At 38.5% G+C, this 41,187-nt stretch carries 36 protein-coding genes and 1 pseudogene; 6 read left to right on the forward strand and 31 right to left on the reverse strand.

The window, feature by feature from the left end:
• Nucleotides 1-86: 86 nt before the first annotated feature.
• From ACTFWY_RS15500 to ACTFWY_RS15560, 13 genes and pseudogenes are all read right to left on the reverse strand, one after another.
• Nucleotides 87-1,502: a PTS transporter subunit EIIC gene (locus ACTFWY_RS15500; RefSeq protein WP_060804982.1), complete on the reverse strand. Its 1,416-nt coding sequence runs from the start codon at nt 1,500-1,502 to the stop codon at nt 87-89.
• The gene (locus ACTFWY_RS15505) at nt 1,495-1,797 is read right to left on the reverse strand and encodes a fibronectin type III-like domain-contianing protein (RefSeq protein ID WP_169038116.1); all 303 of its coding nucleotides are present in this window, start codon (nt 1,795-1,797) and stop codon (nt 1,495-1,497) included. The genes ACTFWY_RS15500 and ACTFWY_RS15505 overlap by 8 nt, the downstream gene beginning before the upstream one ends.
• Nucleotides 1,798-1,866: 69 nt before the next feature.
• Nucleotides 1,867-2,106 (reverse strand): annotated as a pseudogene (locus ACTFWY_RS15510) (glycoside hydrolase family 3 C-terminal domain-containing protein); the annotation flags it as partial.
• A gap of 843 nt (nt 2,107-2,949) precedes the next feature.
• On the reverse strand, nt 2,950-6,099 hold the full coding sequence (locus ACTFWY_RS15515; RefSeq protein ID WP_439927214.1) for a type I restriction endonuclease subunit R: 3,150 nt from the start codon (nt 6,097-6,099) through the stop codon (nt 2,950-2,952).
• Between the two features lie 12 nt (nt 6,100-6,111).
• Nucleotides 6,112-7,329: a restriction endonuclease subunit S gene (locus ACTFWY_RS15520; RefSeq protein ID WP_002330870.1), complete on the reverse strand. Its 1,218-nt coding sequence runs from the start codon at nt 7,327-7,329 to the stop codon at nt 6,112-6,114.
• Nucleotides 7,319-8,914, reverse strand: coding sequence for a type I restriction-modification system subunit M (locus ACTFWY_RS15525; protein WP_002330869.1), 1,596 nt, complete (start codon nt 8,912-8,914; stop codon nt 7,319-7,321). The genes ACTFWY_RS15520 and ACTFWY_RS15525 overlap by 11 nt, the downstream gene beginning before the upstream one ends.
• A 509-nt stretch (nt 8,915-9,423) precedes the next feature.
• On the reverse strand, nt 9,424-10,206 hold the full coding sequence (locus ACTFWY_RS15530) for a hypothetical protein (RefSeq protein ID WP_002317770.1): 783 nt from the start codon (nt 10,204-10,206) through the stop codon (nt 9,424-9,426).
• Nucleotides 10,207-10,270: 64 nt separating this feature from the next.
• Nucleotides 10,271-11,107 carry a PRD domain-containing protein gene (locus ACTFWY_RS15535; RefSeq protein ID WP_002298387.1) on the reverse strand — a complete coding sequence of 279 codons (837 nt, stop codon included), beginning with the start codon at nt 11,105-11,107 and terminating at the stop codon, nt 10,271-10,273.
• 17 nt (nt 11,108-11,124) lie between these two features.
• Complete coding sequence (locus tag ACTFWY_RS15540) at nt 11,125-12,534, reverse strand: glycoside hydrolase family 1 protein (RefSeq protein ID WP_002298389.1); 1,410 nt, start codon at nt 12,532-12,534, stop codon at nt 11,125-11,127.
• 13 nt (nt 12,535-12,547) lie between these two features.
• Nucleotides 12,548-14,371: a beta-glucoside-specific PTS transporter subunit IIABC gene (locus tag ACTFWY_RS15545; RefSeq protein ID WP_002298390.1), complete on the reverse strand. Its 1,824-nt coding sequence runs from the start codon at nt 14,369-14,371 to the stop codon at nt 12,548-12,550.
• Between the two features lie 842 nt (nt 14,372-15,213).
• On the reverse strand, nt 15,214-15,540 hold the full coding sequence (locus ACTFWY_RS15550) for a hypothetical protein (RefSeq protein ID WP_002298394.1): 327 nt from the start codon (nt 15,538-15,540) through the stop codon (nt 15,214-15,216).
• Between the two features lie 45 nt (nt 15,541-15,585).
• Nucleotides 15,586-15,948, reverse strand: a complete 363-nt coding sequence (locus ACTFWY_RS15555) for a zinc ribbon domain-containing protein (RefSeq protein WP_002298396.1) — start codon at nt 15,946-15,948, stop codon at nt 15,586-15,588.
• A gap of 36 nt (nt 15,949-15,984) precedes the next feature.
• Nucleotides 15,985-16,200 carry a helix-turn-helix transcriptional regulator gene (locus ACTFWY_RS15560; RefSeq protein ID WP_002298398.1) on the reverse strand — a complete coding sequence of 72 codons (216 nt, stop codon included), beginning with the start codon at nt 16,198-16,200 and terminating at the stop codon, nt 15,985-15,987.
• Between the two features lie 126 nt (nt 16,201-16,326).
• Here ACTFWY_RS15560 and ACTFWY_RS15565 point away from each other — a divergent pair, with 126 nt between their 5' ends.
• Nucleotides 16,327-16,662 carry a helix-turn-helix domain-containing protein gene (locus tag ACTFWY_RS15565; protein ID WP_002301912.1) on the forward strand — a complete coding sequence of 112 codons (336 nt, stop codon included), beginning with the start codon at nt 16,327-16,329 and terminating at the stop codon, nt 16,660-16,662.
• 75 nt (nt 16,663-16,737) lie between these two features.
• Here the strand turns inward: ACTFWY_RS15565 and ACTFWY_RS15570 are convergent, their stop codons facing one another.
• Entirely contained in the window at nt 16,738-18,735 is a 1,998-nt protein-coding gene (locus tag ACTFWY_RS15570; RefSeq protein ID WP_002323107.1) for a hypothetical protein, read from the reverse strand.
• 97 nt (nt 18,736-18,832) lie between these two features.
• On the reverse strand, nt 18,833-19,108 hold the full coding sequence (locus ACTFWY_RS15575) for a helix-turn-helix domain-containing protein (protein WP_002287723.1): 276 nt from the start codon (nt 19,106-19,108) through the stop codon (nt 18,833-18,835).
• 231 nt (nt 19,109-19,339) lie between these two features.
• Here ACTFWY_RS15575 and ACTFWY_RS15580 point away from each other — a divergent pair, with 231 nt between their 5' ends.
• A complete protein-coding gene (locus ACTFWY_RS15580) occupies nt 19,340-20,074 on the forward strand; it encodes a helix-turn-helix transcriptional regulator (RefSeq protein WP_002287709.1) in 735 nt (244 codons plus the stop codon).
• Between the two features lie 38 nt (nt 20,075-20,112).
• Nucleotides 20,113-21,255, forward strand: coding sequence for a tyrosine-type recombinase/integrase (locus ACTFWY_RS15585; RefSeq protein ID WP_002287705.1), 1,143 nt, complete (start codon nt 20,113-20,115; stop codon nt 21,253-21,255).
• Between the two features lie 94 nt (nt 21,256-21,349).
• On the opposite strand, the gene sufB is transcribed toward ACTFWY_RS15585, so the two are convergent.
• The 13 genes from sufB to ACTFWY_RS15650 form a co-directional block, all read right to left on the reverse strand.
• Complete coding sequence (gene sufB / locus ACTFWY_RS15590; protein WP_311828086.1) at nt 21,350-22,741, reverse strand: Fe-S cluster assembly protein SufB; 1,392 nt, start codon at nt 22,739-22,741, stop codon at nt 21,350-21,352.
• A 28-nt stretch (nt 22,742-22,769) separates the two neighbouring features.
• Entirely contained in the window at nt 22,770-23,258 is a 489-nt protein-coding gene (sufU, locus tag ACTFWY_RS15595) for a Fe-S cluster assembly sulfur transfer protein SufU (RefSeq protein ID WP_003128306.1), read from the reverse strand.
• Nucleotides 23,236-24,480 carry a cysteine desulfurase gene (locus ACTFWY_RS15600; protein WP_311828085.1) on the reverse strand — a complete coding sequence of 415 codons (1,245 nt, stop codon included), beginning with the start codon at nt 24,478-24,480 and terminating at the stop codon, nt 23,236-23,238. The genes sufU and ACTFWY_RS15600 overlap by 23 nt, the downstream gene beginning before the upstream one ends.
• A complete protein-coding gene (sufD, locus tag ACTFWY_RS15605; RefSeq protein WP_311828084.1) occupies nt 24,477-25,796 on the reverse strand; it encodes a Fe-S cluster assembly protein SufD in 1,320 nt (439 codons plus the stop codon). The genes ACTFWY_RS15600 and sufD overlap by 4 nt, the downstream gene beginning before the upstream one ends.
• 13 nt (nt 25,797-25,809) lie before the next feature.
• On the reverse strand, nt 25,810-26,583 hold the full coding sequence (sufC, locus tag ACTFWY_RS15610) for a Fe-S cluster assembly ATPase SufC (protein ID WP_003128303.1): 774 nt from the start codon (nt 26,581-26,583) through the stop codon (nt 25,810-25,812).
• Nucleotides 26,584-26,846: 263 nt separating this feature from the next.
• Nucleotides 26,847-28,097 carry a serine hydrolase domain-containing protein gene (locus ACTFWY_RS15615; protein WP_081131895.1) on the reverse strand — a complete coding sequence of 417 codons (1,251 nt, stop codon included), beginning with the start codon at nt 28,095-28,097 and terminating at the stop codon, nt 26,847-26,849.
• A gap of 45 nt (nt 28,098-28,142) precedes the next feature.
• Nucleotides 28,143-29,417: a D-alanyl-lipoteichoic acid biosynthesis protein DltD gene (gene dltD / locus ACTFWY_RS15620; protein ID WP_439927209.1), complete on the reverse strand. Its 1,275-nt coding sequence runs from the start codon at nt 29,415-29,417 to the stop codon at nt 28,143-28,145.
• Nucleotides 29,414-29,656: a D-alanine--poly(phosphoribitol) ligase subunit DltC gene (gene dltC, locus ACTFWY_RS15625; protein WP_081131893.1), complete on the reverse strand. Its 243-nt coding sequence runs from the start codon at nt 29,654-29,656 to the stop codon at nt 29,414-29,416. Before dltC ends, dltD begins: the two co-directional genes overlap by 4 nt.
• Before the next feature lie 14 nt (nt 29,657-29,670).
• Nucleotides 29,671-30,870 carry a D-alanyl-lipoteichoic acid biosynthesis protein DltB gene (gene dltB / locus ACTFWY_RS15630; RefSeq protein WP_113849207.1) on the reverse strand — a complete coding sequence of 400 codons (1,200 nt, stop codon included), beginning with the start codon at nt 30,868-30,870 and terminating at the stop codon, nt 29,671-29,673.
• Complete coding sequence (gene dltA / locus ACTFWY_RS15635; RefSeq protein WP_439927207.1) at nt 30,867-32,384, reverse strand: D-alanine--poly(phosphoribitol) ligase subunit DltA; 1,518 nt, start codon at nt 32,382-32,384, stop codon at nt 30,867-30,869. The genes dltB and dltA overlap by 4 nt, the downstream gene beginning before the upstream one ends.
• Before the next feature lie 11 nt (nt 32,385-32,395).
• Nucleotides 32,396-32,533, reverse strand: coding sequence for a teichoic acid D-Ala incorporation-associated protein DltX (locus ACTFWY_RS15640; protein ID WP_029486349.1), 138 nt, complete (start codon nt 32,531-32,533; stop codon nt 32,396-32,398).
• Between the two features lie 288 nt (nt 32,534-32,821).
• Nucleotides 32,822-33,520: a response regulator transcription factor gene (locus ACTFWY_RS15645; RefSeq protein WP_003128294.1), complete on the reverse strand. Its 699-nt coding sequence runs from the start codon at nt 33,518-33,520 to the stop codon at nt 32,822-32,824.
• Between the two features lie 6 nt (nt 33,521-33,526).
• Entirely contained in the window at nt 33,527-34,987 is a 1,461-nt protein-coding gene (locus tag ACTFWY_RS15650; protein ID WP_003128293.1) for a HAMP domain-containing sensor histidine kinase, read from the reverse strand.
• 480 nt (nt 34,988-35,467) lie between these two features.
• Here ACTFWY_RS15650 and ACTFWY_RS15655 point away from each other — a divergent pair, with 480 nt between their 5' ends.
• Complete coding sequence (locus tag ACTFWY_RS15655) at nt 35,468-35,941, forward strand: GNAT family N-acetyltransferase (RefSeq protein WP_081131889.1); 474 nt, start codon at nt 35,468-35,470, stop codon at nt 35,939-35,941.
• Nucleotides 35,942-36,026: 85 nt separating this feature from the next.
• Here the strand turns inward: ACTFWY_RS15655 and ACTFWY_RS15660 are convergent, their stop codons facing one another.
• Entirely contained in the window at nt 36,027-36,584 is a 558-nt protein-coding gene (locus ACTFWY_RS15660; protein ID WP_287037198.1) for a hypothetical protein, read from the reverse strand.
• Between the two features lie 315 nt (nt 36,585-36,899).
• Between ACTFWY_RS15660 and ACTFWY_RS15665 the strand changes: the two genes are divergently transcribed.
• Together ACTFWY_RS15665 and ACTFWY_RS15670 are read left to right on the forward strand one after the other, a co-directional pair.
• On the forward strand, nt 36,900-37,613 hold the full coding sequence (locus tag ACTFWY_RS15665; protein ID WP_156247818.1) for a GTP pyrophosphokinase: 714 nt from the start codon (nt 36,900-36,902) through the stop codon (nt 37,611-37,613).
• An 83-nt stretch (nt 37,614-37,696) separates the two neighbouring features.
• Nucleotides 37,697-38,917, forward strand: a complete 1,221-nt coding sequence (locus ACTFWY_RS15670; protein ID WP_439927204.1) for a chloride channel protein — start codon at nt 37,697-37,699, stop codon at nt 38,915-38,917.
• 251 nt (nt 38,918-39,168) lie between these two features.
• Here ACTFWY_RS15670 and ACTFWY_RS15675 read toward each other — a convergent pair whose 3' ends face one another.
• Both ACTFWY_RS15675 and ACTFWY_RS15680 read right to left on the reverse strand, forming a co-directional pair.
• The gene (locus tag ACTFWY_RS15675) at nt 39,169-40,035 is read right to left on the reverse strand and encodes an AraC family transcriptional regulator (protein ID WP_439927203.1); all 867 of its coding nucleotides are present in this window, start codon (nt 40,033-40,035) and stop codon (nt 39,169-39,171) included.
• 365 nt (nt 40,036-40,400) lie between these two features.
• On the reverse strand, nt 40,401-41,187 hold a 787-nt coding region (locus ACTFWY_RS15680), incomplete at its 5' end, for a MucBP domain-containing protein (protein WP_439939961.1).

Here is a 41,187-nt window from a genome sequence, read left to right on the forward strand (position 1 = left end):
CTCTTCGGGTTTTCGGTCTGTACTGAAATCAAGGTATTATTGGGAATCCCAGCTTAAATCATAGATACCGTAAGGGATTTTATTCTTTATTTAAAACTTTGCAACAGAACCTTATTTTTCCCGTAAAGGTAAGTTGCTCCAAATGAGACGACACAACTTGCTAGCATACAAATAAAGAATATTGGCCAGAATTCAAACGGAATAGACAAGAAACCAGGAATTCCACTGATACCAACAGAAGTTGCAATGACGTGTTGTGACGCCATAAATCCTCCAATTATTCCAGAGGTCAGAATGGAAACCACGAATGGGAATTTATACTTTAGATTAACCCCGAACATTGCTGGCTCAGTGATACCCATATAAGCAGACAAACCGGCAGCCAGTCCAACACCTTTCAACTTTTTATTTTGGATTAAGAAATTCATTGCAATAGCAGCAGAACCTTGTGCCAAACTTGACATGACTCCAATAGGCCAAATATAATCTCCACCGTTCGCCATCAATTGAATATGAACTGGTAAAAACGCATGATGCATCCCTGTCACGACTAATGGCGCAAGACCAATACCATAAGCAAATCCGCCAATAAATGGAACTTTTTGGAATAACCATACAATACCTGCGACAATCGTATTACCAATAGCAATTGTAATCGGCGCTATAATAATAAATGTTATAACACTAGTAAAAAGAATTGCAACTGGTGCAACAACCAACAGTTGGATTGTTTCAGGCACACGCTTTTTCAAGAATAGCTCTGTTTTAGCTAACACATAGCCGGAAACTAGAGCTGGCAATACTTGTGCTTGTAGTCCTATCTTAGAGATGGACAATCCAAAGATTGTCCAATGTGGAATATCTCCCGTGGTTACTGCTTGCCCGTAATTCCAGGCATTCATCAAATCTGGGTGTACAAAGACTAGACCTAACACAATCCCAAGAAGAGGATTTCCTTTAAAGTATTTTACAGTTGACCATGTTATTAACGCAGGCAGAAATTGAAAGGAAGTGTTTGCGATAAGATTTATCATATCAGCGACATCAGCAATATTAGGATATACTTCAATGAGTGACTGCTCAAAAAAGATTCCTGGGTTTGTTAATAAATTATTCAGTCCCATCAGTAAACCAGCTGTAACGATCGCTGGTAAAATCGGCACAAATACATCACCCAATATTTTAACTGCACGTTGAAACCAATTCAAATTCAACTCAGCCGCTACTTTTTTAACGTCTTCTTTGTTTGCCCCACTCAGCCCAGATTGGCTTATAACCTCTTCATAGATATCTGCTACTTTAGGACCGATAACAACTTGAAACTGTCCATTAGCATTGAAGGTACCCTTCACATCTTCCAGGTTTTCCAATCCTGCCTTATCAACTTTAGTGTCATCTCGCAAGGCAAACCTCAGACGTGTCACACAGTGAGTCAGTGCTGCAATATTCTCTTTTCCACCAACAAAGTTAATGATTGATTTAGCTTCTTCTTTATTACTCATTAATTCTTACCTCTATTTCTTCTTTATTAGTTAATGCTTGAGATGAATCATTGCCTACCATGATCCAATAAGCACCATCATCTATAATTTCGTTGAACTCTTCATCATAATACTTAAAATCTTTGTTTGTAAGTTCAAAAGAAACAGTCACACTATCCCCTGACTTAACAAAAACCTTCTTGTAGGCTACCAAGTCTTTTGTTGGTCTTATATAACGACCATATTGAGCTCCAATATATAGTTGAACAACCTCATAACCATCTCTACTTCCTTTATTTGAAACGGTAGTAGTCACCTTCCAACAGTTCTTACCCTTCTCTTTAATGCTAATTGGTGACATAGAAAAAGTGGTATAACTCAACCCATACCCAAAGGGAAATTGTGGTTCATTGGATACATCTAAGTATTTGGTCGTATTAAACTTTTCACTTGAATACGGTCTACCAGTATTGAAATAATTATAATAAATAGGGATTTGTCCTAAATGTCTCGGAATTGTTATTGTAAGCTTTCCGGCTGGGTTTATTTTGCCACAAAGGACGTCCAAAATAGCATTGCCAGCCTCTGCTCCTAGATGCCAAGCCTCAACTAATCCCTTACATATAGATTTTTAAATTACACACTAGTTTAAACTAAAACAAACAAGGAAAAACTTACCATTTAATCAAAAAATTAGCTCATATGAATATATTAGAATGTAAATTAGACTGGTCAAAATCTGGTCAAAAAAGAGGACGAATACAGGTAGTCCTCTTTTTTGTTATTTTGATATTCTAAATCATTTTTTATTGGATTATTCCCTTGTTCGATATAGACCCAAATTGATCTATCAATAATTATCAAACTGAGTCATATAGAGACAAAAATTTCAAAAATGACCTGTTAAATGGTCATCGAATATCATTTAAAATCAATACGACGGAGTCAGACACGGAGTCAAAACAAGCCCGCTGAGAGTAAAAAATATACAGTCCCATAGGTAAAGTGCCACAGGACTGTATATTTTTTTATTTGAGATTACCTGAAATGATTCCATTTAATTTTTATCTCATTTTTTCCTACTAGTTAGTATCAAATACTCTCCTATTTTCTCAATAAACTATTTTGGGTTACATGGTATCTGAAACAGCTAAAACCTTGTCATTATAGCAAAAAATCACTTTATCTCCGTTTCATTTCAGATACATTTCACTTAAGCGGATTCCAAAAAAACAAAAGAAAAAGGAACCCCTAGTTAGCCTATGCTTTTTATTGGTTCCTCTCAAAACACGGTCATATAACAACGGGGTGGGGTAAATGAATGAAAAAGGTGGAGGAAACATTATTCAATAGCTGTCTTAAATACTTCGTTATAAAATGTGAACAAATAAAAGACATCTATCCCTATTTTCTACACTTCCACTTGACTACCATCTTTGAATCGTACAATTTTCTTAACTCTTCTCGTTTACCTCAATTCATTCTCAAGTGGAATCAACTCATCATCTAACATTTTACGCCATGCTCGCTTCATTTCTTGTGGGTATTTAAATGGCTTCGCTTCTGGATGTTTGGCTTTATATCCTTCGTAATCCTTACTGTTGATAATTGCTTTCATATTAGGAATTGGATCTTCACCTGGTAGATATTGCAGATTAGAAGCATGTAATTCTTTCTCAGAAACAAACCACTCATTGGAAAAGACATGAATCAAATCATCACTCGCTTGTGTAAAATAGCGACGTTTAATGACAAAGATATCTTCATTACTATCTAAAGTCCCCACATCAAATGCATTTAAAATTTGTCGGTAAACTTCTTTGACTCCTTCTGTTTTATTCAATTTAGCCAAAGCTTTTTCAATTTCTTCTCGTGCATCTGAACTATTCGCAGCATAAGTTCCTAGTAATTGATCAATATAAGTTGAATCAATATCATACAACTTAGTGGTATTTTCACTATAAAATTCGATCGTTGAAAAATCTTCTCCTTCTTTTTCTGGTTCTTCCTCTATTAATGAACCCTTCACGGTCTCGTACACGCCAATTTGTTCTTCCAAAAGTTGAATTTGATTGTTCAAAGTTGGAGATTTCACCATGTCATCATTGTAATCGTCATAAGTCACTAACGATTCATAAGCACGATTCAATTCTTGAAATGCTTTGACGTACTCGATACGGATTTCAAGTGGCGTATGTTCATCAATGGATTCCATGGATGAAACCTCTTTTAACTTACCATATGCTTGTTTGAATCTTTTTTTGGATTCCTGATAACTTGGATAAATCAAACCTGATTCTTCTTTTGCTTTTGAATACAGTTTTGTCGCATCCTCGACATTCTTCTCCATTGTCGCTGGCTTACGAAACGTCACAATCAATCCTTTTGTCTTATCAGGATACGTACGATTCGTACGTGAAAAAGCTTGGATCAATCCTGCATACTCTAGATTACGATCCACAAATAGGGTTTGAATCGTAGGGGCGTCAAAACCTGTTAATAGACGATCCACTACAATCGCTAAATCGATTTGTTTCCCAAATTGTTTGAATTCCGCTCTTTTTCGTGCCAAACGATTATTGATGTCTCCGTTATAACGCTCAATGTCTGCTAATGACCAGGAAGTATCATAATACTGATTATATTCCTCAATAATTTTTTGCATTTCTTCTTGTTGGGCACTTGAATCTCGGCTATTTTCTTCTAATGAATAGGTAATAGCGATTCGTGGAAAATCAGGATCCTCCATCGTTCGTCCTTCACGAATGAGCTGATTGGGAAACTCTTTTGTTAACCAATCAGGCTCTTTCGTCATCTCTTTGATGGCCCGATAATACTTTTTGGCCATGTCAATGGAACTCGTGGTTAAGATTGCAGATTTCGTTGGCCTGCCATTTCGAAAATCAAATTTTGTATAGGCATTATCTGGACGGAACATTTTATGAATGACTTTTTGGATATGTTCATCTGCTTCAAAAACAGCTGGGTCCAAATAACTTTCTTTTTTGACAGGTTCCATTTGATCAATCATACGATTGATCTGTTCTGATGAATACTCTGCATATGTTTCTACTCCTTTTAATTTCCGATAGATTTTATTCTCTAGTGAAGTCGGCTCCACGGTGTTTTCATGCTCTACTTGAAATCCTAAGACAGAGCCATCTTCTAGCGCATTCTTAATGGTATAGGTATGCAAGACCTCTCCATACTGATCATGGGTTGTACGTGCCAATTGCCCTTTGGCTTGTTTCCGATTCTCAGGAAAAATCGGTGTACCTGTAAAGCCAAACCAAGTGGATTTCGGAAACATTTTTTTGATTTCTTCCATATTTTCAGCACTTAACGCTCGATGACACTCATCTACTACAAACACGATATGTTGGCCCATTAATTTTTGGAAGCGATTGGTTCCTTTTTTCTCTTCTTGTTTCTTTGCATATTTCAACGCCGCATCTAGTTTTTGACGGGTTGTAATGATTACAACATTTGCATTGGCATCTGCCAACAGGGTTTCACTTAATTCTTTGGCACTTCCCGTTCCAACGATCAAGCTATTCGCTTTGGCGTTCCCGGAAGAAATCCCAGTATTAAATTCCGAAGCAAATTTTGTAAACTCTGTGGTGGTTTGATTATCTAAATCTTTGCGGTCCACTAACATGATCGTTCGATCGATCCCCGATTTTCGTGCTAAAAGCTTAGTAGATACAAAACTAGTCAACGTCTTTCCTGAACCAGTCGCATGCCACACATACCCTGATTGATGTTTATTTGCGGCAATAAACAAGGCTTGAATCGCATGTACTTGATAAGGATGTAACACCATGAGGGTTTTATTGTCTTGATCTTCACTGACGATTGTATAATCCGCAATCAAACGATGAGCATCCGGGATATTTAACACTTGTTTACAAAACTCATATAAGTTTTCTACTTTTTCATTGTCTTTCGTTCGCCAACTAAATAAAAACTTAGGGTGCAAGTCTTTCGGTAAGGCATTTGCAAAATACCGAGTGGTTTGTTCATTGGAAACCACAAACAACTGTAAGGTCGAAAAGATATTGTTCCGAAACATACCTTCTTCTGCATATTTTTTGATTTGGTTAAATGCCTGATAAACACCATCTTTTGCAGTTACTTGTTTCAGCTCGATTTGGACAATCGGTAATCCATTGATTAATAAGGTGACGTCAAAACGTCGATCCCGTGCTTCTATGTTACTTCCACGTTTTGCAATTTGATGGACCACTTCATAAGTAGAGATTCCTCCACCAATGTCTTGATTGGAATAAAGGATAAGTGAGACAGAACCCAATTGCGAATCTTCCCGTTCAATCGTGATCCGAGCCATCCCATTTTCACCTTTTAACCATTTCGCAGCATCAAATGGGGTTTTCGTTCGCAGCAGTAATTCCGTTTTGATCGTTTCAAATTCTTTATCGGTCAAAGGAAAATCATTCAGTTCTGCTTGATTATTTGAGATAATTTTTTGGCGTAAATTGACCCAAAGGTCTTCTTCTGATTTTAGATCCGGACGATACGTCCACTGATTATGCCCTTCTCCAAGTACACGAATCAACTGTTCTTCGACTTCTGCTTCCTCACGGTGACTAATTTTCATTCTTCTTCCCTCCTAGACAAACATCTTTTGTAAGAAGCTTTTTTTCGTTTCTTTTAGTAAATCTAACTTACGTTGATGAAGAGCGATCGTATCATCTAGCTGTTTGAAGAAAGTACCGATTTTTTGTTGTTCATCCTTTACAGGAACCTTAACACTGATATTCTCAATATCAGAACTGTTATAAGAAGGCAATGCCCCTACTTGGGAGTATCTTGGCAAATTTATAGTTTCAAACAATATTTTACCAAAATAGATATCCCAAGTATTATTAAATAAATAAGCCATGGTATTGTTATCTATTAAGAAAGGGCTTGTGACCAAACGTTTTCTATTAAGCATTATTGCTGCGCCAACTTTAGCAAATATAATCGCTGGCACATCTTTTATTGGCTTCCATTTTTTACGCTCAATTTGCTCATTAGATACATAATGATTTGCATTTCTCATTTCATACTCATTACCAATGTTATTCATGTCGGAAACTTTAAAAAATGGAGTACCTTCAGAACCACCTTGCTCGGCATCAGGAAATCCAATTCCCGATTGAGTTTTACCTAATTCTCCCAACTTACGCTCTTCCCAATCTTCCGTAAAACCAGGAAACCGGATTTCTGGCACTTTTGCTCCGTTTTCAGGGAACATTTTTTGTAAGAATCCTTTTTTCGTTTCCTTCAGCAAATCTAACTTACGCTGATGAAGAGCGATCGTGTCGTCAAGTTGTTTGAAGAAGGTGCCGATTTTTTGTTGTTCTTCCTCACTAGGAAACATTGCTACTATATTTTTAAACTTTTTTAGAGACAGAACATGTTGACCTGTTCCCTCTGCTTGAATAGATAATTGTCGTTGGATTCCATTGTTAATACGTCTTAAGAAGAAGTCGGAATCAGCAGATTTTAAAGTAAATACAGGATAAAAATAGCTTATAATCCCTCTATCAATAATGTCATTACGGTTAAACACAAACACATCATTATCACTTCGACTACGGAACGTGAAATATCCTCTAGGTAGTACAAAGTAACCAATATTATTTTCTGTAGTTACTTGCCGATTTGCAAAATAGTCTTCTTGCAAAACTATCCCTTTTTGTTGAGATGAAGTTAGCATAGGAAATTGATTTTGTACACTTGTCTTTTCAACATAATCTACAACGAAGTCCCCCAACTTCCTCTGTTCCCAATCATCTGTAAATCCTGGGAAACGGATTTCTGGTTGTGTATCATTGCTCATGTTTGAACACCTCCAGCGCACCTTGTAACCACGCTTCATTTTCAGGTGTTGTTTGCAGGGAAGAGATAGCTTCTAAAAGTTTTTTTTCTAGCACTTGCTGTTCTTGTCGTATCTTCTTGATGTCATTTCCGACATGAACCATATCAATTGGTTCTTCTTCTTCGAAAGTATCTACATAGCGTGGGATATTTAAGTTATAGTCATTTTCTTTGATTTCATCAAAGGTTGCCAAATGAGCGTATTTCTCGACATCTTTTCTTTCAGCGTAGGTTTCGAGGATTTTTTGAATGTTTTCTTCCGATAGTTTATTTTGATTTTTCCCTTTAACAAATTCACGACTAGCATCAATGAATAATACATCTCGAGTTTGACGATTCTTCTTCAACACAATCACCGTCGTTGGAATCGATGTCCCAAAGAACAAGTTCGCAGGCATACCGATCACAGCATAAATACTGCCATCTTCTAGTAATTTTTGACGGATGACCCCTTCTGCAGCGCCACGGAATAAAACTCCGTGTGGTAAGACGATGGCCATGGTACCTGTTTCCTTCAAATGATAGAACCCATGAAGAAGAAACGCAAAATCTGCTTTGGATTTTGGCGCTAATTTCCCATAACGATTAAACCGAGAATCATCTAAGAAAGTCGTATCTGCTGACCAATTAGCCGAATAAGGTGGGTTCATTACTACTGCATCAAATGTGTAAGGTTCATCTGTTGGCCAGTCCTTATTCAACGTATCCCCATTGCGGAGATTCATTTCTTCGGCGTCGACACCATGTAAAATCAAGTTCATTTTTGCTAGATTGTATGTCGTTGTATTTAGTTCTTGCCCATGATATTTAACGTTATCTGGGTGTGTTAAGTAGTTACGTACGTTTAACATCAATGAACCTGAACCCATCGTTGGATCAAAAACACTAAAGAATCGTCGTTCCTTTTGATCGAGCGTTACGATTTGCGCCATCATATCAGAAACCATATGAGGTGTGTAAAATTCTCCGGCTTTCTTCCCTGCTTCTGAAGCAAATTGACTGATCAGAAACTCATACGCATCCCCGATCACGTCCCCATCGTGTTCTAAAACATCTACATCATTCAATTTCTTGATGACTTCGGTAATCGTCACATTTCGTTGTTGCTCATCTGTTCCTAGTTTTTTTGATTGGAGATCCACATCATCAAATAACCCATTAAATTGATTGTAGGTAGATGCCAATTGCACAAAGGCTTTGTTTAGATCGTTCAATTGGAACGTTGCTTGTTTTGCTTGATCCGCTAAGACGTTGAAAAGATACTCTGGTGCAATTGCATATCCCAAAATATCAACGATTGTGGCAATCAGATCTTCTTTTGATTCTTCATCTGAAAGTAATTCACGATACAACATTGTTTGTTTGCTTACTGTGTCATATTCCTCTAAGGATTCATCTGCTAAAAGAACCACTTGTTCCAACAATCGATCGGATAAATATTTATAGAAAATCAGTCCCAATAAATAATTTTTATATTCTGACGCATCCATTTTACTACGGAGATTATCTGCCGCACTAAATAATTTTTGATTTAATTCTGCACCCAAAAAGATACACTCCTATCTCTTATTTAAAGTTGCTATATACCCTCTTATTTTAGCATACCCCCTTTTATAAAAAGCAAAAAAAAAAAGAAAGAAACTTATTCTTGCTAATAAACTACGCGAAAGGAGTCTAACGTTGTTTGATATAACTTAGACTGATCGTTAACTTATTTTTTATATTTCTACATAGTTATCTTTAGAACCATTTCAGATACATATGAAACAATTACATATGATTTTTTCATAAAAAAACAGTACTGTCTAGTAGTATAAAATATACAAATTTCTTAAAAATTTTTTCACTAAAATCACTACCTGAAACAGTCTAAAACACTTATATATCAACGTTTAATGAAACTATCTCCGTTTCATTTCAGATACAAATAAATATAGTCGGGCTCCAAATCCGAAAAAAAATACCCCCAGTAGCTTATCCTAAGCTACTGGAGATGTATAAGTACGGTCATATAACAACGGGGTAGGGTAAATAAATGAAAAAGATGGAAGAATCATTATTCAATAACTTTTTTAAATACTTCGTTGTAATCAGTTACCTGTCCGTTCTTAAATACCACAGAATAATCTTTTTTCCCATTTTCAAGTAACCGAAGTGGAATGTCTTTACCAACTTGCTCTGTCACTGCATTACTGATACCTGTTAGATTAGCTAATAAATCTGATAAAGATTGAGCATCTGTAGAAATCTCTGTATCAGTATTTATCGTGATTCCTTTATCTTCATTTACAAGCTTCCAAGTAGGTGGTATAGCTGTGTATGTTTCGATGAATGAATCAATTCTTTCATCTATCGTCTTCCCAGTATCTACTTCTGTCTCATTACTCTTAGATGAATCGATTCTTTCATCCATCGTCTGCTCCGTAACTGCTTCTGTCTCATTATTCTCACCGGAAACTCTCTTCACACCCAAACTTATATATTGTCCATCTTTAGTGTGCATAGTTAAAATTCCCACGCTTTTACTAATAAATTCACTATAACCAGTTCTTTCAATAGAGACTTCAATGTATTTCACACTATCATACTCAAAAGAAAAATAGACATGTAAAAGCATTTTGTTGTTTACATCTACATAATAATCCTTTGACTCTACTTGAGACCTTCCTATACGGAATACAGCTTTACTGTCTGATATCTCTATACCAGCATCCTTATTATTAATCTGCCAATCTCCAAGTAGCTCTTCTGGCAAGCTAGTAGTTTCTTGTGAACACTTTACCACTTCACTGGTAGAGGTCGAAACATTCACCTCCGCACTGTTAGAAGAATTTTCCAAGGAATCAGGAGCCTTAGCACAACCAACAAGTCTTTATATATTGTGCAGCCGATATTTTCTTCATTCAGTACACCCTTGAAATATGCAGTGTTAGATAAAGCAGTTCGTCCTGATTTGCTGAGGCACCCATCTCTTCTTGAACGTACTCCTTGATTTTCAAGGCCGCCCGATACTCTTTCGGAAAACGCTGCTTCACTGAAGCCAGCAAAAAATCATCCTTCTCCGGCAACTCTTCCTTCTTAATCATTCGGGCAATAAAAAACTGTAAATGCGTCACAAATCTTAAGTAAAGCATCGAATCTTTATCAACCTTTTTTTCGGGAAACAGATATCCTAGCATAGCCAAGATATCCTTTAGTGCTCTTACCGAGAGCATGGTTTCTTCCATATTTGCTTGTTCACTTTGGGCATTTACAATGTGAAACGCAATGTTTCCAGCCTCCTCTTCTGGCAACTGAACATTCATTTTTTTGTTGATCAATTGGATAGCATAGCAGCCGATCTCAAATTCTTTTGGGTAATACTTTTGAATTTCAATCAGCAGGCGATTTTGAAAAACAATGCCTTTTTGACTGCGTTCAATGGCATGCTTCAAGTGATCAACCAAGGTAAAAAATAGACTTTTATTCAGCTTAAAGTCAAACTTGGCGTTGGCATAATCGATAATTCGCTTGACGCAAATAATTAGATCATCCGGAGCAGCCTCAAACAGTTTAATGTAATCCTTTTTTAGAGCATCAGAAAGTGAATCTAATTTAAATACTTTTTGGATTTTGTCAGCCGGAACCAAATCGCCTTTCTTTAGTTGAAATCCAATCCCTTTCCCCATCAAAATTACTTCTTTGCCTTGCTTATCTAAGCAAAGAATTAAACTGTTGTTTAACGTTTTAATTACTCTCATTAGATTCACCGTTCTCTCTAAGCTAAGCCATTTCTTGCGATTACTTTTTGATACCAAAAGAAGCTTTCTTTTTTTATTCGTTTTAATTCTTTAAGATTCTCATCGGTTCGGTCAACATATATAAAACCATAACGCTTATTGAAGCCTTGATGGGTACTAACAACATCAATCGCTGACCAAGGTAAATAACCAAAAACATCTACACCATCTGTTAAAGCTGCTTGAATAGCCAGAATATGTTTGGCTAGATAATCAATTCGATCCTGGTCATTAATTCGTCTATCTTCCTCAACTATGTCGGGTGCCCCATAGCCATTTTCAGTAATTAAAATAGGTAAATCATAGCGATCGTACAATTTCCTCAATGTTAATCGTAGTCCAGTAGGGTCAACTACCCAGCCATATGGCGTTTTATCTACATAAGGATTTTCAGCTGCCCGGTAGACACCTTCTTCTCCCAACATGATCTGTTGATCCCCCGCTCTAGCGGAAACATCTGATCCGTCATTTTTGCTGGCAGCGATGGTGGCAGTTGAATAATAATTAATCGCAATAAAATCGGGTTTACCGGAGGATAAAATTGCCTGATCCTCTGCCTCAATTTTAGGATATAATCCACGATCATTCAAATAGTTTTCAAACAAATAATTGTATTTTCCCCGAACTGCTACATCTAAGAAAGACCAGCCTCTCAATGTTTCCCAATTATGGGCTGCAATTGCATCTTCTGGACTGGAGGTAGCTTGATACATAGCCGTTAAATTGATTGCTGGACCGATTTTTCCTTTAAGATTCAACTGATGATACAAGTGAATTACTCTAGCTTGAGCTAATAAAACATGGTGATTAATTTGAAAGAGTTCTTTTTTTGAAGGCAGCTCTCCACTTGGTGGCAAACCAATCGCTCCAGGATGAAGGATCATCGTGTTTTGCTCATTAATTGTCAGCCAATAGTTCACCTTGTCACCATACTCAGTAAGCAATACCTGTACATAGTCCACAAAATAATCGATAGTTGCTCGATTTAACCAACCGCCCTGCTCCTCTAGAAAATAAGGTAAATCGAAATGGTACATGGTGACAATCGGTTCGATTCCCTGATTCAGGCATTCATCAATTACTTGATGATAAAAAGAAATTCCCTTTTGATTGGTTTTATTATTTTCAATATCCATAATTCGCGTCCAAGCGATGGAAAAGCGAAAAGCTTTTAAGCCTAATTCTTTAAACAGCTGTATATCTTCTTTATAGTGATGGTAAAAATCCGAGGCAACTTCAAAATTAGCTACCCCTTCTGTATGCTGATACTTGTCAATAATAGACGGTTGTTTCCCATCCTCCTGATAGGCACCCTCTGCCTGGTAGGCACTAATGGAGGCACCCCATAAAAACTTCTCTGGAAATGCTGAAAGCTGTTTGTATTGCACAAAAATCCTCTCCTTAACTAATTTGCATCAATGGTTCGTGTTCCTTTAAGCTTCCGCTTGCTTCACTAATTCCTGCGTAATTTTCACTGTTGGTCACTACCACAATCACTGTATCATCGTAGCCAGCGTTTCTAATGGCAGCGAAATCGGCGTTGATTAATAATTGTCCTGCTGACACCTGATCTCCTGCTTTTACAAATACTTCAAAGGGTTCCCCTTTTAAATTCACGGTGTCGATCCCCACATGGATCAATAATTCAATACCTTCTTTAGAACGTAGACCAATCGCATGTTTAGATTCTAAAATAGTAATGACTTCTCCCTCAACAGGTGAATAAATGCTGTTTTCTTCTGGATGAATGGCTACGCCCTTTCCCAATAGTCCCTTAGAAAAGACAGCATCGTTCACTTCAGAAATAGGACACACGGTTCCTTTTACCGGATTTTCAACAATGACTGCTTCGGCTATTGCCGTTTGCTCTGATTCATCAGAAGTATCGTCAAATCCAATTAGATAAGCAATGATAAAGGTTGCAACAAAGGCGATTACACACGTAATAATTGCGTGAACAATATTCATTGGATTTTCTCCAATAAAGGCTGGTAAGGCTGCTAAGCCAGGGGAAACAAAGGCATATCTGACTAAACCGCTCAAGCCAGCATACAAACCAGCAATTGCACCACCAATCATGGAAGCAACTAATGGTTTTTTCAGCTTCAAGGTTACTCCATAGAGTGAAGGCTCAGTAATTCCCATTAAAGCAGTGATCCCAGTGGACACAGCTAGCTGCTTCAACTCTTTGTTTTTAGTTTTCGCGGCTACAGCAAAGGTAGCACCTGATTGAGCAATATTAGAAGCCAGCATTCCTGGCCCATTGATCATTTCAGAACCCGTACTGCTCAATTGCATAGTAGCGATTGGCGTCATTGCCCAAGCTGTACCCGTAACCACCAAAAATGGCTGCAAACCACCCATCAAAAATGGAATTAACCAAGCTGCTTTGCCGTTAATCCATTCAGCCCCCATTGCTATAAGATCGTTCAGCAACGTTCCAAACGGTCCAATGACAACCAACGCTAAAGGCCCCATAATTAAAAATACCAGCATCGGCTTAGTAAAGAATTTAATAAACGAAGGCGAAATTCGATCCGCAAAGGGCTCTACATAGGACATGATCCAAACAGTAAAGATAATCGGTAAAACTGATCCCGCATAATCTGCAGCTAATACCGGAATTCCTAGAAAAGAAACGGCATCGCCAGTAGAAAAAAGCTGTGAAATATTTGGATGAAGCAAAATGCCAGCAACAGTAATCGCCAAAATTGGGTTGACATCAAACTTTATGGCTGCCCCATAGGCTAATAGTACTGGCATAAAATAAAAGGCTGCATCAGCAATAGTATTCAAAATGATGTAAGTTTGACTACTGTCTGATAGTACACCAGTCAAAGTCAAGACGGCCAAAATGGCTTTTACCATCCCGGCACCTGTTATAGCTGGAATCATCGGTGTAAAGGTGGTAGAAATGACACTAATCAATCTTGAAATAATACTTTCTTGATTGTCTGAAGAGGGGCCCTTTTTAATTGAAGTTCCCACTTCCTTTTGAATTTCCTTGAAGGCTGTTTGGACTTCATTGCCAATCACCACTTGGTATTGTCCACCGCTATCCACCACACTAATTACACCAAGTGTTTTTTCTAAGGCTTTCGTATCGGCTTTCCTTTTATCTTTGAGTTCAAAACGCAGTCTGGTGGCACAATGGGTTAAGCTGACCACATTTTCTTTTCCCCCAACCTGTTGCAATACATTTCTTCCTACTTCTCTGTAATCCATTATTCTCTCTCCTTAAAGCAGTAAAAAAGACCAAGTCAAACCACGCCCCAATCAACATTGAAGTGTTAGTTTGTCTTGGTCTTGCCTGCATAATCAGTAACATGCCAATAACGTTATTTTGCTGTAATCCAATAATAGCACATTATGATAGCGCAATCAACAGGGAATTTAATTTTTTATCTTTTCGTTTGACCGTATAGGGTAATATAACAGTTAGATCACATCAACTAGGGTATATCTGCGTATACTTACTGCTAAAATAAGTATATCTAATATTAACTATACCAGTAAAACCATTCCTACATAACCAGCGGGAAATTCCCAAAATCGTGAAAGCATCAAAAATGCATATAACGGATCACACAACTTCAACAATTCTGCTCTTGGGAAAAATTGATGAATTTGGTGAGTAAAGGATGGAATAAACAGCATTCCAACAATATAGGCAACAATAGTGATACTTGTTTTTTTGGTAAAAATCAGTAAGCAATAGCCAATTTCAATCATTCCGAGATATAAAGGTATCGATAGAATGATTTGGGCTAGTATTCTTAAAAATTAACTAGCAAATGTTTAAACTGATTTATTTCTAATCTACATGTAGTAAGTATTTCAATTCCACCAATTATCAATAAAAATACCAAACATATCCATAATAATTTTTTCTTTTTCATTTCTTTTATATTGTTATAACAGTGAATAACATAAAAATTCCCGACAATCATTGTAATATTTTTTTGTCACCTGTATTAGTATTTAATTTATAGGAAACTATAAAAACTCCCTAGTGAATTTACACCTTTGGGAGTTCCTGTTTGGACGGTATGCATAATACATTTAAATCAATTTAACATTAACACCTCAGCATATGGTATCTCCACATATATACGGTCTTTCTTTGGATAGTACTCAATATTTATGTTGATAGCACTTCCATTGTCTAATATAGCTTTAGCCCGGTATGTGTTATCTCCATTTTCATGAGTAATCGTCACATCATCACATGATCGATTTAAGTTGTACTGTTCTTGTAAAATCTGTGTTACCAATGGTTTTGATGACTTCTCTAATCCAGATGTACCTGTCATTTTTGAAAAAATAATACCTATAATAGCCAAGACAACAATACCTATAATGACAAACTTCTTGTTCATATTTACTTTATTCAACTTTTTATCTCCTATCTCCAAAATAATTTGCTCTTATCCCTCTTATCAGTACATTGACATCCCTAAAAGTACACCAAAGATTGCTCCAGCTACCCCTGCTATCATCAAAATCGTACCCATTTTCTCATCTTTTTCTCGATATAAGTAGCCCATAATAACAGCAACAGCACCAAATACAACAGGAATAAATGCTAACGATACTACCATAGAAATCCAACCAATAATCAAATACAGCTTCCCTGTCTCTTGTCCATGTACGATTTGTTCCTTCATTTCATTAATTGTCTGCTCAGTACTTTTCTTTACTGTGTCTGTTCCGGTTGTCTCATCTGTTTCTTGTAGTGCTCCACAAAACTGGCAATACTTACTTTCATCTGTTATTTCTTTGCCACATTTTCTACAATACATGTCTTCTCCTCCTAAAATCATTCAATTGCTTATTAGTTAACTGTTTACTTTATTAAATACATCAGAAAACAGCTCATTCATTGGTACACTTAATATCTCAGAAAGCATCTTCATTTGATAGGGTTTAGGAATCGTTCTCCCTGTTTGCCACGAACTTACACATTGCTGTGTAACATTCATTTTTTTTGCTAACTCCGTTTGAGAAAGTCCTTTTTCTTTTCTGTATCGGCTGAGATTACTTACTTTTTTCATGATTCTCCCCTCCTGTTTTATTATATACAACAATATGATGTATTTCAACTCATAAAATATAAAAAACTTCAAATACCATTACAAATACAACAACTTGTTGTACTATACTGAGATGGGGGTGTATTAATGAAACAGAAACAATATGCAAAGGTCATTAGAGAAAAGCGAAAAGCTCTCGGGTGGACACAAAAAGAATTAGCTGAAAAAATCTTCTCTACACAACAGGCAGTAGCAAGATGGGAAAATTCTGTAACAGAGCCTAACCTCGATAGCTTAACAGCTCTTTCTAGAGCCCTAGGAACCCCTGTAAGCCATTTTCTAGACAATGTTGTCGTAGATTATGAGGAAGAGTTTTTGGCTCTCTATCGTTCTCTTAGCACTGAAGATGCAGTTCGAACAATTGACTATATGAAGCTATTAAAAAGGCAAGAAAATGAACGCAATCAGCTATTGAAAGATTGAAAAATAAATAACCCACCGAACTTTAACGGTGGGTGTATTGAGATGAAATAAGATTAAGAGCTATGGATAACCTGTCTAGTTTAATACAATTGGGTCTTTTCTCTTCCTTACTCTCCGTCCATCATCTCTTGTTACACTTGTAAATTGATACAGAGGAACTATCCCAGCTCCTGATAATATCAATTCTTTTATTGTTTCATCTATCCCTGCCCCTTTCGCTAAATATATTAAAAAACTACTACTTGCTTTCACATTGTATAGTTTCTTAATATCCTTAGAAGCTCGTTCAAGAGTGAATCCTTGTTTAACAAAGTAGCCTCTGTTTTTTATTAAAGCATTTTTCACGCTGTTATCCCCAACATTACGTAGGCGTTCACAAACAGTGTTAATAAGTTCTTTCTCTGTCATTAGATATGTCCCTTGCCACGATAAGCCCTGTAAAACTTCATGTGCTTCATCTAAAATCAATTGTTTTTCCTTGCTGAGTTCTGATCGGGAATTTTGAGGAAATACTCTTTTAGCCTCTTTTTCGTTAAAACATATCTTAACCCATTCATAAGAAAAATATTGATATGTAAAATGAATTTTTTCCAGAAGTGGAAGGATATCTTCATTCAATTTTTGAATCACAGAAGTTGCATTAAAAACGTCTAATCGATAGACATTGCTTCTCTTATGATTAAAGTTTCCTAACGCTTTCTCTTCCTTTAACCTATTTAGGTATTCGAGCATCTTCAAAGGAACATCTTCATCATCTAATTTTTTTATCAATCCTATAAAAGTCATAAGTGATAGTAACTTATTACATTTATCTATGTCATAAGTTTTACCATAGTAAGAACTCATTTTTTTAGCTAATTGTTCCCCCGACAAAATACAAGTCACACTTTCCTTACTATCATCAAAAAAATTAACATCAGAAAGCAAGACATCATAGACACGTCGCATTTCCTCTAGATAATTCCTTATTGTCCTGAAAAGTTTGTCTTTCATTGATTCAAGAGTGTCAAAAAGTACTTTTGATTCCTCTTTCAATTTTCGAAAATGTGTAGGATACAAGTCTAGGTTCTCTAATAGCCAATTAAATGTTTCTACCCGACTGTCTTTCTTTAAAATTAGCATCACAACTCCAATAAAATTTTCACTGATATCACAATTACTGGAATGACAATAAAAAATGGAATGCCCAGTTTTACTGGTAAAAATACTAGCAGAGGGATTATGATCGTTGTGAAACAGACATCTTAAGTTTTTACTTGACTTAAGTAATTTATTCATATCAATGGTTAACAATCTTTCATAAATCTCATTAAAAGACATGTCGGAGGAATCAAACAGGCAGTCTTTAAACCACTGTTTCATTTCTTCTTTGTCGTCATTTTTTATCAACTTAACAAAATCGGTTTCATTGACTAGTTCATACTCTCTCCCTGAATCACTTTGACAATTTTTAGAACATGTCATGGTAAAATCAATCGGAAGCTCAGTAATATCTAACATGTTGTCTTCATTAATTATTATCACTGCATCTGACTTATATCCTCCAAAAAACATTCTATTCGAAGCATTTACATTGTCATCACACCCGGGGATGTTCTTTTTCAAGTATTCGTAAACAGCAACCATTTTACCATAGTCAGTAATTGCTTCTTTTAATAGAAAGACAATCTTGTATTTTTCTAGATTTTCAGAGTACCGAATACTTTTTTGTATCGCAAACGCAGAATTATGAACTAAATTGATAGATAAAACCTTTTCTACGCTTAAGTATCTACTATCATCTTTACTCAAATCTACTACCTTCCCCTTCTCATCTTTAACAGTGTTATCGACATCCAGAATAATTACTCTGGTTTCCACAAAACTCTCCTTGTCATTGCCTTTATTCTTTGTCTTGCTTGGAATAAATGATTGTGATGAATTTAGTATCTCTACAAACTCATCTCTTGTAACTTCTCTATAGTTATCTAAACACCTATCTCTTACATCAGTTTTTTCTTTTTTTGTAACTGGCTTCTCTAATAATTTTTCTTGATCTACATAAATTGGAATATTAATCATTGATGTTTCCATTTGTGTTTCCTCCTTATAAAATTCTGTTAAAGACTAAAACATACAGATAATAAAAACAAACTCTTTATTACTATATGTTTTAGTCTTATTTGTTTACTCAACCTTTATACCGTTCCATGAAACTATCAATATCAGATTTTTTAAATCTAATGACCGTATCAATTTTTATAACAGGTAACCCGTATTGAGAAACATATTTTCTAATCGTTCCTACTGATACACCTAGATATTCACTTGCCTGCTGATAGTCCATATACTCTAGAGTGACTCCAGAAATAATGTCTTCTAGCATAGGCTTTAGCACTGTAATTATCTCTTTCACTTGTTGTTCAACTTGTATAGAAACAATGCTATCAATGATTTGTAGAGACATATTTCCCCCTCCTTTCGTGATTGCTTGAACAAATTTTCTAAGAATTATCTTCGTATTTTTTGCTCAAAATAAAAGTATTTTGTTATTAACCGATTAATCAAACAAAAAATGATTACCAGTTCATCGACATACACATAATACCTCGATAAAAAAGGGGTGTCAACATCTTTGTAAAATTTATTTACAACACCCCTTTTTTGAGGTATACTAATTTTAGGAGGTGTGGTCAATATGATAAAACGTCCACCAATAAATTATTTAGAACGAAAAAAGATACTCGGAACAAAAATAAAAGCTATAAGAAAGAGTAAAAAATTAACACAACCAGCATTTGGTCTTATGATTAACAACGGTCAATTAATTGACAAAAAAACTATCTACGAATGGGAGAAGGGAACCTATTTACCAATACCAGAGCGATTATCCCGAATTGCTGATTTGGGAAATATGAGTATAGAGGAGTTAGTTTGTGGCAATGTAGAAGAATATATTTTGGGAATTATTCTTTATAGAGATAGCATTGTACTAGATGGTATAACATTTCCAGATAAAAACCTGTTCCAGCATCTTCGTCAACAGTTCCCACCAGTACACTCTAATTTAGATACATGGCTGGATAGATATTCCAAATTAGAACCAGAGATGCAAGAATTTATTGCTAACAAGACTTGTAATAAAGTTAAAAATGAAAAAATTAGTCTTTTCAATATCTTAAAAATAGAAGAATTATTCATCAATGCTATTGTAGAAGAATTTGACAATAACATTCTTTTCCTCACTAGCAGTATAGAAGAACTACTAGAAAGAATGGTAGATGAATGGCTACCTATTCAATTGAAAGACATGTCTTATCCCGAAGAAGCTGTGAGAGAAATTACTGATAATATAAACAAGCTAGAACAAACGATTTCATCAATTGGGAAAAAATACACTAAGAAAAAAATGAAGGGAGGTGATACCATCTAGTGGTAAGTACTCCTTGTAAACTAAGAGGAGATGATTTAATGGCAAAAATATCAAAGTACAAAAAGAAAAACGGTCAAGTGGCGTGGATGTATAAAGGACACATTGCCACCGATCCACGAACTGGTGAAAAAATAAATACTACGAGAAGAGGTTTTAGTAGCAAACAAGAAGCTCAAAAAGATTATGACGAGTACAGACATCAAATATTATACGGTGTTAAAAAGAAAGCACCTGATATGACATTTGAAGACCTGTATAATGAATGGATAACTCATCAGCGTACCAGTGTTAAAGCTTCAACAATCGCAATCTCAGTAAGATACGCAAATAATCAAATACTTCCAGCATTTGGTAAGCTTAAACTATCGAATATCTCTGTCCCATATTGTCAAAAAGTGGTAGATGAATGGCACAGTAAATATGAAAGTTACGATTATATGAGAAAACAGACTGCACAAATTTTACGCTACGGGGTTGCAATGCAATATATTGACAATAATCCTATGGAAAAAACACTTCTTCCACGAAAAAAAGAGTATGAGAAAAATCGTAAATTTTACTCAAAAGAGGAGCTTAATAATTTACTGGATGCTTTTAAAGATTTTGGTAACATGAAACAATACGCCTTCTTCAGATTATTGGCATACACAGGTATGAGAAAGAGTGAAGTACTCGCTTTACAGTGGAAAGACATAGACACGTTTAATAAAGAACTACATGTCAATAAAACTCTTGCTGTAGATGAATTTGGTAAAGTTATAATTCAATCTCCGAAAACAAGAGCTTCTAGACGAGTTATCTCTTTAGATACTGAGACTCTTTCTATCCTCAACAACTGGAAATTACAGCAAAAAGAAGAGTATTTAAAACTTGGATACAATACTAGCTCTAAAGAGCAACATGTTTTTACAACAGTTAAAAACACTCTATACATTCCAAACACTGTTAATGATTGGTTAAGATATATTTTGAAAAAATATAACTTGCCTCGTATTACACCTCATGGGTTTAGACATACACATGCTAGTTTATTATTAGAAGCAGGAGAATCTGTCAAGGTAGTTCAACAACGATTAGGGCATGAAAATAGTAAAGTGACATTAGACATCTATGCACATATTACAAATAATGCACCTAAGAAAACAGGTCAAGACTTTGCTGATATGATGGCTCATCAGTAAAAGAGCTGGTCAAAATCTGGTCATTTCTAGTATACAGGCAAAACAAAAAAGCTAGAACCCTTATATATCAAGGGTTCTAGCTCCTATAACAGGTTTACCCAACACTGCCTTCCATCTCATAACTTATCAATCGGTTTAGCTCGACGGCGTATTCCATTGGTAGTTCTTTGGTGAATGGTTCGACGAAGCCCATGACGATCATTTCGGTGGCTTCGCTTTCGGATAGGCCGCGGCTCATGAGGTAGTAGAGTTGTTCTTCTGAGATTTTTGAGACTTTTGCTTCGTGTTCTAATGATACTTGGCTGTTGTGGATTTCATTGAATGGAATGGTATCGGATTTCGATAGATCATCCATGATGATAGTGTCACATTCGATGTGAGAGATAGAGCCTGCGCTCTTCTTGCCGAAGGTGACTTGTCCACGATAGTTTACGGCGCCGCCGTCTTTTGAAATAGATTTCGAGACGATGGAGCTGGAAGTGTTTGGTGCGTTGTGGATCATTTTAGCACCTGTATCTTGGATTTGGTTCGCACCGGCAAATGCAATGGAGAGCATCGTACCGCGGGCGCCTTTGCCATCGAGATAGACACTTGGATATTTCATGGTTGTTTTGGCACCTAAGTTGCCGTCGATCCATTCGACTGTGGCACCTTCCAATGCTTTTGCTCGTTTGGTTACGAGGTTATAGACATTGTCGGACCAGTTTTGGATGGTTGTATAACGGCAGTAGGCATCTTTCAAGGTGAAAATTTCGACGATAGCTGCATGCAAACTATTACTGGAATAGGTTGGTGCGGTACAGCCTTCCACATAGTGGACGCTGGCACCTTCATCAACGATAATCAATGTTCGTTCGAACTGACCGGTGTTTTCGGCATTGATCCGGAAATAGGTTTGCAGCGGTACGTCAACGCGGACGCCTTTTGGTACATAGATAAAGGTTCCACCGGACCAAACAGCTGAGTTCAGTGCAGCCAATTTATTATCGGTTGGCGGTACTAATTTTGAAAAGTATCGCTTAAAGATCTCTGGGTATTCTTTCAAGGCTGAATCGGTATCGGTAAAGATGATGCCTAACTTTTCAAACTCTTCTTTCATGTTATGGTAAACGACTTCTGATTCATACTGTGCCGAAGCCCCGGCTAAATAGGCACGTTCTGCTTCGGGAATTCCGATTCGTTCAAAGGTTTCTTTGATTTTTTCTGGTACATCATCCCAGTCTCGAGCTGGGCTGTCGCTAGGTTTTTGATAATATTTGATGGCATCGAAATCGATGTCGGACAGATCCGGTCCCCAGTTTTGCATGGGCATTTTGTTGAAGGCTTCTAATGACTTCAATCGGAATTCCAACATCCATTCTGGTTCTTTTTTGACCCGTGAGATTTCACGGACGATGTCTTCGGTCAAGCCTTCACCGGTACTAAATACGGGCTGCACGTCATCGTGAAAGCCAAATTTATATTCTTCTAATTCGGGTACACCCATGGTTCTCACTCCTTTGTTTTGCTACAATCTACTCTACTTGATGCTCATCGGTTTCCGAGTGTCTGTGTTCCACATCTGATTGTTGGGTATCGTCGGCGATCGCTTTTTCCAATGCTTTCCATGCAAGGGTGGCACATTTGATCCGCGCGGGAAACTTAGCCACTCCTCCTAGCATTGAAGCATCACCTAGACGGTCACTGTCAGAAACAGTATGACCTTGGACCAATTCAGAAAATAAACCTGACAATTCTCCAGCTTCGGTCAATGTTTTGCCGATCACTGCATCTCCCATCATTGAAGCACTGGCAGTGCTGATAGAACAGCCTTCACCGGTAAATGCCACGTCTTTGATGGTCTCCCCTTCAACGGCGAGTTCTAAATGAATCACATCGCCACAAGTGGGATTATTCAATTCGACTTTATAGGTAGAATCTCCCAGTGTTCCGCGATGATGGGGGTGACTGGAATGATCTAATATGACTTGTCGGTATAAATTATCTAATTTCGTTAATGCCATGTTGGAAAAACTCCTTTGTTAACTTGATGGCGTCAACCAATCGATCGGCGTCCTCTCTTGTATTATACAGGTAAAAGCTGGCACGTGCAGTTGCCGGTACGTGCAAATAGTTTAAGAGGGGTTGTGCACAATGATGACCGGCACGGACAGCGACACCTTCCATGTCTAATGCAGTCGCTACATCATGGGGATGAATCCCGTCGATGTTAAAAGCGATGACACCTGTTCGTTTGGCTGCTTCTTGTGGACCATAAATCGTCAGTCCATCAATGGCTTGCAGTTTTGGCAAAACATAAGCGACCAGTTCAGCCTCGTGTTGATGGATAGCCGCTAACCCAAGTTCACTCAAGTAATCTACCGCTACCCCTAGCCCGATGGCGCCAGCTATGTTTGGAGTACCTGCTTCAAACTTCCATGGCAATTCTTTCCACGTGCTTTCTTGAAGATGAACGAAATCAATCATTTCGCCGCCAAATTCCACTGGCTCCATCTGATCTAACCAATAACGTTTGCCATATAAGACACCAATGCCGGTCGGGCCGCACATTTTATGACCAGAAAAAGCATAGAAGTCACAATCTAATGCTTGGACATCAACTGACATATGGGGAACTGCTTGGGCGCCATCTACTACTATCACGGCTTGGTGTTGATGGGCTAGTTGCGTTAACTCAGCAATTGGATTGATCACACCAAGAACATTTGAGACATGAGCAATGGCAACCACCGCTGTTTTATCCGTGATCTGTTGACGTGCGTCATCCATGTCAAGGATACCTTCTGGCGTCAATTGGATATATTTCAGAATCGCTTTCTTGCGTTTTGCCAGTTGTTGCCATGGGATGATATTGGAATGGTGCTCCATGTAAGAGATCACTATCTCATCACCTTCATTGACAAATTGATCCCCAAAACTGCGGGCTACCCAATTCAGGCTTGTCGTCGTACCACGAGTGAACAACACTTCGGCGGTTTCTTTGGCCTGAATAAAATGGCGAACTTTTTCCCGCGCGGCTTCATAAGAATGGGTCGCCCGTTCCGCCAATGTATGAACGCCGCGGTGAACGTTGGCATTGTCTTGATGATAATAGGCAGCGATCGTCTTCAAAACGGCTTCCGGCTTTTGGGTGGTGGCAGCATTATCAAGATAGACTAATGGCTCATCATTGACGACTTGATCCAAGATAGGAAACGCTTGTTTCACTTTTTGGGTATCGATCATGCAAGTAACTTCCCTTCAATAACAGCCACCAGTTCTTGTTGCACTTCTTTCACAGGAATGGCTGTTAAGACAGATCCCAGAAATCCGCGAATCACTAAGCGTTCTGCTTCTTCCTTGCGCAAGCCGCGACTCATCAAGTAGTACATTTCTTCTGGATCGACACGACCCACACTGGCAGCATGTCCTGCCGTAACTTCATGTTCGTCAATCAATAGAATCGGATTGGCATCGCCACGAGCTTGGTCAGACAACATCAAGACCCGACTTTCTTGTTGGGCATCGGCACCTTTGGCTCCTTTTAAAATATGTCCGATACCGTTGAAGGTCAAGACGCCGCGTTCTCTAATGACACCATGTTGCAAAATGTGGCCGATCGAATGTGGTGCTTTATTTGTCACTCGCGTATCGATCCCTTGTGTTTGCCGACCGGCACTGATAGCAACAGCTTTTACTTCAGAATGGGCGCCTTCGCCAACGAGGTCTGAATCAAAGTCAGCAATCACATCGCCGTCATTCATGACACCAATCGCCCAATCAACCATAGCGTCTCGTAAGACATAGCCTCGTCGATTCATATAGGTAGTGATATTGACCCCCAATTGATCAATAGCTGAGAATTTGACTTTAGCCCCTGCTTTGGCGATCACTTCTACAACGATATTTCCAGATAACTTTTTGGCTTGATTCCCTTTGGTTTGGAAACGTTCCAAGTAGCTGAATTCACTGTGCTCATCTGCTACGATCAAGACATGCTTGAAGAAATGCGCTTGGCTATTGCCATTATGATAGAAGATTGCTTCTAGTGGTTCTTCAATGATGACATTCTTGGGTACATATAAAAATAAACCACTATTCATAAATGCCGCATGGGCCGCAGTCATTTTGTCTTCATCCATTGGGACTGCTTTAGTCATATAGTATTGATTGACGAGTTCTGGTACTTCTCTCATTGCGGTAAACAAGTCCGTAAAAATGACACCTTGATCCACTAGATGTTGCGGTAATTGTTCAAAGACCGTTGTTTCATCAAACTGAACAACCGTTGGATGGCTATCCATTGCATCAAAGGATGGAACTGCCCCCAATCCTGCTGCCGCTGGATCAATCACGCCAGAGAATTCTTGTTCACCGACAAGTGCTGCTTCATTGATATTAAACAAAGGCCAGCGTTCATAACGGACCCGTTCAATTTTTGGAAACGGGAGTTCATCCACTTTTGCAAGGGCTGCTTGGCGGAGTTCCAACATCCATTCAGGTTCTTCTTTCAACGCTGAAAACACGTTGACTTGGTCAAGATAATCCTGTAATTTTGCCATTTGCCTTGCCTCCTTATGCTTCTTCTTCTTTGTAGTCGATCCCTAATTCTTTACTGATTCCAGCATAGCCTTCAGCTTCCAGGCGTTTCGCTAAATCAGCAGATCCCGTCATTACCACGCGACCTTCCATCATGATATGTACCACGTCAGGAGTGATATAATTCAACAACCGTTGATAGTGAGTAATGATGAGCGCGCCAAAGCCTTCCCCGCGCATTTCATTGACCCCTTTAGCGACGACTTTCAAGGCATCAATGTCTAATCCAGAGTCGATTTCATCTAAAATCGCAAATGTTGGTTCTAGCATCAATAATTGCAAGATTTCGTTCCGTTTCTTTTCCCCGCCAGAGAAACCTTCATTCAAATAGCGTTCTGCCATTTCTTCTGGCATGTTCAATAGATCCATTTTTTGATCTAATTTCTTTAGAAAATCCATGACAGAGATTTTGTCCTCTTCATCCCGTTTAGCGTTGATAGCAGCTCGCATGAATTCAGCATTTGTGATTCCTGGAATTTCACTAGGGTATTGCATCGCCAAGAACAAACCTAAACGTGCTCGCTCATCCACTTCCATTTCCAGCACATTTTCCCCATCGAACAAGATTTCTCCTTCAGTGACTTCATAATTCGGGTTTCCCATAATTGCCGCAGATAAGGTAGATTTTCCTGTCCCATTAGGTCCCATGATGGCATGGATCTCACCGGTTTTTAAAACAAGATCAACACCTTTTAAGATCTTTTTATCTTCAATTTGGACATGCAGGTTTTTGATTTCTAAAACTGACATTCTGTTCCCTCCAGTATCTTTTCTTTCTCACTATTTTAGACTAATTGAGAATGAAGTTCAAACGCAATTGCCTACTTTTTTAAAATTCTTCTAATCTAGCCCCTAGAGATACATTGGAATCATTACAAACTGCTGTGAGGATCCCCTTTGAAAGAAACTAAAAAAAGACACCCTCAGCCCCGACGAAAGCATGTGCTTTTGTCTTTAGGAACAGAGGGTGTCCTACTTGAAAACTCTAAGCTTGCACGAGCAAAATAACGCAATCAAAAAGAAGCATCAACATTTGCAAGCGGATGATAGAGTTGATTCATTAATTCTGTGTCGCTTTTACGTCCACGATTGGATAGTAGGATCACGCTGGTTTTGTTGTCTTTAGAAAACAACCCAAACGATTCGAATCCTCCTTTACCACCATGAGCCCGAAAATAAGTCCCTTTGTCATAAAAACCTGCGGCATAGGACCCGCCAGCGGCTGGTTGCCACATTTGCTTCAGTGAAGCTTTATCCAGCAGTTTCCCATTCAATAATAAATCATAATAGCGATACAAGTCGCCAACTGACATATAGAGATTTCCAGTTCCTACCTCAGCTGCCAAGTTGGCTGAGGAAATATTGTTAGGGTTCCCGTAAGGATCTGCTTCGCCATCCGTTTTGTAATTGACCGTAGGATGATCCTGCTGTAAAAAGGCTTTATACAAGAAAGATTGTTTCAACCCATTCTTATTGATAAAAAAATCCGTTAACAACGCATCATAACTTTTTCCTGATACTTTTGTCAAAATACCTGCCAGTAAATTGTAGTTGATGGGACTATATTTGAATGTTCCTTGGGTTCCGGATAAGACAGCATGAGTGGCATCCCAGTCGAGGATCTGTTGCACGTCTTCCAGTCCTTGCGGATTTTCTGAAAGTTTGAGTCCGGAAGCCATCTGCAGCATTTGCTGAATCGTAATCTTGGCAGCGCCTGGAATATACGGATAAAAGCGCGCTAATGTATCCGTCAAGGATAGTTTCCCTTCCTTAATTGCCCGCATGATCAAGACCGCCGTCAATCCTTTTTGCATCGAGCCAATATTGAATAATGTTGTCGGGGTGTTTTTGACATCAGCTGCTTTGTCAGCATATCCGTACCCTTTGTGCAGCAGGACTTTCCCGTTTTTTACAACCAATGCACTTCCAATAAAACCACTGGAAAGAATTTTCTGATCGTAGCTGGCTCCTTCGGCTGTGACGACTTCTTGGTCACTAATGAGATTGTCATAGTTTCCCGCATCCAACAAGTCCTGTTTCTTGTTTGCGGGTTGCTCCTTTTTGGAGGAGGAGCTGCTGGCAGTACTGGAATGTGCGACTTGCTCACTGGAATGATCAGAAGCAGCCGTTGGTTCCGTTGGCAAAAACAAGTAGTAGATGCCAATGAGACCACAAATGATTACCAGGATATCAATCCCAAGCAATAGTTTTTGAACGTTTCTTTTTGAGCGTCTTTTTGCATGTCTTTTCGTATGTCTACTCATTGAATGAAGCCTCCAGCATTCCTATTCTCCAACAGTCCTCCTTTTTCATTTCCCCTGAATATCTTTTGGTGCCTCTTGCTGCCAATTTTTGGAGAGAAAATAATGGTTGATTTCATACAACGGTTTTTCTTTGACCTTGGAATCCAAGAATGGCTGAATGTATTCATCTGCTGCCAACCAGCCACGCCAGCCTAAGTGAATCGTATCTTCCATGAAATAGGGTTGATTGCCCTTCGTTGATAAATCAGCGATATTCATGAAGCCCTGGCTTGTTAACTGGTAGCGAATCTTTTTGTCAAAACTGGACAACACCTCTTGCGGCAAGCCGGTATAATCCATCCACTTCTGATTGATGGGCGGAATCACAAATAAGACATCCACATTGTTGCGAGCAAATTCTGTCAGTACTAGTTGAAAGTCGCTATATTCTGGTCCAAAACGATAATCCCATTTCTTTTGAGAGCCTTTCATTTTATCTATGCGGCTTTGCAGATTATGTTGGTAAAAAGAATTCTTGATTCCTAAAGAATTATTAGTCGTTTCTGCTTTTCCTTCATTATCGGCTACTTGTTCTATTTGAGCAAGATTATAGGTAGAAGGTAATTTCTTTGCAGCAGCAGTGATTTTGTCAGTCAAGTTGTGCCCCAACCCAAGACCACTAAAAAGCTCATCTTCCCGTTTCAAAATAGATCGTTGCAGATCAATCTGTTTTTTCTGCCAATCAGTCGGTATCTTACCGGATTTCACTTCATTCAAGACTTGTTCCGTCAAGCTATTTTCTTTCACTTTCGAATAGTCTAAGAGACGTTCGGCATAGTATTGATCGGTGTCAGAGACTTTCTTTAACGAAGAGAGCCAATCGTACACATGCTGTTCGGAATAATGATGGTTGAAATAGTCTCCTTTCAACCCTTTAGGAACGAACCATTGAGGGGAAACGATGAAGACTGCTTTTTTCCCTGCTAATTCTTTCGCCATTGATTGAATGATGGCGTACTGGGTCAGCGACTGGGTGCCAGGTGCACCAATCAAAAATGGCGTATAAGAACGTTGATATTTCTGCGCCAATACGGAAGGATGGGTGGCACTCACACGGTTTAGTTCGGATGAGCCAAAAAATGGGACATATTTTCCTGTTGCTATTGCCTCATTTTTGATACGATCCCCGCGAAACACCGCATCATTCATTGCCGTCGCCGCTTGAGCGATGACTTTCGGATCGTGGCTATTGATCTTCCAAGGGCCAAGGAAGAGTACCCCGACAAGAATCCCCGCACAAAGAAGCGGTCCAAAAGCCGTGAGTAGTCGTTTTTTCATCATCGGCTTTGCAGCGTGTCGACTTTCTCAATGATTTTTGCTGGTGTATTCCACTCTGCCCGGTCAAATTCCGATACGGGAAATTCAATTCCTAACTGCCCTTCTAGTTCAACCAGCAATTGAACAGATCCTAATGAATCTAATAATCCTTCATCAAAAAGATCGATTGTTTCGTTTTCTTTTACTTCATCACTTCCTGTAACTGATTCTAAAATGTCTAATACTGCTTCTTTGGTTGTCATATTCTTTTCTCCTTTTATTTAACGAATAATTTGTCCAAGATTCCTGAGAAAATCAGAAAACTAAAGCAAACTGCTTGGAAGGTCAATACAGTGGACACCGCTTTGGTTAGGTTGTTCGATGGTAGATTTCCTTGTTTTTTCTTCCAACGGATCCACGCATCATTTCCGCAAATCAATGTCGCATGATATACCCCGTATAAAATGTAATACCAGGTAAGTCCATGCCAAATGCCCATTAACAAAAAGAGGGCAAAATAGCCGACATTGGATGCGACGATACGGCTTTTGAAAACTTTCTTCTTGATCAGTGTGAACATTAAACGCATGTACACATAGTCTCGGAACCAAAAAGACAGACTCATGTGCCAACGATTCCAGAATTCTTTGATATTAGGCGCCAGAAAAGGTTTATTGAAGTTAGCTGGTGTATCATAACCCATGAAGTTGCTGACACCAATCGCAAACAAACTATAGCCAGCAAAATCAAAGAACAGATACATACTATAAACATACATATAACCCAGCATTCCCCAAGAGAACAAGCCATTTTGCAGAGCTTCTTTGGTTACGATCGGCAGTAATACTTGACCGAGATAATAACCAAGAATGAACTTATACAGGAGCCCTAGCATGATTTTGGCGACTCCTTTGTTTAAATAATCGAGATACACTTCTTTTGTCGGCGGATTCAGCAGATCCTTCTCAAAGCGACGATACCGATCGATCGGCCCCGAAGAAATCGTTGGAAAGTATAGTAGAAACTGGATATAACGCCAAGGATGGTATTCTTTGATCAGTCCATCTCGTATCTCCATGATCATTTGCACCGATTTAAAGGTCAGATAAGAGATACCCAAGAAATAAATCAGTGAGGCATGTCCAACAAAGAAAGGGGTGACTTTGCTCAATGCCAATGGTAAAATCGCTGCTACCACTGCACCATAAAAGACGCCTGAAGTATTTGCTCGTTGGCGATACTGATAATAGCCATAGACGAGTAATGTCTGATACACGACGTATCCGATCAGCGCCAGCCCCTGTTGCCAATATTCACCACCAAAACTTACGTACAATACCGCTAGTGTGAGTAACGTTTGATACCATTGCCAACGCTTTTGTTTGAACAGCAGCACAAGCATCATCGGAAGCAATCCTACCATTAGCCAAATGAAATAGGTGGGATTTGCATAAGGAATCATATGCTGCAGGTTCATGAAGGATTCACCTCATTTGTCAGCCATTTGCGGTCGATTTTGCCATTTGCCGTATGAGGCAACTGCTCAACATAGATAAATCGCTGCGGGATCATATACTCCATCACCGTTTCACTCAGCGAAGATTTGATGGCTTTTGTCAGTTGGAACTCTTTCTCGAAGGGGTGCGTTTCGGGAACGACATAAGCAATCAGCTGTTCCACTTTCTTTTCTTGATATTTAGGGACTACGACGGCTTGTTTGACCCACGAACTATTGCTTAAATGATGGTCGATCTCTTCTAATTCCATTCGATACCCATGGAACTTCACTTGAAAATCAAGACGCCCTTCATAATGCAACAAACCATCTTCCGTCATTCTGCCACTATCGCCGGTTCGATACGCTGGTTGCCCTTCATGGACAAAAAATGCCTCTTTTGTTTTCTCGGGATTGTTCAGATACCCTTTTGACACGCTAGGACCACTAATGATGATCTCACCTACTTGCCCTTTAGGAACTAGTTGATCTTCTTCCATAAAGAAAACCGTCGAATCTTCTTTCACATACCCAATTGGCACTCGATCATATTGCTCCAGTAATTCTTCAGTGATTTGCACTCCGGATACGGCAACAGTCGCTTCAGTAGGTCCATAGGTATTGTAGATTTTTGCATTTGGAAAACGTTCCAGCAGTGCGTGAGCGGTTTTTTTTGGTAGTTCTTCCCCACAGAATAAGAAACGTTCCAACTGAGGAACGTGCATCCCGTCAAAGGTCTCTTCCATCAAACATAGTTTCATAAATGAAGGTGTCGAGATCCAAACATTGATAGCCAATTGCGGCAAGGTTCCAAACAATGTTTTGAAGTCATTAATGACCGCCTTTTTTAAAGGCACCAAACAGCCGCCAGAAGTCAATGCTGGATATAACCCCATGACAGAGAGATCAAAGGAATACGGTGCCTGTGCCAAATAATGCATCCCTTCGCGTAAAGAAAAATCCTTCAATGTCCATTGCACGAAACTCAATAAATTTCCATGACTAATCTGAACTCCTTTAGGGATGCCGGTCGTTCCTGATGTGAAGATGATGTAGTAAATATCATCCTTCCCTAGTACTTTTGTAGTGCCTAAATTGCGCCCACTTTGATAAATATTTTCCAATTGATTTATTTCTAGCATTGGAATCATTGTTTCCGGACCTTGCCAGTCAGCTACGCTAATGATCAAATCTGGCGTAGCCACAGATAGGATCAATTCAATACGCTCTTTTGGCGTGGTACTTTCAATCGGAATGTATGCCCGACCTGTTTTGGAAGCTGCCAAAAAGGCTGTTAGCATGTCAAATTCTAACTCGCCATAAACCACGATCGGTCCGCGAGTTTCCAGAGTTTCCTCGAGATAGGCAGCTAATTGGTCGGATCGAGCTGCTAATTGTCCATAAGTATATGTTAGGTCATCTTCTCGGTAGGCAATCCTCTTTGGATCCTTTTGTGCCCATTCTTCAATGGCTTGCACAATATTTACCACGTTCATGAACATTCCTCCTAAAATTCATTATAGATAAAGGTGCCACCTTGCACGTTTTTATAATGATAAAGATAAATCAGCATCAAAATGATACAGAAATAAAAAAGGGTTTTGCCTGCAAAGAAGAGTGCTTGACGCACATGTTCATTTTTGATTCGTTGTTTCACCAAATCCCTCCTTTTCTTGCTATATTGATTCTAGAATGAAGGAGTAAATAATTGACCTTGAAATGTTAAACAATTTATAAACTGGCGATAAACTTTTTATTTCATTTATTAGTTTTTTTTTAATCTGCTTACATTTTTGTAATACAAAATGGCTTTCACGAACAAAATTGTCATCTCTTCATAAAAAAAGCAAGAATCTCTTTAAACAGCACCTATGCTGAAAAAAGATTCTTGCTGCTATATTTTTTGGCAGCAACTAACCACTTTGCTGCAATGTTACGCCTTAAAGCGATACCCTGCTCCCCAGACGGTTTGAATATATTGTGGATTGGTGGGATCTTCCTCGACTTTTTCTCTTAAACGATTGATATGGACGGCGACGGTTCGGATGTTGCCTAGTGCTTCCATCCCCCAGATTTTTTCATAGAGTTGTTCTTTGCTGAAGACGATCTCTGGATTTTCCATCAAAAAGAGCAATAACTCATACTCTCGATGCTTGCAGTCAACTTCGATTCCATCCACGTAAACCCGATGCGTTTGTGAATTGATTCGGATACCGCCTAATTCGATTTCACTAGATACAGTTTCTGTCTGTTGTCCGCGCTTGATCCGATTGTATTGTGCAATGTTCGCTTTGACCCGAGCGACAAGTTCGGTTGGCGAAAAAGGTTTCGAAATATAATCATCCGCACCTATACCTAAACCTCGCAGCTTTTCTAATTCTTCTGACTTGGCCGTGACCATAATGATTGGAATATCGACTTTATCGCGAATGTTTCGACAAATCTCATGTCCATCCATTCCTGGCAGCATCACATCCAATAGGATCAATTGGTATTTCTCCGTCAATGCTTCATGATAGCCCACACAACCGTCGTTAACGATATGGACTTCATACCCTTCCATTTCTAAAAAATCTTTTTCGATCATTGAAATATCTTCATCGTCTTCAATAATTAATACTCGTACACTCAACTTCGATCACTTCCTTTTTGATTTAACTGGGAGGGTGATAACGATCGCTAATCCCCCTGCTGGATGGTTATACGCTTGAATCGTTCCATTGAATCCTTCAATGATTTTCTTCGAAATCGCTAAGCCTAAGCCATTGCCTTTGCTCGGGTTGGTTCTTGAGCGGTCATCGCGATAGAAAAGTTCAAACAAGTCTTCCAAATTCTCTTCCGAAACACCGCTGCCGTTATCAATGATCGACAAGATAAACTGTTCCTCAACTACTTCATAAGAGACGACCACTTGTTTATCGTTGCGATCCACATACTTGCGGGCATTTTCAAATAAATTTGTTAAGACTGTACGAAACTGAACTGGATCCACTTCTAGCGAAACGTTTTGATCCGTCGGTTCCAATAGAATCGTCAATCCATTCAATTCGTATTCCTGCTGGATAAAGCCGATGTATTCATCGATCAGTTTTTTACTAGTAGTTGTCACTAGATTGAAAGGAAATTCACCGGTATCCAACTTAGAAAACAAGAAAAGCTGTGCAATCACTTGGTCCAAATCATCGATCTTCTTTTTTACAATCGTAAAATATTTGGTCCGCATGGCAGGTGTATTAGCGATCCCCTTCTCTAGTCCTTCGACATAGGCTTTGATCGAAGTCAGTGGGGTTCGCAGATCATGGGAAATACCCGCGATCAATTCTCGGCGATTGGTTTCCAGTTTGTTTTGATTATCCATCATTTCTTTCAGCTGACGTGCCATACCGTTGAAGTCTTTTGAGACCGGTAAAAATTCATCTTGCTTCGTATACTGGATCTGATATTGCAGATCTCCTTCTCTGATTTTATAGAAACCTACAGTCAATAATTCCAAAGGATCGGTAATACTTCTTGTGAGATATCGCGTCAGAACACGGCTAGTAATAAAAATAATCGACAAAATCAAAATCACGACTAACACGATGATCCGAGACAACATCGCTTTGTAATCGCGATCCCATAATGGATCTTGATAATACAAATCATTGTAATAATTTGAATTGATCAAGATAATCTTGTAGTTGCTGGTATCAAATGTCGTAAGAAAGGTTTGATCTTTTAAGTAACTATGTTCTCCCTCTTCTTTAAGAGCAGTTTCTTTCATTTTTTGATCTGTTACTTCCCCTACAGACGAAATTAGCTTGTCGCCGCGATAAACCAGCAATGCAATATTTTTGCTATGATTGGTCTTTTTGAAATGTTGCATGTCGGCGACTACTTCTGCATCTGTCGTCTTCTCCGTATCCCATTTGATCACCAGACTTTCAACCGTCGCATACTGGGCACGAAATTCGGTATTCTTGATCATGGCTCCTTCATCTAGCCCCCAGAAATAACGCCAGACCATTAAAAAAGCAATCACTGAAGCTAATAAACTCAATAAAACTGGGACAATAATCATCAATATATGCGATATAAATAAACGCTGCTTGATAGTCATTCTTTTCCTCTTCTCTTTGATAGCGATGATTCAACATAGTTATGCAGCCATCATTTAAAGTGTTCTCTTTGAAAAAATTGGGATCGCCTGTTTTCACGACGTGATCCGCCTCTTATTGAAAGGAGGTGCTGTCTATTTTTTTCGATTTTAGCCCATACTTATAGGTACTTCAACCGATGCCTTCAGTCAGTTGTGAAAGAGTGAATTCTTTCTGCCTTGCACACGCAATGATCCGATTTCTTACCTTTTTAAATAAAGAAAATAAAATTTGATTATCAGAATAATAAAAACTGAGCCAATACTATAGTAACAGGAAATAGTAAACAAAAAGTAAACTATTGCTAAAAAGTAAATTAAATACGAAAAGGACAGCCCGGCTTCTCCCCCTAACGCAAGACTAGCTGCTAATTGCGGCAACTGTATTTGTTCTTTGAGACAGCTTTCGTTATACTAAAAAAAATGGAAGAAAGGACATACACTATGACAGTCAGAATTGAAGAAGTGTCCCAGTCTACTTGGCGTACAATTGCTGCCTTAAAAGTATCAGAATCCCAACGTACTTTTATTGAAGACAACACCACCTCCTTGCTGGAAGCTGCATATGATACTTCTTTGCATTGGGTCCCGCTTGCTTTGTACAAAGAAGAAACCATTGTCGGCTTTGCAATGGTCGGTGCCTATAACGAACAAGAACAAAGTATTTGGTTGGATCGCTTGATGATCGATCAGCATTGGCAAAAATTAGGCTTAGGCAAGAAATTTATGCCATTGCTCCTAGACTATCTTTTCTGCCATTGGCCAGTGGAAAAAATCTATTTAAGTGCCCACAAAGAAAACAAAACGATCTTTTCGTTTTATACCGCTTTTGGCTTTAGGCATACCCATCACATAGATCCAGAAAATGGTGAACTGATTATGGTATACAAGAAAACGACTGCGACAGAACCTTTCTAAAGGTTCTTCGCAGTCTTTTTGCTTGTTTCAATGAAAATGCTATAGTCGGGTTTTGCCTGACACTTGGACTAATTTGAATCTGTCTCTATTCTATTCGATCAGTCACTAAAGGAATATCGATTCTATTACTTTTGATTTCGCCAGGGATCCTATCTGAATCCTTGCAATTTAGTAAAGGAGTTAAGCGATCGTCTACCCTTTTTTCAATTGCTGCAAAAGCTGGATGATTCCACAGCAGCAAAAATGGTTTCAAAGAATTGATAGCAAATTTTAGCGGGTTCGGGTTTATCTTGCTTTTCAAATCTAAAAATAAGAAATGGTACCCATTAGTCGCAGCTCCTAATCTTCTTATCTCTAAATAAAGATATTCCAAGTCTGCTCTTCTTATGTGAAATAGTTCCTGTTCCTGCTTTTTCATAAACAAACAATGGTTTTCCCCCAACTTGATTATGTCAATCGTATCTTCTCCAATGATACATTTGCAATTAGGCGTTCCAGCTGAACATTTGACAAACCCTTGAGGATATTCCTTGGCGTCAATTTCAATCAGTGCTGCTACCCGCTTTCCATCGAGTAACATTTTTGGGATGTCATTTGAAAATGTACTATAAAACCATGATTGATTACTCGTTTGCTTGTCCATTTACCCAGCTCCTCCCTGGCATACTTGTTCAAAAACGTTTGTCTATAAAAGGCGCCATTCTATTATTATTAAGATTAGTCTAATTCGAATCTCCCACATATACAATAGTATTTTTTTGTTTTTAATATAATTTACCAACTTGCCAATTTGATTGAACTGCTTCATTCAGCTGCTCTACCCTCATCACTCTCTTATTCCCCATACAAGATTTTCTTCTCGAAGCCCTTTTCCGTGAGAAAAGTTGCTCTTGTGTTAAAATTATTAACAAATAAGTACTATTTTACTTTCGAGTAAAAATTGAATGGAGAGAGCCAAATGTCTGAATTTCCGATCATCCAATTACTTGATATCGTAAACAAAGAACCAACAGTCAGTGACCACGTTATGGGTGTAGAAGCCATTGAACTTTATCAAGAGCTCACCGTATATTATCGCTCTGCTTTAGACGAAGTAGAAACAAAATTGTTGATTATTGATCGTGAGTTAGGAAGCAATAGTCACAGCGGTCGAAAAAATAGTATTCACCAAATTCAGAAAAGAATCAAAAGATTTAAAAGTGTCGTCAATAAATTGCACAAAAAACAGCTGAACTATTCCAAGGAGATCATTATTGATTCAATTCAAGATTTTGCTGGTTTACGAGTGATTTGTTCTTACCGCGATGATATTTATGCCATCATCGATTCGCTGCGGCGACATCCAGATATCAAGATTCTAAAAACCAAAGACTATTTAGAAAATCCTAAACCCAGCGGCTATCGCAGCGTTCATGTCGTAATTGAAGTACCTGTATATTTTCTCGAAGACACAAAACAAATCAAAGTTGAAATTCAGTTTCGAACCATCGCAATGGATTTCTGGGCAAGTCTAGAGCATAGCTTGCGGTACAAAAATGATTTAGAAAATCCTGCAATTTCAGAGAAATTACAAAAAATTGCGGAGGACATGGATCATATCGAAAATGATATGCTGGCGATTCGTAAAGAAATCGAAGCTCTTAGTGAGCATACTGAGGATACTGAATCTTGAAGAACGAGTAGGAACAAGCAGTTGAAGTACACAAAAATTTTCCAAGCATAAGACAGGATCAATTCAAGAAAAGAGGAAAAATGATGGTATTTTCTACACTCTTCGTATTGTATAGCAGTTTATTAGGTTTCGTAGTCGGAATACTGGCTGCTGTTTTTTTGTTAGTGACAAACGTTTTGATCGATTTTGTTTGGGTCGATATCCCGGGGATGGTTTCCATTCCTTTCTATCCACTAGTTGTTGGCATAGTAGGAGGAATTTTAGTAGGTCTCATTCAAAAAAGAATAGGGCAATACCCTACAACGATCGAAGAAACTTTAGGGGAATTTAAAAGAAAAGGCCGCGTCACTTACAAAAATCACTTACTTAAAAATGGTTTATCTGCGATTATCGTGCTGATGTTTGGTGCAAGTTTAGGACCCGAGGCCGCTCTAGCCGGAATCGTTGGCGGATTGATCACTTGGATAGGTGATCATTTAAAGATGACTTTTGAACACAGAGAAGAATTAGTAAAAGTCAGTATCGGAACTATGTTGTCCACTATTTTCCGAGCTCCTTTTGTCGGTGTCAGTGAAGTTTTCGAAGAACATGACTCGCTTCAATTGAAAACGAAAGGAAGAAAAATTTTCTTATACGCCCTTAGTACTCTCTTTGGGATTGCAGGTTTTCTTTTCATTGAGCAATTCTCTCCAGAAGAAAGTGTCTTCTCTTTGCATTTCCCACAAACGATTGATTGGGCATGGCAAACGATTCTGCTGATGCCTGTTGGTTGGTTGCTAGGTGCTGTATTTGGTTTTCTGTTTTTAAAAATCGAACAATTGACGAATCAGTTAGCCAAAAAAATAAATAGCCCGATCATTCCAGCAATAATCGCTGGGATTGCCATTGGTTTATTTGCTCTATGGTCTCCTTATTTCATCTTTTCTGGTGAACATCAGTTGCTGCCTCTATCGAAAGAAGCCTTAGGATTTTCCTTTTTCAGCTTACTGTTGTTAGGAGTGGGGAAAGCCTTTTTGACCAATTTTTGTTTTGCCTTTGGTTGGAGAGGCGGAAAAATCTTTCCTGCTATTTTCTCCAGCACTGCGATTGGGTTTGCTTTAGTGCACCTATTTCCTTACACACCCGGCCTGATTGTAGGGATCGTTGTTGCATCCAGTGTAACGATCATTCTCGGGCAACCATTCATCAGTGCTGCACTGCTGCTTTTACTGTTTCCCGTTCAATTTTTCCCAGCTATTGTTATCAGCAGTTTCGGAATAAATAAATTACGAGATTTTCTCAAAAGCAAATCAGTCCGCACCTAACCGCTGACACTCTTACTTGATAGCTACTTCCTATCGTTGTTGAATGTCATTATTTTTAGACATTAAAAAAGAATTTTTGAGAGAAGTTTTTCTACCAGCTGACTCCCAAATGAAGATAAAATCGTTCCTGTCTCCAGCAGATTCTCGTTGGTATACGTCAAAGAAGCACAGAAGTAACTTTCTGTGCTTCTTTTGGCTTGTTTTGATTCCTCACTTTGCACGTTCTTTCGTGACGTTTGATTCGTCAATCATCATCTTTTACTGACTGGAATCCATAGCTCGCTTTTGCAATCGGGTTTAGTCAAATCAGGACTTTCATGCCACAAAAGTTCGGGTCCTCCAGTTAATTGATAATCAGACATTGCCAGCCATTCGCTGTAAATACGCGCCCAAGTTTCTTGAACTGCTTCTGGAAATGGTCCTACTACTGTAAAGACTGCCCAATCAGATTCTTCCACTTGTAACACATCATAAGGTTCTGATGCTTTTTGGGTAGTTGCTACACCGACATACTGATCAAGCGCTGTTCCTTCCACTTCTCGTTCGACAAAATTTGCCGACACACTGATAATTCCTCGCGGCTGGATATTTGCCAGATTTTTGAGTTCCATAATGCGCTCTGGCGTCAGCTTTTCATACAATGATGTCATTTGCGGATTTTCTCCCTGATACTGCAGCGTGATCCGTTTTTTGAAACCGACGATTTGAAAAGGTTCATTGTGTACGATCCGATAGTCCATTTTGTTACCTCCTTTGATTGTCAGCTGGAAAGTCATTGGTGGAAATGCTTTTAGAATAACATCCAGCTGTTTTGCTTGTGAGGGAGAAATGCCATGCATCCCACGAAAGGCTTTGCTAAAAGCATCCGACGAATCATAGCCAAGTAACGTTGCAGTGTCGATTACTTTCGCTCCTTGTTTCAACAAGTCTCCTGCCAAAACCAATTTCCTGCATCGTAAATATTCGCTTAAAGACATACCCGCCAAATAGGAAAATACCCACCGAAAATGATATTCCGAACAACCAGCTAATTTAGCCATGTGTGTAAAATCAATTTCTTCTAACAAGTTTTCTTCTAGATAGGCCATTGCCTGATTCATATTCTCTAAAGGATTCATTCATCTTCTCTCCCATCTCCTACACAATAACAAAGTTCAAAGAACGTCACCCGGTATTATCGTTGCATGTTTTATCGGTTTTAGTCAAAAGTATTTTTTGATGCCCCAAGTATAGCATAGAACAAGAAATTCCTTTAAATGCATGAACGTTCTCTATGTTTTAAAAAGTGTATTTGTAAATAGATCTATTTTTTTGAGCTGTCGATGTACTGATTCCTAAAGACTACCGCACACAAAAATACCAAAACAAGAAGATAGGCTCCTTGTTTTGGTATTTAGTCGTTTACTCATCGATCTTTCTTAATGAACAATCCTTGTCTCCACTTAAGAATCGACATCTCGTAATCAAAAAGAACTGCTACCTTTTATTTTCGTCTTTTTATTAAATAGAATCCAATAAAGCTGACTAATCCAATTCCTATAAGGTTTAAATAACTTTTTGATACGTCATTGGTTTGTGGTAATTTTGCTTTTGATTCTGAATCTTTTTGATAATTTGTATTTTCTTTCTTAGATGTTGATGTCTTGTTTTTTTGCTCTGAAGTGGATGCTTTTGCTGGAGAAGCATCTTTTGTATATACATATGTGATGGTTTGCGGCTCTTTCCCTAGCTTTCCGATCCGATTTTCTGGTAATTGGCTCTCATCTAGATGATAACCATTGATCGACAACTGATATTCTTTCGTAGTAGCATCATAGTGATCACCGATATTTCCTTGAATGGTTTTCGCTGCATGAATTTCTTTGCCGTCTTTGTCAACATAGACAACTGTCACAGCTGCCGCTCTTTCTGAATCTTTGCCTTTATCCGAATTCTTCGTATACACATATGTCACAGTTTGCGCTTGATCACTCATTACCCCAATGCCATTATTTGGCAACTGTTTCGTGTCTAATGTATAACCACTGATCGTTAGTTTGTATACATCTGTCGTAGCGTCATAGTCATCTCCAACATTTCCTGAAATGACTTGTGATGCGTGGATCTCATTTCCATCTGTGTCCACGTATTTCACCGTCACATCTGCGGCTTTTACAGGGTCTTTCGCATATACATAGGTCACGGTTTGCGCTTGGTCACTCATTGTTCCAGTGCTATTAGTTGGTAATTGTTTCGTGTCTAATGTATAACCACTGATCGTTAGTTTGTAT

This window comes from Enterococcus sp. 125944 (assembly GCF_051909435.1).
Taxonomy (GTDB): Bacteria; Bacillota; Bacilli; order Lactobacillales; family Enterococcaceae; genus Enterococcus_D; species Enterococcus_D gallinarum.

Excerpts from the sequence above, each read along its gene's own strand:
- ACTFWY_RS15580 (WP_002287709.1), top strand. The coding sequence starts at position 19,340 with ATGATAAAACGTCCACCAATAAATTATTTAGAACGAAAAAAGATACTC.
- ACTFWY_RS15615 (WP_081131895.1), bottom strand. The coding sequence starts at position 28,097 with ATGAGTAGACATACGAAAAGACATGCAAAAAGACGCTCAAAAAGAAAC.
- ACTFWY_RS15560 (WP_002298398.1), bottom strand. The coding sequence starts at position 16,200 with ATGAAAAAAGTAAGTAATCTCAGCCGATACAGAAAAGAAAAAGGACTT.
- ACTFWY_RS15655 (WP_081131889.1), top strand. The coding sequence starts at position 35,468 with ATGACAGTCAGAATTGAAGAAGTGTCCCAGTCTACTTGGCGTACAATT.
- sufC (WP_003128303.1), bottom strand. The coding sequence starts at position 26,583 with ATGTCAGTTTTAGAAATCAAAAACCTGCATGTCCAAATTGAAGATAAA.
- sufB (WP_311828086.1), bottom strand. The coding sequence starts at position 22,741 with ATGGGTGTACCCGAATTAGAAGAATATAAATTTGGCTTTCACGATGAC.
- ACTFWY_RS15570 (WP_002323107.1), bottom strand. The coding sequence starts at position 18,735 with ATGGAAACATCAATGATTAATATTCCAATTTATGTAGATCAAGAAAAA.
- ACTFWY_RS15585 (WP_002287705.1), top strand. The coding sequence starts at position 20,113 with ATGGCAAAAATATCAAAGTACAAAAAGAAAAACGGTCAAGTGGCGTGG.
- dltB (WP_113849207.1), bottom strand. The coding sequence starts at position 30,870 with ATGAACCTGCAGCATATGATTCCTTATGCAAATCCCACCTATTTCATT.
- dltA (WP_439927207.1), bottom strand. The coding sequence starts at position 32,384 with ATGAACGTGGTAAATATTGTGCAAGCCATTGAAGAATGGGCACAAAAG.
- ACTFWY_RS15500 (WP_060804982.1), bottom strand. The coding sequence starts at position 1,502 with ATGAGTAATAAAGAAGAAGCTAAATCAATCATTAACTTTGTTGGTGGA.
- ACTFWY_RS15660 (WP_287037198.1), bottom strand. The coding sequence starts at position 36,584 with ATGGACAAGCAAACGAGTAATCAATCATGGTTTTATAGTACATTTTCA.
- ACTFWY_RS15650 (WP_003128293.1), bottom strand. The coding sequence starts at position 34,987 with ATGACTATCAAGCAGCGTTTATTTATATCGCATATATTGATGATTATT.
- ACTFWY_RS15675 (WP_439927203.1), bottom strand. The coding sequence starts at position 40,035 with ATGAATCCTTTAGAGAATATGAATCAGGCAATGGCCTATCTAGAAGAA.
- sufD (WP_311828084.1), bottom strand. The coding sequence starts at position 25,796 with ATGGCAAAATTACAGGATTATCTTGACCAAGTCAACGTGTTTTCAGCG.
- sufU (WP_003128306.1), bottom strand. The coding sequence starts at position 23,258 with ATGGCATTAACGAAATTAGATAATTTATACCGACAAGTCATATTAGAT.
- dltC (WP_081131893.1), bottom strand. The coding sequence starts at position 29,656 with ATGACAACCAAAGAAGCAGTATTAGACATTTTAGAATCAGTTACAGGA.
- ACTFWY_RS15520 (WP_002330870.1), bottom strand. The coding sequence starts at position 7,329 with ATGAGCAATGATACACAACCAGAAATCCGTTTCCCAGGATTTACAGAT.
- ACTFWY_RS15545 (WP_002298390.1), bottom strand. The coding sequence starts at position 14,371 with ATGGATTACAGAGAAGTAGGAAGAAATGTATTGCAACAGGTTGGGGGA.
- ACTFWY_RS15665 (WP_156247818.1), top strand. The coding sequence starts at position 36,900 with ATGTCTGAATTTCCGATCATCCAATTACTTGATATCGTAAACAAAGAA.
- dltD (WP_439927209.1), bottom strand. The coding sequence starts at position 29,417 with ATGATGAAAAAACGACTACTCACGGCTTTTGGACCGCTTCTTTGTGCG.
- ACTFWY_RS15535 (WP_002298387.1), bottom strand. The coding sequence starts at position 11,107 with ATGAGAGTAATTAAAACGTTAAACAACAGTTTAATTCTTTGCTTAGAT.
- ACTFWY_RS15575 (WP_002287723.1), bottom strand. The coding sequence starts at position 19,108 with ATGTCTCTACAAATCATTGATAGCATTGTTTCTATACAAGTTGAACAA.
- ACTFWY_RS15670 (WP_439927204.1), top strand. The coding sequence starts at position 37,697 with ATGGTATTTTCTACACTCTTCGTATTGTATAGCAGTTTATTAGGTTTC.
- ACTFWY_RS15515 (WP_439927214.1), bottom strand. The coding sequence starts at position 6,099 with ATGAAAATTAGTCACCGTGAGGAAGCAGAAGTCGAAGAACAGTTGATT.
- ACTFWY_RS15600 (WP_311828085.1), bottom strand. The coding sequence starts at position 24,480 with ATGATCGATACCCAAAAAGTGAAACAAGCGTTTCCTATCTTGGATCAA.
- ACTFWY_RS15555 (WP_002298396.1), bottom strand. The coding sequence starts at position 15,948 with ATGTATTGTAGAAAATGTGGCAAAGAAATAACAGATGAAAGTAAGTAT.
- ACTFWY_RS15565 (WP_002301912.1), top strand. The coding sequence starts at position 16,327 with ATGAAACAGAAACAATATGCAAAGGTCATTAGAGAAAAGCGAAAAGCT.